The sequence below is a fragment of the Halorubrum sp. SD690R genome, from assembly GCF_005435035.1.
In the GTDB taxonomy this organism is placed as follows: Archaea; Halobacteriota; Halobacteria; order Halobacteriales; family Haloferacaceae; genus Halorubrum; species Halorubrum ezzemoulense.
Genome location: NZ_SGTV01000006.1, coordinates 112,063 through 157,301 on the forward strand (window position 1 = coordinate 112,063; position 45,239 = coordinate 157,301).

Genomic DNA, 45,239 nt, shown 5'->3' on the forward strand with positions numbered 1-45,239 from the left:
GCCGAGGCCAACGACCGGAAGACGGTCCAGCCGCGCGACCTCTAAGACGGAACTCGTTTCCGTTCCATTTTATTTGCGTGCCGCCCGCCGAGCGGCCGCGCTGCGGGGCGTCGCCCGGGGATATCAGACCGACTCGATCCGGACGCCGGACTCGGTGCCGACATGTATCTCGTCGGTCATCCCGACGAACAGCCCGTGCTCGACGACGCCCGGAACCTCGGCCAGCGTCGCCGACAGGGCGACCGGGTCGGCGATCTCGCCGAACGCGCAGTCGAGCACGAGGTTCCCGTTGTCAGTCACCACCGGACCGTCCTTCCGCTCCGCGCGCCGCAGCGTCGGCTCGCCGTCGGCCTCCCGGACGGCCGCGGCGACGGCGGTCCGCCCCGATGGCAGCACCTCGACCGGGACCGGCCGGTCCAGCCGCGGCGACTCCTTCGAGGGGTCCGCGACGACGAGGAAGCGGTCGGCCGCGGCGTCGACCAACTTCTCGCGGGCGTGGGCCGCGCCGCCGCCCTTTATCAGAGCCCCGCCGGTGTCGGGGGCGCCGCCCCCGTCGACGCCGGTCGCCACCTGGTCCGCGCCGTCGATGGCGAGGTCGATACCCGGGCCGTCGAGACCGACCGCCTCGGGGAGGTCGAGGCAGGGAATCCCCGCCCCGACCGCGAGTTCGCGGCTCGCGAACGAGGTCGGGACGCCCCGGACATCGAGGCCGGCGTCGACCCGGTCCCCGAGCCGCCGGATCGCGTGCGCCGCCGTCGACCCCGTCCCCAGTCCGACCACGTCGCCGTCGGTGACGGCCTCGGCCGCCGACTCGCCGGCGCGCCGCTTCATCGCGTCGCTCCCGCCGCTCGTCTTCATGCGACGAGGTGCGGGCGGAGCTATTGAAAAGGCGTCGGCGGTTCGCTCCGACCGCGCGACTGCCGAAATGTATTACTCGCGACGCGATCAGTCGGAAGTATGTCCTCGGCAACCGCTGTCCTCCCGCTGTTCGGTCTGACGCTCCTCGGTGCGATGTTCGTGACCGCGGCGCTTCAGTCGCGCGGTCGACTCCCCTTCGCGGTCCCCGAAGGCGCGTACGTCGCCGTCTCGGTCGGGGCCGTCTCCGTCGTCGCGCAGTCCCTCGTCGGGTCGGACCGAGAGACCGTCGCGATCCTCGCCGTCGGGGCCCTCGCGTGGGCGACTGGGTACGAGACGGCGCGCGGTGACGACGAGAGGTAGGTCGCCGCCTACTCCAACCGGTCCAAGACGGCCTCCGCGTCGTAGGCCAAGGAGAGTTCGCGGGAGCGGCCGCGGCCGTCGACGTCGGCGTACTCCGCGTCGATCACGCCGAGCTGGTCGAGCTTGTTGATGATCTCCGAGTAGCGGGTGTAGCCGAGCCCCGTCTCGTCGTTGAACACGTCGTACACCGCGCCGGCGCGCTCGCCGTCGTGCTCGGCGAGGACGCGGACGAGGTCACGCTCGGAGTCGGAGAGCCCGCGCAGCGACCGCGAGAGGTGGACGTGCTTCGACTTGTCGTACGCGTCCTCGACGTCCTCCTTCGAGACGGTCTTCGAGGCGCGCATCTCCGCGTTGAGCCCGGCCCGGCGCAGGAGGTCGATCCCGACCCGGAGGTCGCCGCTCTCGGCGGTGAGGTCGGCGACCCGCTCCAGTTCGGCGTCACCGATGACGCCCTCGTGGAAGCCGCGCTTGGCGCGCTCGGCGAGGATGTCGTAGATCTCGGTCGCGTCGTAGACGGGGAAGTACACCTCCTCGGGCCGGAAGACCGACTGGACACGGGTGTCGAGGTCGTCGATCACGTCGAGCCCGAGGTCCGAGGAGACGACGATGACGCCGATCTTCGCGCCGGAGTGCGCCTCGTGGGCGCGGAGGAGCGAGTACAGCGTGTCGGAGGCCTCGTTCTCGTAGAAGAGGTAGTTCACGTCGTCCAAGGCGACGACGAGCACCTCGTCCTCCTCGACGAGGCGGTCGGTGATCTGGCCGAACAACTTCTTGAAGGAGATGCCCGACGACGGGGGTTCGTACTCGAAGATCCCCTCGAACAGCCGGGAGAACACCGCGTAGCGCGTGGAGTCGACCTGGCAGTTGACGCGGACCGTCCGCACCTCGGTCCGGGCGCCGAGCTCGCCGAAGAGCTTCTGGACCGCGGTGGTCTTGCCGGTTCCCGGCGGTCCGCGAACCATCGTGTTGAGCGGGCGGGAGCCGCGAACCGCGGGGCGGAGCGCGTACTTGAGGTTCTCCAGTTGGCTCTCGCGGTGGCGGAACGTCTCGGGGACGTGGTCGATCTCGAACACCGACTCGTCGCGGAACACCGACTCGTCCCACGAGAGCATGTCCCCGCCGTCCCCGGTCATGCGAGTACCACGAGAGGCCGCGCACTTAACCGTTGCCCGGCGTCGGGGCGGAACTGAAACTTGTCGCGCCAGCGTCGGATAAGAGCGATTCCGCCGATCGGTCGTTCACTCTCGGTCCGGCAAGCCTCCGGCCGCGTCGGGCGAGATATCCGCCGGGTCCGCCTCGCCTCCCGCGTCCGCCTCGCGGCGCAACACCAGCACGTGGCGCGTCAGCGACCGGTGAACCCGGCGCTCGAACGCCGCGTCGACGGTCCACCCGGCGTCGCGGGCGGGGCCGCGCCAGTCGCGGTCGGCGATCAGCACCGCGCGCGGCGCGACCCGGGCCGCCTCCGCAAGCGCGCCCGCGACGAGGTCGGCCAGCTCGTGGCGCGCGATCTTCGACTGTCGGCCGTAGGGGGCGTCGAACGCGACCCCGTCGACGGCGTCGTCGGGAAGCGGGAGCGCGGTCGCGTCGCCGCGGGCGACGTGCCAGTCGGGGGAGGGAGCGTCGGCGTCGTCGGCGAGGTATGCGCGGAAGTTCCGCCGCGCGCCGTCGGCCATCTTCGCCTGCGCGTCGCAGGCGACCGCGTCGGCGCCGACGAGGCCCGCTTCGAGGGGGAGACCACCGGTGCCGCACATGGGATCGAGCAGGGTCCGCCCGGGGGCGGCGCCCGCGAGGTTGGCGTAGGCGCGGGCGTCGGCCGGGGCCATGCTCCCCGGCTGGAAGAAGGGGCGGTCGGTGGGGTCCGGCGCGAAGTCGCGGGCGGCCTCGGCGGCGACCCACCCGAGCGCGCACAGGTCCGCGTCGCCGCCGTCCGCGCCGGCCACCGCGTCGTGTTCGGCGCGCGGGCCGGCGGCGAAGAGCGCGCGGAGGACGTGGTCGGGGTCGTCGAGGTCGACGTCGAACCCGCGGTCGACGAGGACGCTCCCGAGTTCGCGCTCGACCGCCTCGGTGGAGACTCCCGACGTTCCCCGGACGTCGCGGGCGCGGACCGCCACGCTTCCGGAGCGGTCGAGCGGCGCGGCGCGGAGCGCGGCGACCGCGGCGTCGACGTCGGCGTCCGTCCGCGCGACCGCATCGTGGGCGGCGCGCGTGTACGCGAGGCGCCGGACGTGCGCGCCGTCGATCCCGCCGGTCCGAGCGATCCCCGGCGCGAGGAGGTCGACGCCGGTCGCCGCGGTCGCCGCTTCGCGGGCGGCGAAGGCGTCAGTCTCGCCGGCGAGTTCGAGCCAGTACACGCCGACCGCTCCGCGCGGCGACGACAATAGCGTGGCGGTTCCGACCAGCCACCTTTTTAAGTCGTTCGGGCGAGGATGGAGGTAATGAGGGCCGACCCGAAGGAGACGATCACCGTCGAAAACGTCGTCGCTTCCACGGGGATCGGGCAGGAACTCGATCTCCAGAGCGTCGCGATGGACCTCGAGGGCGCCGACTACGACCCCGAGCAGTTCCCCGGGCTCGTCTACCGCACCACGGACCCGAAGTCGGCCGCCCTGATCTTCCGCTCGGGGAAGATCGTCTGTACGGGCGCGAACTCGGTCGAGGCGGTCCACGAGAGCCTCGACATCGTGTTCGCGGAGCTCCGCGCGCTCCAGATCCCGATCGAGGACCCGGAGGTCACCGTCCAGAACATCGTCACGTCGGCCGACCTCGGCGAGAGCCTGAACCTGAACGCGATCGCGATCGGGCTCGGCTTGGAACACATCGAGTACGAGCCGGAGCAGTTCCCCGGGCTCGTCTACCGGCTCGACGAGCCGGAGGTCGTCGCGCTGCTCTTCGGCAGCGGGAAAGTGGTCGTCACCGGCGGCACGAGCCCCGCCGACGCCGAGGCAGCCGTCGACGTGATCGTCGAGGAGCTGAACGGCCTCGGGCTGTTGGACTGACGCGGCGAGCCCGCGATCGAGACGGGGCCGCGATGCGGCGACACCGCGACCGCGTTCCGCGATCACTTTTACCCGTCGCCGCGTATGGCGACCATGCTCTTACAGACGGTGACGCCGGTCTCCGTGCTCGGGACGACCGTCCTGTTGGCGCTGTTCCTCTGTCTCACCGCGCACGTCGCGGCCCGGAACGTCCTCGGCGACGCCGACCCGCGGCGGGCTCTCTACATCGGCCCGCTGCCCGCGGTGATCAGCGTCGCCGGCAACGGGCTCGAACTCCCCGGGGGGCTCATCCTCCTCGCGGCGCTCCTCGTCGACGGGACGATGTTCTGGTGGAGCTACGAGCAGCCGCGGCGGGCGGTCGCCGCGATGACGCTGATCCACGCCGTGGTCACGACGCTGCTGGCCGGGCTCCTGATATTGGTCTCGATCCTGCTCGCGTCGATGCCCGGATAGGACGGCCGGGAGTGACGTCGAGGCGAGCGCCCGGGAGCGAGACCGCGCGCCCGCGTCACGGCGACGGCGGCGGGCCGTCGTACGCGTCGTGGTCCTGATAGAAGTTCAGCATCGCGAACTTCAGCTTCGCGGGGTCGACGTCGAGCAGCTCCTCGCGCTCCTCAGGCGGGAACGCGGACCGGACCGAGTACTTCCCCATGTCGGCAGTCGTGTAGCGCCGGTCCGCGAGGATCCGGACGCCGTAGTCGTCGGGGCCGCGGATCACTCGGCCGAGCGCCTGTCGCGTCTTGCGGATCGTCGGGACCTCGACCGCGTACGTCCACCCCGGGTCGCGGGCGCGGTCGCGGTCCGCGAACGCGCGGTCGTAGGCGTCCTGGACCGCCTCCGTGCGGTCCGAGAGGTGCGGGTACGGGACGCCCACGACGACGACCGTCCGGGCGTCGTCGCCGTCGAAGCTCACGCCCTCGCCGAGCGTCCCCCACAGCGAGGTGAACAGCGCGGCGCCGTCGCTCTCGACGAACTCGCTGCGGAGCCGCTCCTCGTCCTCGCCCGGCCCGTCGAGGTGGATCGGACCGAGGTCGACGGCGTCCGCCGCGGCGCCGCCGGCGGCGCTTCCGCCCCCGCTCGCCCCAGCGAGCCGCTCGTGGTAGCGCTCGGCCTCGGCGTACGACGGGAAGAAGGCGAGCGTGTTGCCCGGGGTAAAGCGGATTGCGTCGCGGAGCAGCGACGACACGGCCTCCTGCGTCTCCGGGTCGTTTCGGTCGGCGGCGAACAGCGGCGGCACGTCGGCGGCGAACGTCCGGCGGTTCGCCTCGGGGTACCCCATCTCGTAGGCCATCGAGGCGACGTCCTCCAGCCCCAGCACGTCCTCGGTCACGTCGAACGGGCGCAGCGTCGCGCTCATCAGGACCGAGGCGGCCACCTCGTCGAACAGCTCGCTCGTGACGCTCCGCGGGATACAGGTGTACAGCTCCGCCCGGCCGTACACCTCGTCGGTGCCGCCGTCGCGCCGGACGGAGAGCACGGGATACTGGCCGAACTCCGCGCCCTCGTCCATCCACGTCGAGACGAACCGGGCGGCCGCGAGCGTCTGCGACTCCGACCGGGTGGTCGCCTCCCCGTCCCGGTAGCGGCGCTCGTACTCCTCGTCTATCGCCTGGCCGAGCTGGACGGCGAGCTCGGTCTCCGCGTCGATCCCCGTCCCCTCGTAGTTGCGGAGGAACGCGAGCGTGAGGTCGTCGCGGCGGTCGTCGTTGGCGACCGCAATGTCCTCCCAGTTCTCCGTCACGGACTCGGAGCCGCCGAAGCCGAGCGCGTCCTCGTACGTCTCGGCGAGGGCGTCGCGGAAGGCGCGGAGGACGTTCTCGGCGGGCTCCGCGCGGGAGTCGTCGCTGTCGGCCACCTCGTCTAAGGCGGCGTCGAGCGTGTTCTCCGTCAGCGTTCGGGTGGCGTGGTCGCGGGCGGCGTCCTCGATGTTGTGCGCCTCGTCGAACACGGTGATTATCTCGCTCGGGTCGCGGTCGATCCACCGGAAGAACTGCTCGCGGATGTTCGGGTCGAGCAGGTGGTGGTAGTTACAAACGACCAGGTCGACCCCCTCCATCCCCTTCTTCAGCAGCTCGTAGCCGCACAGCGCGCGCTCGTCGGCGTACTCGTACACGTCGTCGGGGGTGCGGACGTCCTCGAAGAGCCACCCGAAAAAGTCGTCCGTGTCGCGGGTGAGATTGTTGCGGTAGTGTTCGCAGACGTTCGCGGCGTCGTACTCCTCCATCTCCGCCTCCAGCTCGTCGAGTTCGTCCATGACCGACTCGCGGGCCTCGGCGGCGCCCGTCTCGCCCTCGCGGCTCTCGGCCAGCAGCTCGCGCTGTCGCGACTCCAGCTCGCGGACCTCGCTCTCCGTCTCGACCATCTCGCGGGTGGTGTCGCGGAGGGTCTGACACTCCTGGTAGTCGACGTCGATGTGGCACATCGACGACTTCCCCTTGAACACGACCGCGCGGATGGGTTCTTCGCGCGTGATCGCGCGGGCGTCCTCGACGAACTGCCGCATCTGCTGGTGGACGTTGGTCGTGATGACGACCGTGCGGTCGTGCTCGCGCGCGTGTTCCAGCGCGGGCACGAGCGCCGAGAGGGTCTTCCCGGTCCCGGGCGCCCCCTCGAACAGCACGTCCTGTCCGCGGTCCAGCGCGTTGGCGACCCGGTCCATCGCCTCGCGCTGGTTCGGGTACGGCTCCTCGTACGGGAAGAACCGCAGGTGCGGCGACTCTGACACGGGGCAGAGTTCGGCGGCGTCGGCTAAAAGGGGTCGGGTGGCGGGGCGGAACTGGTCCGGGCCGGCGGGGTCGCCAGACGACCGCGACGCGACCGGCCGCGACGCACCCGCCTTTTTAACGCCCGGCCGCGACCACTCCCGACAACGAATGTTCGACGAGATCCTCGAGAAGTTCGAGGGGTCACCCAGCCAGCAGGCGGTGATCCGGCTGTTCTTGGAGCGCGGCTTCTCCGTCAACGAGGAGGGGCGGGTCGTCTCCGGCGGGATCGAGATCCCCTACACCGGCATCGCGCGCGAGCTCGACGTGGACCGGCGCGTCGTGGACTCGACGACCGACGCGATCCTGGCCGACCCCGAGCTGAAGCGCATCTTCACCAACATCTCGTCGGTCCCGAGCCTGATGGACCTCGCCCCGGTCCTCGACCTGACGGTGCTCACCATCGAGGTCGCGGCCGCCGACGAGGCCGGGATCGTCGCCGAGGTAACGGGGATCCTGGCCGACCGCGGCGTCTCGATCCGGCAGGTGCTGAGCGAGGACCCCGAGTTCACCGACGACCCGAAGCTGTACGTGATCACCGACGCCGAGCTGTCGGGCGACCTGCTCGTGGAGATCCGCGACCTCGGGTACGTCCGCCGCGTCGGCTTCTGAGGACCCGACCGCCGGGTCGCCCCTGACCCCTCGACCAGTTTCACCGCGCGACGGAGCGGGCCGCTCCGACGAACGCTTTCGAGAGATAGCGAACCGCGACCGAGCGGTGACGCTCGGCGAACTTCACTTTCACTCGGGTGTAAACCAGTCTTTATACGGGATGGCAAACAAGCACTGTGTACATGCCTGAAGACGAACTCGAGGACCTCCCCGGCGTCGGCCCGGCAACCGCGGACAAGCTCGTGGACAACGGATTCGAGAGTTACCAGTCGATCGCCGTCGCGAGCCCCGGCGAGATGTCGAACACGGCCGACATCGGCGAGTCGTCCGCCGCCGACATCATCAACGCCGCCCGCGACGCCGCCGACGTCGGCGGCTTCGAGACCGGCGCGAGCGTGCTGGAGCGCCGCCAGGAGATCGGCAAGCTCTCCTGGCAGATCGACGAGGTGGACGACCTGCTCGGCGGCGGCATCGAGACGCAGTCGATCACGGAGGTGTACGGCGAGTTCGGGTCCGGGAAGTCGCAGGTCACCCATCAGATGGCGGTCAACGTCCAGCTAGAGCCGGAGAACGGCGGCCTCGACGGCGGCTGTATCTTCGTCGACTCCGAGGACACGTTCCGACCGGAGCGGATCGACGACATGGTCCGCGGGCTCGACGACGAGATCCTCGCCGACGAGATGGAGCGCCGCGAGATCGAGGGGGCGCCCTCGGACGAGGAGGCGCTCGAAGAGCTCGTCGAGGCGTTCCTCGACCAGATCCACGTCGCGAAGGCGTTCAACTCCAACCACCAGATCCTGCTCGCCGAGAAGGCGAAGGAGCTGGCCGGCGAACACGAGGAGACGGAATGGCCGATCCGGATCGTCTGCGTCGACTCGCTCACCGCGCACTTCCGCGCGGAGTACGTCGGTCGGGGCGAGCTTGCGGATCGCCAGCAGAAGCTCAACAAACACCTCCACGACCTGATGCGGATCGGCGACCTGTTCAACACCGCCATCCTCGTCACGAACCAGGTCGCGTCGAATCCCGACTCGTACTTCGGCGACCCGACGCAGGCGATCGGCGGCAACATCCTCGGACACGCCTCCACGTTCCGGATGTACCTCCGCAAGTCGAAGGGCGACAAGCGGATCGTCCGCCTCGTCGACGCGCCGAACCTCGCCGACGGCGAGGCCGTGATGCGCGTCCAGAACGAGGGTCTGAAGCCGGAATAACGGTATTTCCGGGACATCGGTCGGCGGAGAGGGCAGTCTGACACCGCCGAGATATCGATTCCGTCGAGGAACCGCGAGACGGGTTGACAAACGTCTACTTCTGCCGACGAGGCCGGAACGACCCGAATTCGGGACGGAGAGCCCGTGCGGCGCCCAAGCGCGGGACGGCGGCGCGGCAATACTCGCCAGAGGGGACCGCGCCCGCCCCGAGAGCGCCGCTCGGCGACGGGTCACGCCGAAATAGATAGCTGAGCTACACAACGACCGTCGAGTTCGAGCGCAACAATTGCGGCGGAACCGCGAGAAAAACGTCCTTATATTCCATAGCCACGTCCTTATATCGGACGACCGCCGTATTATCAACCGTGTTTTTTGTGAAACTCAACTCTAACGTTTATGTATAGGCGTTCCCGGGAATCGAAACGTGATTCAGCACATGAACACGAGCGAAGCACGGTTTGAATCGGACGAGCGTTCAGTAGAGGTGGATGAGTTGTGACGGGCGGCGTCCTCGCCACGATCGATCCGAGCACGTTCGCGTCCGCGATGAACGGGACGTGGATCCTCGTCGTGACGTTCCTCATCTTCTTCATGCACGCCGGCTTCGCCATGCTGGAGGCCGGGCAGGTGCGGTCGAAGAACGTCGCCAACCAGCTGACGAAGAACCTCCTGACGTGGAGCGTCGGGGTGGCGGTGTTCTTCCTCATCGGCACGGCGTTCACGAGCCTCGTGAACGGGTCGTCGGGGATCGCCTCCGCCGCGGGATCGCTGTACTCCGGCGGCGAACTCGCCGTCGAGTCGGGCGTGGTCGGTCCCTACGTCAACTGGCTCTACGGCGCGGTGTTCGCGATGACCGCAGCGACGATCGTCTCCGGGGCGGTCGCGGGTCGCGCGAAGCTCCGCGCGTACGTCACCTACACGTTCCTCCTGGCCGCGGTCATCTACCCGATGGTCATCGCCTTCACGTGGTCGGCCTCCGGTGACGGGCTCGTCGCACAGCTGACGGGCACCGCGTTCCACGACTTCGCCGGCGGCATGATCGTCCACGGCATGGGCGGCATCGCGGGCCTCACGGCCGCGGCCATCCTCGGGCCGCGGATGGACCGCTACGGGAAGGACGGCTCGACGAACGTCATCCCCGGTCACTCGCTGACGTTCGCCGTGCTGGGGACGCTCGTCCTCGCGTTCGGCTGGTACGGCTTCAACGTCGGCACGGCGTCAGTGGTCAGCGGCGGCGTGTTCAACACGCTGACGCTCAACCTCGTCGCGATGGGGACGACGATCGCGATGGCGTCCGGCGGGATCGGCGCCGCGCTCGTCGTCTGGGCGAAGACCGGGAAGGTCGACACCCTCTACGTCGCCAACGGCCTGCTCGCCGGGCTCGTCGGCATCACCGCAATCCCCGACACCACGGCATGGTGGGGCGCCGTCGTCGTCGGCGGGCTCGCCGGCGCGCAGCTCCCGATCGTCTTCGAGTTCGTCTCGGACAACCTGAAGATCGACGACGTCTGCGCGGTGTTCCCGGTTCACGGGAGTGCCGGCGTTCTCGGGACGCTCCTCTTCCCGTTCGTCGCCGCACCGGGTCAGCTCAGCGCGGGCATCGGCGCCCACTTCGTCGCTCAGCTCGTCGGCGTGGTCATCATCGGCGGCTGGACGATCACCGCAACCGGTGCGGTCTGGTACGTGCTCAAGCTCGCCGGCGAGGCGCGCGTCACCGCCGAGCACGAACAGGAGGGCCTCGACATCTCCGAACACGGCGTCGAGACCTACCCCGAGTTCGGCGGCGACCGCGTCGCGACCGACGGCGGCCCGTCGGTGATCGACACGACCGAGTCCGATGGGGAGTCTCCCCGGGCCGACGGCGGCGCGGCGGCCGGCACGGACATCAAGATGGTCACGGCGGTCGTCCGCCCCGACAAGCTCGGAGACATCAAGCAGGCGCTCGCGGAGATCAACGCCCCCTCGCTGACGGTGACGAACGTCTCCGGTCGCGGCAGCCAGCCCGCGAAGAAGGGCCAGTGGCGCGGCGAGGAGTTCACCGTCGATCTCCACCAGAAGGTGAAAGTCGAGGTCGTCGTGGCCGACATCCCGGCCGACGAGGTCGCGGACGCCATCGCCGACGCCGCGAAGACCGGCGAGGCCGGCGACGGCAAGGTGTTCATCATGCCGGTGGAGGACGCGCTCCAAGTCCGCACCGGTGCGACCGGAACGGAGGCGGTGTAGCGACGCTCCCGGCGGGCAGACACCGCGCACGGATCGACGGACGGACTTTTTTCGGGCGGGCGTGACGGCGGTTCGGTAACTACTTTCAGCCCGCCGACCCAACCGGTCGATATGAACCACGAGCGCTCGCGCGAGTTGTACGACCGCGCGCTGTCGGTCATGCCGGGCGGCGTCAACTCCTCGGTCCGGGCGACGATGCCGCACCCCTTCTTCGTCGAGCGCGGCGACGGCGGCCACGTGATCGACGCCGACGGGAACCGCTACGTCGACTGGGTGATGGGGTACGGCCCCCTCCTCTACGGCCACGACCTGCCCGATCCGGTGGAGGCGGCGGTCCAGTCGCACGTCGCGGAGGGGCCGATGTACGGCGCGCCCACGGAGATCGAGGTCGAACACGCCGAGTTCGTGGCGCGGCACGTCCCGAGCGTCGAGTCGATCCGCTTCGTCAACTCCGGCACGGAGGCGACCGTCTCGGCAGTCCGACTGGCGCGCGGCCACACCGACCGCGACAAGATCGTCGTGATGCGGGGCGGCTACCACGGCGCGCAGGAGTCGACGCTCGTGGAAGGGTCGCCGGGCGACGCGCACCCGTCGACGGCGGGGATCCCGGAGGCGTTCGCCGAGCACACCCTCCCGATCCCGTTCAACGACCCGCAGGCGGCGAAGGAGGTGTTCGCGGAACACGGCGACGAGATCGCGGCCGTCCTCGTCGAGCCGATACTCGCCAACAAGGGGATCGTGATGCCCGTCGACGGCTACCACGAGACGCTGCGGGACCTCTGTGACGACCACGGCTCGCTACTGATCTTCGACGAGGTGATCACCGGGTTCCGGGTGGGCGGCCTCGGCTGCGCCCAGTCGAAGTTCGGCGTCACCCCCGACGTGACGACGTTCGGGAAGATTATCGGCGGCGGCTTCCCGGTCGGCGCGATCGGCGGGAAAGCGGAGATCATCGAGGGGTTCACGCCCGCTGGCGAGGTGTTCCAGTCCGGCACCTTCTCCGGGCACCCGGTGACGATGGCCGCCGGGAAGGCCGGGCTGGAGTACGCGGCCGAAAACGACGTGTACGAGCACGTCAACCGCCTCGGTCGGCAGCTCCGGGAGGGGATCGCCGAGATCTGCGCCGAGCGCGCGCCGGAGTACACCGTCGTCGGCACCGACTCGATGTTCAAGACGGTGTTCACCCGCGAGGCGCCGGACGACGTCGACGCCTGTTGCGCGGGCGGCTGTCGGCAGGACCCGGACTGCGCCCGGTACGACTCGTGCCCGAAGACGGGCGCCGACGTGGCCGACGCTGCGACCGACCGCTGGGAGCGGGTGTTCTGGCAGGAGATGAAAGACCGAGGCGTGTTCCTCACCGCGAACCAGTACGAGTGTCAGTTCACCTCCTACGCGCACACGGAGGAAGACGTCGAGACGACGCTCGAAGCGTACCGCGAGGCGCTGTAGACCGGGCGACCGGCGATCTCCGGGCCGTCCGGCAAACCTTGCGCGCGCCGGGCGGTGCGGAACAGTTTTATATCGGAGATCGGTACATACACGCGATGACCGCAGTGGCTCGTCTCGACGCCGCCCTTCTCCGAGGCCGACGAGCCCTGCGACCGCGACGAGACGTCCGACCGCCGCGACCGGCTTCCGGCGCGGCGCGACGACGAGGCCCTTCGGGCCAGTAATCTTCATCCCTCGTCGCGTTCGCGCCGTTCCGTTCCGGAGAGTCTCGACTATCGTCACCGCGAGCGGCCGCGCTGTCTTTTTTCTTACAATCTCGAAACCGCTGAATTTAAGACCGTAGGCCGGGTGTACTCTGGTAATGACGAGCGTTGCACTCGCGTTCAGCGGGGGACTCGACACCACGGTCTGCGTACCGCTGCTGAAAGAGGAGTACGGCTACGATGAGGTCATCGGCGTGAACGTCGACGTCGGCCAGCCCACCGAGGAGTTCGACGAGGCCGAGGAGACCGCCGAGGCGCTGGGGCTCGACATCCACGTCGTCGACGCGAAGGATGAGTTCGCGGACCTCTGTTTCGACGCGGTGAAGTCCAACGCCAGCTATCAGGGCTACCCGCTCGGGACCGCCCTCGCGCGCCCGGTCATCGCCGAGGCGATCCTCGGCGTCGCCGAGGAGCAGGGCTGTGACGCCATCGCCCACGGCTGTACGGGGAAGGGGAACGACCAGCTCCGGTTCGAGGCCGTCTGGCGCGGCTCCGATCTTGAAGTGATCGCCCCCGTGCGCGAACTCGGCCTCACCCGCGAGTGGGAGATCGACTACGCCGCGGAGAAGGACCTGCCCGTCGAGGCCGGCGACGGCGGCGTCTGGTCCATCGACGAGAACATCTGGTCGCGCGCGGTCGAGGGCGGGAAGCTGGAGAACCCGAACTACGAGCCGCCGGAGGACATCTACGAGTGGACCGCCGAGCCGGAGGGCGAGACCACCATCGAGGTGACGTTCGAGGAGGGGATCCCCGTCGCCGTCGACGGCGAGGCGATGGACCCCGTGCCGCTCATCCAGCACCTCAACGAGCACGCCGGAGGGTACGGCGTCGGCCGCACCGACGTGATGGAGGACCGCATGCTCGGGCTGAAGGTGCGCGAGAACTACGAGCACCCGGCCGCGACGGTCCTGCTGACGGCCCACCAGGCACTCGAAGATCTCGTCCTGACGAAGAACGAGCGCTCGTTCAAGAAGGGGATCGAGCAGGAGTGGTCGGAGAAGGCGTACGAGGGGCTCGTGTTCGCGCCCGTCGTCGACGCGCTGAACGCCTTCGTCGACGAGACGCAGGACGTGGTGACCGGCACGGCGACGGTGAAGGTGTCCGGCGGCGACTGCCGCGTCGTCGCCCGCGACTCCGAGTACGCCGTCTACTCCGAGGAGATGGCCTCGTTCAACACCGAGGACGTCGCCGGCATCGCCCAGTCGGACGCGACGGGCGTCGCGAAGTACCACGGACTCCAGGAGCGCCTCGCCAACGACGTGAAGGCGAGCGTCTCGAAGCCCGAACTCGCGACGGACGGGTCCGGCGAGACGGACGGGTCCGACGCGGACGATAACTAGATGACCGACGACGATCCCGACGCGAGCGACGCGGACGAGGCGGCCGGCGGTGACGACACCGCCGTCCGGCGCGAGCGCTTCAGCGGCGGACCCGCCCGCGAGTTCCTGTCGAGCCTCGCGGCCGACGCCGCAATCTTCGAGGCGGACCTCGCCGTCGACCGGGCGCACACGGTGATGCTCGCCGAACAGGGGGTCGTCGACGGCGGGGTCGCGGGCGAGATACTCGCCGCGCTCGACGAGGTGGAGGCCGCCGGCCACGGCGCGCTCCCGGACGGCGAGGACGTCCACGAGGCGATCGAGACCGCCGTCATCGACCGGGTCGGCCCGGACGGCGGCCGGATGCACACCGCCCGCTCGCGCAACGACGAGGTGGCGACGTGTATCCGGTACCGGCTGCGCGAGGACCTGCTCGACGCCGCCGAGGCGACCGTCGCCGCCCGGGAGGCGCTCGTCGAGGTCGCCGAGGAACACGCGGAGACGGTGATGCCGGGGTACACCCACCTCCAGCCGGCACAGCCGACGACGGTCGCGCACTACCTGCTGTCGTACGAGGGCGGGCTCGCGCGCGACACGGAGCGGCTCCTGGACGCGTACGACCGCGTCAACCGGTCGCCGCTCGGCGCGGCCGCGTTCGCCGGGACGCCGTTCGACGTCGACCGCGACCGGACCGCGGAGCTGCTCGGCTTCGACGAGACGGTCCGCAACTCGATGGACGCCGCCTCGGCGCGCGACTTCCTCGCGGAGACGGCGACGGCGCTCGCGACGCTCGCGATGACGCTATCGGGGCTCGCCGAAGACCTGATCGTTTTCTCGAACAAGGGGGTCCTCAGGCTGGCGGACGCGTACGCCTCGACCTCGTCGATCATGCCCCAGAAGAAGAACCCCGACACGCTGGAGCTGACCCGCGGCGTCGCGGGCGACGCGATCGGGGAGGCGACTGGCACGTTGAGCCTCCTGAAGGGGCTGCCGCGGGCGTACAACCGCGACCTCCAGCGCGCCCACGCGAGCGTTTTCGATATCGCCGGCGACGTGCGCGAAGCGACCGAGATCGCTGCGGGCGCGGTCGCGACCGCCGAGTGGGACGCGGACGCGCTCGCGGCCGCCGCGGGCGAGGGGTTCTCGACGGCCACGGGGGTCGCCGACCTGCTCGCGATGGCGGGCCTCCCGTTCCGGACCGCCCACGAGATCGTCGCGAGCGCCGCCCCCGCGGTCGGAGACGGCGACGACCCAGCGACCGCCGCCGCAAAAGTTGACGAGGCCGCACAGGCGGTACTGGGCGAGTCCCTCTTCGAGCGCGTGTCCCGCGACGAGGTGGAACGCGTCCTCGATCCGGCCGCGAGCGTCGCGAGCCGCGACTCCGCGGGCGGCCCCGCGCCGGAGGCGGTCGCGGCGGACCTGACGGCCGCAACCGCAGGGATCGACGCGGACGCGACCGCGCTCGACGACCGCCGCGAGGCGCTGGCGGCGGCGGCCGAGGCGCTCGACGCGGAGGTGGCGACGTATGAGTGATCGTGGGACCGACCGCGGTGGTCGCCGCGGGCGGACACCGAACCGGCCGCCGCCGAACCGACCGCCGCAGCCGGACCGACTGCGACGACCGCCGCGACCGGGGGTCGACCGACGACCCCCGGTCGCGAACTCGTCTCCGCGAGGGGACGAACAAGTAACTAGGATCTGATAGTCCGGTTCGTCCGGGCGCTTTCGGCCGCTCTCGAACCGATAGCCGGTGCTTTGGCTAGTGTATATTTTTTGGTAAGTTCGGAAGATTTATGGTATCGAGTCACCCAGAGTGGAGTACGATGACAAGCGACACCGACACGCTGACCGCGGAGGACCCGATCGCGGGCGAAGAAATCGAGATCCCGGCCGACGTGGAGGTCGGCGAGATCATCGACAGTCCGGTCACGGGGACCGAGCTGGAGGTCATCTCGCTCGACCCGGTCGTCTTGGAGGAGGCGCCAGAGCTCGAGGAGGACTGGGGCGAGTAGATGGCGACGACCGCCGCGGCCGCGACACCCGAGTGGTCGACATGCGCGTGAACACCGACCCGAACGGAGGGGAATCGGCGTGCGCGTAGGCGTCCTCTACTCGCGGATCCGGAAAGACGAGAAGCTCCTGCTCGGCGAGCTCCGCGAGCGGGGCCACGACGTGGCGAAGATCGACGTGCGCAAGGAGCGGTTCGGCCTGGACTCGACGACGGCCGCCGTCGACGACCTCGACCTCGTGGTCGACCGCTGCCTGTCGACGAGCCGGTCGCTGTACGCGACGCGGTTCCTCGACAGCTACGGCGTCCCCGTGGTGAACGGCCCGGAGACGGGCGACGTCTGCGCCGACAAGGCGAAGAACTCGCTCGCGCTCGCCGAGGCGGACGTGCCGACCCCGGCGACGGAGGTCGCGTTCACGACGGAGGCCGCCCTAGAGGCGATCGAGTCGTTCGGCTACCCGTGCGTCCTCAAGCCCGTGACCGGCTCGTGGGGGCGGCTGATGGCGAAGATCGACTCGCGGAACGCCGCCGAAGCGATCTTGGAACACAAGGAGACGCTCGGCCACTACGAGCACAAGGTGTTCTACGTCCAGGAGTTCGTCGACAAGCCCGGCCGCGATATCCGCGTGCTGGCGGTCGACGGCGAGCCGGTCGCGGCGATGACGCGCTCCTCGGACCACTGGCTCACGAACGCCGCGAAGGGCGGCGAGACGGAGCCGTTCAAACTCGACGAACGCGCGACCGAACTCGTCGAGAAGGCCTCGGAGGCCGTCGGCGGCGGTATGCTCGGCGTCGACCTGATGGAGGTGGGAGTCGAGGCGGAATCGGACACCGCCGAGACCGGCGTCGGCGCAGACGGCGACGGCGCGGCCGACGACTATACCGTCCACGAGGTGAACCACACCGTCGAATTCAAGGCGCTCGACGCGGCCACCGACGTCGACGTCCCGGCGCGGGTCGTCGACTGGCTGGAGGCGAAGGCGACCGAGCTGGCCGACGGAGCCGTCGCGGGGGCCGACGCGTGACCGTAGACGCCGAGGACAGCGGCGCGGCCGCCGACGCCTACACCGCCAGCGTCGTCGGCGGCACCGGGTTCACCGGCGGCGAGCTGCTGCGGCTCCTCGCCGGCCATCCGAACTTCGAGGTCGTCCAGGCGACCTCGCGGTCGGCCGACAACATGACCGTCGGGCGCTCGCACCCGAACCTGCGCGGGCTCGACCTTCGCTTCTCGGACCCCGAAGACCTCGAATCGGTCGACGTGCTGTTCGCGGCGACGCCGCACGGCGTCTCGATGGAACGCATCGACGAGTTCACCGAGGCCGCCGACACCGTGGTCGACCTCTCGGCGGACTTCCGGCTCCCCGAGGCCGACGCCTACGACGAGTGGTACGACGGGCACGAGTCGCCGGAGTACTTGGAGCGCGCGGAGTACGCGCTCCCGGAGATCAACCGCGGGAACCTCCCCGGCGCCGACCTGATCGCCGGCGGGGGCTGTAACGCGACCGCGACGATCCTCGGGCTGAAGCCCCTCGTCGACGTCGGCGCGCTCGGTCCCGAGAGCGGCGAGGTCGTCGTCGACGTGAAGGTCGGCTCTTCGGAGGGCGGCGCGGGCGGCGGCGCGGCCTCCTCGCACCCGGAGCGCTCGGGCGTCGTGCGCCCGTACGCCCCGACCGGCCACCGCCACGAGGCGGAGATAGAGGCGTACATCGGACTCTCCGTCTCCTTCACGGTCCACGCGGTCGACATGGTCCGCGGCGCGAGCGCGACGTGTCACGTCTTCCCCGACGAGCCGGTCTCGAAGGGGGACCTCTGGGGCGCGTACCGCGACGCCTACGCGGACGAACCGTTCGAGCGGATCGTCTCGGGCGGGGGCGGCGTCTACCGCTACCCCGAGCCGAAGGCGGTCGCCGGGACGAACCACGGCGAGGTCGGCTTCGAGCTCGACCCCGGCAACCGCCGTGTGGTCGTCTTCTCGGCGATCGACAACATGATGAAAGGCTCCGCCGGGCAGGCGGTCCACGCGGCGAACGTCGCCCTCGGACTGCCCGAGACGGCGGGCCTCGAGTTCGACGGGCTCCACCCGGTGGGTGCGCCGTGACGGGGAGTGGTTCCGAACCGGCGGCCGAGCCGCCCGTCGTCGTCAAGGTCGGCGGCGCGAAGGCGGTCGACCCGGCCGGCGCGGTCGGCGACGTCGCGCACCTCGCGGCCAACGGGCGCCCCGTCGCCGTCGTCCACGGCGGCTCGACGGTCGTCGACGAGACGCTCGAACGGCTCGGCATCGAGCCCGACTACGTCGAGTCCGCCTCGGGCGTCACCGGGCGGTTCACCGACGCGGAGACGATGGAGGCGTTCGCGATGGCGATGGCCGGCAAGCTCAACACCGAACTGACGGCACAGTTCCGCTCGGCCGGAGTCGACGCGGTCGGCCTCTCCGGGGTCGACGGCGGCCTCCTCGCCGGGCCGCGTAAGTCCGCGGTCCGCGTCGTCGAGGACGGGAAGCGGAAGATCCGGCGCGGCGACCACTCCGGGCGGATCGAGTCGGTGAACGCCGACCTCCTCGCCGACCTCCTCGACGGCGGCTACACGCCGGTCGTCTCGCCGCCGATTGCGGGCGACGAGGGCGACGGCGAGGTGACGGCGGTCAACGCCGACGCCGACCGCGCGGCCGCGGCGGTCGCGGGCGCGCTCGACGCCGACCTCGTCCTCCTGACCGACGTGGCGGGCGTGTACGCCGACCCGGACGACCCCGAGACGCGAATCGACGCGGCCGCGACGCCCGACGAGTTGGCGGCCGTCGAGGACGCGGCCGAGGGGTTCATGTACAAGAAGGTGATGGCCGCGAGGGAGGCGCTCGAAGGCGGAGCCGGCCGCGTCGTGATCGCGGACGCCAACGTCCGCGACCCGGTCGTCGCCGCGCTCGGCGGCGAGGGGACGACAATCGAGCGGGCGGCGCTCGGCGGCGACGGAACAGCGGGGGGAGACGACGAGGCAGCGGACGGCCAAACCGGAGAGGCGGACGGCGACAGCGGACCCGCCGAGCCCGACGGAGGTGAGACCGCGTGAGCGGCTTCGTCTTCTCGGAGAAGCCGATCGGGATCGCCTCGGGAGATGGGGTACACCTCACCGACACGAACGGCACGGAGTACCTCGACTTCGGGGCCAGCTACGCCTGTACGCCGGTCGGCCACTGCCACCCGGAGGTCGTCGACGCCGCGACGAGCCAACTGGAGGAGCTGCTGTACGTCCAGGCGTCGTACCCGCACGCGGCGCGGACGGCGCTGTACGAGCGGTTGGCCGAGGTCGCGCCCGTCGACGTCGACAACGTCTGGCTCTGTAACTCCGGGACGGAGGCGAACGAGGCCGCGCTGAAGTTCGCCCGGCACGCGACGGGCCGCGAAAAGATAATCGCGACCACGCAGGGGTTCCACGGCCGGACGATGGGGACCCTCGCGACGACGTGGAAGGACAAGTACAAGGACGGGTTCGGCCCGCTCGCGGGCGGCGTCGAGTTCGTCGAGTACGGCGACGCCGAGGCGATGCGCGAGGCGGTCGACGAGGACACCGCCGCGGTCATCTTGGAGCCGCTCCAGGGCGAGGGCGGGATCAACCCCGTCCCGACCGAGTACCTTCAGGCTGTCCGCGTCGCGACCGCCACCTCCGGCGCGGCGATGATCCTCGACGAGATCCAGACCGGGCTCGGGCGCACCGGAGACATGTGGGCCGCCGACCGCCACGACGTGGTACCGGACATCCTCACGACCGCGAAGGGGCTCGGCAGCGGGCTCCCGATCGGCGCGACGCTGTGTCGCGACTGGATCGCCGAGGACTCGGGCGACCACGGCTCGACGTTCTCCGGCGGGCCCGTGGTGTCGGCCGCGGCGGGCGCCACCCTCGACGTGATCGAGCGCGAGGACCTTCCGGCCCACGCCGAGGCGGTCGGGAACTACCTCCGCAGCGAGCTCCGCGACCGCCTCGGCGACGACGTGCGCGACGTGCGCGGCGACGGGCTGATGGTCGGGATCGAGGTGCGCCGCGGGTCGAACCGCCTGCTGCGCGACCTCGCCATCGACCACCAGATCCTCGCGCTGCCGGCGGGGCGGACCGTGCTGCGCCTGCTGCCGCCACTGACGATCGAGCGCGAGCACGCCGACGCCGTCGTCGACGCGATAGCCGAGGTGGTCGGCTGATGGCGGCCGGCAAGGAACAGGATCGGGAGGGCGGCGAGGCGGCCGACGACGCCGCGGCCGGCGGCACCGACGTCGTCGCCGGCGGCGGCTACCCCGCGGCCTGCGACACGCCGGCCCGGAAGCTGCTGTACGACATGGTCTCGATCCCCTCGCCGTCGCGCAACGAGGAGCGGGCGGCCGAGCGCCTCGTCGACTTCTTCGAGGCGAACGGCCGGGAGGCGTGGATCGACGAGGTCGGCAACGTCCGCGCCCCGGCAAACGACGCCGTGCTCCTCACCTCGCACGTCGACACCGTCCCCGGCGACATCCCTGTCGAGGTGCGGCCCGCGCCGTCCGAGGGCGAGCTGCCGGAGCCCTCCGACGTCCGCGTCGGCGACCCCGGCGACCCCGTGTTGTGGGGTCGCGGGTCAGTCGACGCGACCGGACCGCTCGTCTCGATGGCGGTCGCCGCGGTGAAGACCGGCGTCTCCTTCGCGGGCGTCGTCCGCGAGGAGGTCGACTCCGGCGGCGCGCGCCACCTCATCGGCGACCGCGACGCGCCGGAGGCGGTGGTCAACGGCGAGCCGTCGGGCTGGCAGGGGATCACGCTCGGCTACCGCGGCCTGCTCGAGGGGACGTACGTGAACACCAGCGAGTCGGGCCACTCCTCGCGGCCGGAGCCGAACGCGATCCAGCACGCGATCGACTGGTGGCACGGCGTCGAGAAGGCGTTCACGCCGGACGACGCGGAGACCGCCGTGTTCGACCAGGTGACGACCAAGCCCATCTCGGTCGACGGCGGCCTGAGCGACGACGGCCTCGCCGTGGAGGCGACGGTGGACGTCCAGCTGCGGATCCCGCCGTCGCGGCCGGTCGACGAGATCCACGAGCTCGCGGAGGCGGAGCTGTCGACCGGCACCGTCCGCTGGGGCGAGCCGATGCCGCCCGTGATGGAGAGTCCGCGGACCGACCTCGCGCGGGCATTCCGCGTCGCGATCCGGTCCGCGGGCGGCGACGTGCGCCTGCTCCGGAAGACCGGCACGAGCGACATGAACCTCTTCGCGGCCGCGTGGGACTGCCCGATGGTCACCTACGGGCCCGGGAACTCCGACCTCGACCACGCGCCCGACGAGCGGCTCCCGCTACCCGACCTCGACCGCGCCGTGCGCGTGCTGACCGAGGTCTGCCGCGAGCGACTGTAACCCGACGCACCCCCCCAAAACCGACTGTTTTCGAACGACACCACCACCCGACACCACACCAACGATGCCCCTCGCAACCGACGACTTCCTCGACATCGACGACGTGACGCCCGCCGAACTGGACGCCCTGCTCGACCGCGCCGCCGCGATGAAGGCGGGCGAGACCGACCCTCGACTCGGGGACGCGACGCTGGGGATGATCTTCGAGAAACCCTCGACGCGCACCCGGGTCTCCTTCGAGACGGGCATGACTCGACTCGGCGGCCACGCGATGTTCCTCGGCCCCGACGACATCCAGCTCGGCCACGGCGAGCCGCTGAAGGACACGGCGCGGGTCCTCGGCCGGTACGTCGACGGCGTGATGGCCCGGCTGTTCGACCACGAGGACGTGGAGACCCTCGCCGAGTACGCCGACTGTCCCGTGATCAACGGGCTCACCGACGAGGCGCACCCCTGTCAGACGCTCGCCGACCTCCTCACGATCCGGGAGACGGTCGGCGAGGACGCCACGGTCGCGTGGGTCGGCGACGGCAACAACGTCGGGCAGTCGTTCGTCGTCGGCGCGGCGATGGCCGGCGTCGACGTGGAGGTCGCCACGCCCGCCGACTACGGGATGGACCCCGACGTGTTCGACCGCGCCGCCGAGTTCGGCGCGGACGTGGCGCCGACGGCTGATCCGGCGACCGCTATCGAGGGCGCCGACGTCGTTTACACCGACGTCTGGATCTCGATGGGGCAGGAGGACGAGCGCGAGGAGAAGCTCGCCGCCTTCGACGGGTTCCAGGTGAACGCCGACCTGCTCGCGGACACCGGCGCGAAGGTGATGCACTGCCTGCCCGCGCACCGCGGCGAGGAGATCACGGACGGCGTGCTCGAATCCGACCGGGCTTTGGTCTGGGACCAAGCGGAGAACCGGATGCACGCGCAGAACGCGCTGCTCGTCGAGCTGCTCGGCGAGGCGTGAGGGCGCCGCTGGCGGGGCCGAACCGGAACTGCCGCGGCCTCACCGGCGGTACGGCGGCTCGCGGTCGTCCATGAGGAAGACGCTGTCTTGGTTCGGGTCGAAGTACACCTCCAGCGCGCGGAGGGCGCCCACGTACGCCGCGACCGCGGCGAACACGAACGAGATAGCTGCCGGAACGACGAGGCCGAGGACCATACCGAGTCGATCCTGCCGCGGCGGACTAATGCGTGTCGGCGGAGCGGAGCCGCGTGTCGGCGGAGCGGCGGCGCGTGCCGACGAGCGCCCGCGGGGCGCGAGTCGCACGCGCGAGGGACGCGGTGAGCGACGGGCGACCGAAGGGAGCCCGGAGTGAACCGCGAGGCTGGGGCGGTGTGAGGTGCGGCGCCGTGTGGTCGGGGCGGGACTCGAAGGGGCAGTCGCCGGCGGCGAAGCCGCCGGCTGCCCGTGGCGCGTAGCGCCACATTGCCGCGAGGCCGAAGCACGCCGCAGTAAGCACCGCAACGAGGGAGCGTCAGCGACCGAGTGAGGCGCGCAACAGGGCGCGCGAGTCTCGCGGCTAGGGCTTCGGAGGTGTTGTCGGCGATCAGCAGGTGTCTGCGTAGAGCCGGGCGGCTGGGGATTGGGAGGCGGTCGCCGTAGAACCGCAGTTCACGAACGACCGAGCGTCTGAGGCGCTGACAGTGCCTGCCGTCGATCCGCAATCAGTGGTAGAAACAGCACCGACCGGATCTAGTTCCCGGTCCAGCGCAGTATCGCGAGCGTCCCCTCGAAGAGGGCGATCATCGTGAGCGTCACGATGATCGGCGCCATCCCGGTCGGATCGGGGCTGAACAGGAACGCGATCCCGAGGAACGACCCCCAGAAGATCAGCCGCTTCGCCTCCAGCCACTGCCGGGTGACGAGGTTCATCATGATCGCGAGCATGATGAAAAGCGGGATCTGGAAGACGATCGCCATGAACGCGAGCATGATGACGATCAGGTTGAACGTCTCCGCGAGCCCGAAGGCGATCGTCGCGGCGTCGGAGGTGTAGGTGGTGAAATACGAGAAGATCGCGGGCAACACGAGGAAGTGCGCGAACGCGATCCCGACACCGCCTAAGATTAGGCTCGTCGGGACCGCCGCGAGGTAGTAGCGGCGCTCCGTCTCGTAGAGTCCCGGGCGCATGAACCGGTACGTCTCGTAGACGAACGCCGGGAGCCCGACCACGACGCCCGCGAGACCGGCCACCTTCAGGCGGGTGAGCGGGAGTTCGAGCGGGCCGTACAGCCGCGGGCGGTTCTCCAGCGGCGCCGGGATGTGGTAGCTCCAGAAGTAGTTGATCAGCTCCGTCGACTCGGTGACGACGACGAGCGTCGCCAGCCCGCCGATGAGGAAGACGACCGCGAGCCGGCGCATCATCTCCTCGATGTGCGCGGCCAGCGGCATCTCCTCGTCCGTCTCAGGCCCTTCGATACCCTCGAACGGCTCGTCCTCGACGGCCGTGGCGGCGTCGGCGGTCGGTGCGTCCGCGGTCGTCGCCGGCGTGCCGCCGTCGCCGAGGCTCTGGGCGTCGTCCGTCGCCGGGAGGCCGTCAGTCGACGGGTCGGCGGCGTCCGCGGAGCCGGTGGCCGCGGAGGCGGCCGAGTCGGCGTCAGCGGAGGCGGTCGAGTCGGCGTCAGCGGAGGCGGTCGAGTCGGCGTCGACCGCGGCGGGGTCCACCTCGGGTCCGACCTCTGCTTCGACCTCGGACTCGACGCTCTCGGACGCGGCGTCGACGGACTCGACGCTCTCGCCGCCCTCTCCGGCGGCGTCGCTCTCGGGTTCGCCCTCGTCGGTCGACCCGTCAGCGGCGGCCGAGTCGTCGTCGCGCGGCCGGTCCGAGTCGTCCATTCAGTTGCCCTACGCGACCGGGCGGTTATCAACCTTTTCGGATGGCTGCGTCGCGCGGGGGCGAAACCGGGTCTCGCGGCGGCGACGGAGCGACCGAAGCGGCGGCCTGGCCGGGCCCGGCGGGCTCGTAACTGCTCAACGGCCCCGCAACGGCTCGGCGGCCGGAGCGCCCGCGGTCGAAAAGGTTGATAACGGCGACGACCGTCGCCTTCCGTATGGCGAGCGCCCTCGACGAAGACACCCAGCAGTCGATCGCGGAGGGCCGCGAGACGGCGAAGGCGTTCCTTCGATCGATCCAGAAGGATCTCCAGAAGGTGTTCGTCGTCTTCCTCATCGGCTTCCTCGCGACGTTCTGGGCGCTCCGAACGTACATCTGGGACCGGCTGCGGGAGGTGACCGAGTCCAACATGAGCGCCACCGTCGCCGAGGAGGCGGACATCATCGCGACGACCCCGTTCGAAGTGATCCTCCTCCAAGCGAAGATCGGGTTGATCGTGGGCGCGATCGCCGCGATCCCGCCGCTGATCTACGTCACCCGCGACGAACTCCGCGCTCGCGGTATGTGGCCGCAGTCGCCGATCGCCCGCTGGAAGCTCGCGCTCCTCGGACTGCTCGCCGCGGGGCTGTTCTCCGCCGGCGTCGCCTACGGCGTCTTCGCCTTCTTCCCGCTGATGTTCGGCTTTCTCGCGGAGTTCGGGCTGGAGGCCGACATCCAGCCCACCTACGGGATCGTGATGTGGACTGAGTTCATCGTCTTCCTCTCCCTCTCGTTCGGCCTCGCCGGACAGATGCCGATGGTCATCACCGGGCTGTCGTACGCCGAGATCGTCCCGTACGAGACGTTCCGAGACAAGTGGCGCTACGCGGTCGTCGCCATCTTCGTGTTCGGCGCCGTCTTCTCGCCGCCGGACCCGTTCACCCAGCTACTGTGGGCGTTCCCGCTGGTCGCGCTGTACGGCTTCAGCCTCTACCTCGCGAAGCTCGTCGTCACGGCGAAACGGAGCTCCGACCGGATCGACGTGCTCGGCGCCGTGCGGAACCACTGGAACGTCGTCGGGGGCGCGACCGTCCTCGGTGGCGCGCTCGTGTACGGCTTCTACGAGTACGGCGGTCGAACCGCGGTCAACGACCTGCTCCGGCTCGCGGGGAGCACGCGGCGGTTCCTCGAACCGGGCGCCGGGCTCGGCGTCGACCCGACGACCGCGCTCGGCGTCTACGCGGCCGCGTGGGCGATCGCGTTCGCGGCCGTCGCGACGCTGTGGGCGGTGTACACCGACCTCGACACCGCGAGCGCGGGCTACCGGTACGGCGACCCGACCGCCATCGACGTGGGCGAACTCGACGCCGCGGGCGTGCGGGCGGCCCCCGCGGACGCGTTCGCCGAGATGGGCGAAGAGGAGTCGCTCGCGCTCGCGCAATCCGCGATCGACGACGACGACCCGGAGAAGGCGCAGGCGATCCTCGACCGCTTTGACGAGGCGAACGAGGGGAGCGACGGCGACAATGGCGCGGACGGCGACGGCGGCGCGGACGACGCCGGCGAGGACGGGCTCGTCGGGAACGTCCAGAACCGGACCTCGCGGGCGAGTTCGACGTTCCTCGCGGAGCTCACCGACGGCAACGAGGGGGAGGCCGAAGACGACATCGGCGGCTACTACACGGACCTCAAGTTCATCTTCGACTCGCTGCGCACGCGGTCGTTCCGGATCGTCGCGGTGTTCGGCGCCGTGATGGCGGCCGCGTTCACGTGGCTGTACCTCGGCGGGCTCGGAACGGTCCGGGGCGACCTCGAACGGCGCGTGCCCGCGGAGGTCGAGGGCGGGATCAACATCATCACGCTCCACCCGGTCGAGGCGCTCATCTTCATGGTGAAGTTCTCGGTGATGCTCGGGATCTTCGCCGCGTTCCCCGTGGCCCTCTACTACGCGTGGCCCGCGCTCCGCGAGCGCGGCTTCGTCGCCGGGCGGCTCTATAAGGTGTACCTGTGGGCGGGCGCGCTCGGCGCCGGGATGATCGGCGGCTTCGCGCTCGGGTACGCGTACATCGCCCCCGGGGTCATCGGCTGGCTCGTCACCGACGCGCGCCTCGCGGACATGGTCATCACCTACCAGGTGAGCGACTTCCTCTGGCTCGTCATCTACACGACCATCGGGATCGGCTTCCTCGCGGACATCCCCATCGCGATGGTCCTGCTGAACAACGCCGGCGTCCCGTACCGCGTGTTCCGCGCCCGCTGGCGCGAGGTGACGATCGGGATCCTGCTCGTCGCGGCCGTGTTCACCCCCGCCGACGTGATCACGATGTTCCTCGCGACGATCCCGTTGATGTTGGCGTACGGCGTCGGCGTCGCCGTCCTCTTCCTCGTCACCTTCGGGGGGCGGCGGGACCTCTCTCCGCCCGCGGAGTTCGTCGGGGAGTGAGTCCCCGCGCTCGGCGCGGCCGACGGCGAGAACGGGCGCTGCCGGTCCCCGCGACCGACGACTATTCCCGCGCGCGCCCGCAACGGACGAAGTGAAATGAGCAAGGACTACATCGAGGTCCGCGGCGCCGAGGAACACAACCTCAAGGACCTCGACGTCCGGATCCCGCGGGAGGAGTTCACCGTCGTCACCGGGCTCTCTGGCTCGGGGAAGTCGTCGCTCGCGTTCGACACCGTCTACGCAGAGGGACAGCGCCGCTACATCGAGTCGCTGTCGGCGTACGCGCGCAACTTCCTCGGACAGATGGACAAACCGCAGGTGGAGTCTGTCGAGGGGCTCTCGCCGGCGATCTCGATCGACCAGAAGAACGCGGCGAACAACCCACGGTCGACGGTGGGGACCGTCACCGAACTCCACGACTACCTCCGGCTGCTGTACGCCCGGATCGGCACCCAGTACGACCCCGTCACGGGCGAGGAGGTCGGCGAGCAGTCCGCCCAAGACATGGTGAAGCAGATCCTCGACCTGCCCGAGGGCACGCGGGCGAAGATCGCCGCCCCGGTCGTCCGCGACCAGAAGGGCGCCTTCGAGGACTTATTCGAGGAGCTGGTGAGCGACGGGTACAGCCGCGTCGAGATCGACGGCGAGCCCGTCGATCTCACCCTCGACGACCCCGACCTCGACGAGAACTACGACCACACGATCGACGTGATCGTCGACCGCGTTCGGGTGGCCTCGGACGCGCGCTCGCGGATCACCGACTCGGTCGAGACCGCCCTCGAGGAGGCGGGCGGCGTCCTCAAGCTGATCGTCCCCGACCCGCCCGAGGACGTTCCCTTCGCGTCAAACGCGCGCTCGACGGGATCGCTCGCGGCCGACGCCGACGGCGACGACCGCCTCGTCGTCGAGTTCTCCGAGGAGCTGGGCAACCCCAACTCCGACGTACAGTTCTCCGCGATCGAGACGCGCTCGTTCTCCTTCAACAGTCCGTACGGCGCCTGCCCGGAGTGCGAGGGGATCGGCTCGACGAAGGAGGTCGACGAGGACCTCGTCGTCGAGGACCCCTCGAAGCCGCTGAAGCACGTGTTCGAGCCGTGGAGCTACGACCGCACCTACTACTCGCGCCAACTCGACAACGTCGCGGAGCACTTCGGCGTCGACCTCGACACGCCCTTCGAGGAGCTCGACGAGTCGATCCGGCGGCAGTTCCTCTACGGCACCGACGGGATGGTCCACTTCGAGTGGACGACGAAGAACGGCACGCGCGAGAAGACGGAGCGCTTCGAGGGCGTCATCCCCAACTTGGAGCGCCGCCACGTCGAGACCGACTCCGAGCGCGCCCGCGACCACATCGAGGAGTACATGGCCGTGACCACCTGTCCCGAGTGCGAGGGCACCCGACTGAAGGAGCAGTCGCGGCACGTTCTCGTCGCCGGCACGTCGATCACCGAGGTGAACGAGCTGTCGATCGCCGACGCCCGCGAGCACTTCGAGGGAATGGAGGCGGAGCTGAACGAGCGCGAGACGACGATCGCCGAGGAGATTTTAAAAGAGATCCGCGCGCGGCTCGGCTTCATGGAGGAGGTCGGGCTGGAGTACCTCACGCTCGACCGCGAGGCGTCGACGCTGTCCGGCGGCGAGAGCCAGCGCATCCGGCTCGCGACGCAGGTCGGCTCCGGACTGGTGGGCGTCCTCTACGTCCTCGACGAGCCCTCCATCGGCCTCCACCAGCGCGACAACGACCGGCTGCTCGACACGCTCGAAGGGCTCCGCGACCTGGGCAACACGCTGCTCGTCGTCGAACACGACGAGGAGACGATGCGGCGCGCCGACGAGATCATCGACATGGGCCCCGGCCCCGGCAAGCGCGGCGGCGAGGTCGTCGCGCAGGGCGACTTCGACGAGGTGGTCGGGACCGACGAGTCGGTGACCGCCGACTACCTCGCGGGCCGGAAGTCGATCCCGGTGCCCGACGAGCGGCGCGAGCCAGACGGCGAACTCGTGGTGACGGGCGCGCGCCAGCACAACCTGAAGGACCTCGACGTGCCGATCCCGCTCGGCACGTTGACGACCGTCACCGGCGTCTCCGGCTCGGGGAAGTCGACGCTCGTCAACGACATCCTCTACAAGGGGCTGGCGCGAGAGATGAACGACAACACCTCGGTCGATCCCGGCGCACACGACGCGATCGAGGGGCTCGACGGGGTCGAGACGGTGCGGCTCATCGACCAGTCGCCGATCGGGCGGACGCCGCGGTCGAACCCCGCGACGTACACGGACGTGTTCGACCACGTCCGAGAGCTGTTCGCGGAGACGAAGCTCTCGAAGCGCCGCGGCTACGAGAAGGGCCGCTTCTCGTTCAACGTGAAAGGCGGCCGCTGTGAGGAGTGCGGCGGGCAGGGGACCGTCAAGATCGAGATGAACTTCCTCTCGGACGTGTACGTCCCCTGCGAGGAGTGCGGCGGCGCCCGCTACAACGACGAGACGCTCGACGTGGAGTACAAGGGGAAGACCATCGCCGACGTGCTCGACATGAGCGTCGCGGAGGCGTACGACTTCTTCGAGAGCCACCGCGGGCTCGAACGCCGCCTGAAACTGCTGAAGGACGTGGGGCTCGGCTACATGGAGCTGGGCCAGCCCTCCACCACCCTCTCGGGCGGCGAGGCGCAGCGCGTCAAGCTCGCCGAGGAGCTCGGCAAGCGCGCGACCGGCGACACGCTCTACCTGCTCGATGAGCCGACGACGGGGCTCCACAAGGAGGACGAGCGCAAGCTGATCGACGTGCTCCACCGCCTCGTCGACGCCGGCAACACCGTGGTCGTCATCGAACACGAGCTCGACCTCGTGAAGAACGCCGACCACGTGATCGACCTCGGCCCCGAGGGCGGCGACGGCGGCGGCGAACTCGTCGCGAGCGGTACCCCCGAGGAGATCGCTCGGGAAGACGCCTCGCACACCGGGCGCTACCTCCGCGACATGCTGCCCGACGTGGACCTCGACGGCCCCCGCGACGACCGTCGGAAGCCCGCGGTCGCGGACGACGACTGAGCGGCGTCTGTGGCGGCTTTCGGGGTGAAATTGGGAAAAGAACTTTTGCTCGACATCGCTTGACACACGGTCATGGAACGACGGTCGTTCCTCTCCGTTGGCGGCGCAGCGGTCCTCGCGCTCGCGGCCGGGCGCTCCTCCACCGCCGAAGGCGCCGGCGGTCCCGCGGCGGCGGTCGAGGCGTACTACCGGCGGGCGAGCGCGAGCGAAGACGCAGAGGCGTTCGCGGCGGACGTTCCGGCGCTCGCGCACCCCGTCTCCCCGCTCTCGACGCTCGCCGAGGACGTGCCGATGGCGTTCGACACCACGGTGAGACAGGAGCTCGCCGACGCCGCGGTCGTCGAGGAGAACGTCTCGGCCGACCGGATCCGCTCGATATCCGGATTTCTGTCGGCCTCGCTCACCGACGAGGAGCTGGAGTCGATCGCCGCGGAGAACGCGGTCGTCTCGGCGACCGTCGTCGGTGGCGACGGGGGCGAGTTCGAGCGTCGGTGGCTCGTCGCGACCGACGACGGCGAGTGGGGCGTCGTGTGGCCCGGCGAACCGGAGGGACCGGTGACAGTCGTCAGGGAGTACTACCAGCGGGCGGGCGAGGCCGAGAGCGCGGCGGCGTTCGCCGACGACGTCCGGGAGCTCTCGCACCCCGCGTCGCCGCTGGGCGAGGTGGCGGCGGACGTGCCGGGCCTCTTCGACGGCGCGCGGCGTCAGGGGCTCGTCGAGGCCGCCGTCGTCGCCGAGGACGTGGACGCCGAGCGCGTCCGGAGCGTCTCGGACTTCTTCGCCGGGGCCGCGGACGACGAGACGATCGAGACCGTCGCCGCGGAAAACGCGGTCGTCTCGGTGACAGTCACCGACGGCGACAGCGACGAGTTCGAACTGGAGTGGCTCGTCGCGACCGCGGACGGCGAGTGGCGGCTCGTCTGGCTCTGAGGGTGCGATCGTAACCGGGACGACGCGGCGCCGAGACCGTCGCGTTACCCCGCCGTCGGCCGACGGCCGGGCGATCCGACGGCTCTCGCAACGACGAGGAGCGCGATCAGGTCGACGGTGAGCGCCGCGATGGAACCGAAGCGGAACAGGATCAAGAGACCCAGTACCGCCACGGCGAGCCCGACGGCCGCGCGACGGGCGCGGTCACGGTCGGGGAGCAAGCGGGACACCTGAGCGCCGACGCCGACCTGCGCCGCGAAGAGGAGGACGCCGAACGGGGACACGGCTGGCATACGGCTCGATTCCGACCGAGCCTGTATGAATATGTCGTCGGGGCGACGAACGCCCGGACGGGGCGTGGGTCGGGGCGACCGCCTCGCGGCGGTGTCGGAGCGGCCGAGGCGACCCCCGCGACCCGCATCTTGATGCCGCGGCGCGCCGTCGCCCCGGTCATGCGAGAGATCACGACGGACGACGTCCCGGAAGCGCTCGGCCCGTACTCGCAGGGGATCGTCTCGGGCGACACGGTCCACGTCTCCGGGAAGACGGGCGTGGACCCCGACACGGGGGAGGCGCCCGACTCGGTCGGCGAACAGACGACGCAGACGCTCGAAAACGTCGCCGCAATTCTGGAGGCGGCCGAGACGACCCCGGACGCGATCGTGTCGGCGACCGTCTACCTCACCGACATGGACGACTACGACGCGGTGAACGAGGCGTACCGGTCGTTCCTCTCGGAGCCGTACCCCGCGCGGACCTGCGTCGAGGTGTCTCGGCTCCCCGCGCCGCTCGACGTCGAGATCACGGTCACGGCGGATCTCGACGGCGGCGACTGAGTTCTCGGGGCGGGAGGAGACCCGCTCCCGGCTCAGAACTTCTCCAACAGGTCGCCGTAGAACTCGCCGCCGCGGTCGTCCGCGAGCTTCTCGACGATGAGCTCCGGCGTCGACCGCGCGAGGTGCCCCTTCTTCGGCGAGCGGTTCACGCGGAGTTCGCCGTCGACGAGCCCCGCGGCCTCGATGCCGTCGACCGCGACTTCGAAGTCGGCGGCGGCGCGGATCTCGCGGGCGAGGTGCGAGACGAAGACGGCGGTCGCGTCCTGATCGTCGAGCGCCTCCAAGATGCCCGCGATGATCTTCGCGGAGGCGCCCGGCTCGGTGATGGATTCGAGTTCGTCCACCAAGACCAGCCGACCGTCGGCGCCGTCGACGAGATCGCCGAAGTCCCGCAACGTCGCCTCGAACGCGCCGGCGTCGAGGGTGCCCTGCGACTTCGCGTAGTAGTGGATCTCCTCGAACCGCTCGACGGTCGCCGACTCGGCCGGCACGGGCATCCCCATCTGCGCGAGCACGACGACCAGCGCGACCAGATCGAGCGTCGAGGTCTTCCCGCCGGAGTTCACCCCGGAGAGCAGCGTCGCGCCCGACACGCCGTAGTCGACGGGCTCGACATCGGGGAAGTCGACGTCGAGGAGCGGGGAGCGACCGCCCTCGATGCGGAAGCCGGCGGGCGGGGCCTCGCCACCGTCGTCGCCCGCCGGCTCGACCACCTCGGGCAGCGTACAGTCGAAGTCGCGCGCGAACCGCGCGACGGCGAGCTCGACGTCGAGCTCCAGGGCGTCGCGGACCAGCTCCTCGACCGGCTGGCGGAGGTCCCCGAGGTCGCTCGCGAGGTCGGCCTTCAGCTTCGCCGCCCGGCGGTCCCGGGCCGCGGAGAGCTCGGTCCGGAGCCGCGAGACGGCGCTCTCGTCGTGGTCGACCGGGAAAGATGGGTCGCCGCCGAAGACGCGCTCCGCGAGCTCCGCCTCCTCGGGCTCCAGTCGGAGCGCGTCGGCGAGGTGTTCGCGGGCGGCGTCGACGGCCGCGTCGTACTCGTCGGCGAGCTCGCGGTCCAGCAGGGAGTCCACGCGGGCGCCCTGCTCGACGAGCGAGAGGAAGTCGGTCCCCTCGATGGTGACGTCGCGCTCGCGGATCGCCTCGCGCAGCCGGTCGTCGGCGACGGAGGCGGCCGTCGACACCGCGGCGTCGAGGTCGTCGACGGCGGCGGTGAGCCGGTCCAGCTCCGCGTCGCCGGCGATCGTGCCGTCGTCGTCGAGCCGCGAGAGCGCGTCGCGCAGGCGGTCGAGGGCGACCGGAGGGCCGCCGCCCGAGACGGGGTCGCCGGCCGCCGCGGCCGCCTCGTGGACCGCCGCGGCCGCCTCCAGCCGGTCGCGGTTCTCGGCGAAGAAGGCGAGCAGCCGCTCGGGCACCGTCTCCGCCGGCGCCTCCAGCGCGTCCGGCCGCACGCTCACGTCGCCCTCCACGTCGAGCCCGGCGAACGACTCGTCCAAGACGATCACGGACGCGTACGAGCGGCCCAGCTCGGAGACATCACGCGCGTCCTCGACGGTCTCGACGGAGAGCTCGGGGACCTCCGCCTCGGCGCGCGCGAGCGTCTCGGCGTCGGCCGTCGCGAGGCAGCGGTCGCGGACGCGGACGGTCGGGGGGTCCGACAGGGGCGCGCAGTCCGCGAGCGCCTCGCGGACCGCCGGGTCGGGGTCGCGGTCGGCCGCGTCGGCGGCGAACGACTGCGCCTCCGCGATCCGCGAGGCGGACGCGCTCGGGTAGAACGTCTCCAGCCGCTTCGCCGCGTAGTCGGTGACGGTGCGCTCGCGCAGCAGGTCGATCGCCTCCCGGTACAGCTCGCGGGCGCGGTCGGTGGCCAGCACGCGACCGTCGTCGCCGTGGCGGCGCCGGATCGCTCCGCGAGCGATGCGGGCCGCGCGGGCCTCGTTGACGCCCGGCGCGCGGGCGATGGCGGCCACGTCGCCGGACTCGACGGTCGCGACCGGGTCGTCGAGTTCGCGCAGCGAAGCGGCCGTCTTGGCGCCGACGCCGGGGATCGCCTCCAGCTCCATCTACCCGCCGGTATCACGGCAACGGTGTAAAGCGTGCGGGTCGCTCCCGCGGATCCCCGCGGCGTCCGGCGGGTCGGGGGGCGGCGCGCGTCTCAGAGCGAGGACCAGCGCGCCGGGTGCGACGCCCTTTTTCGCGCTCGTCGCCAACGCCTGCCATGAGTCAGGACGCGCGTGCCGTCGGCGACGGGTCGCTCGACCCCGAGGCGGCGGCGAAGGCGGCGACCGCCCGCGAGGCGCTCGGCGAGCGCGACGGGGTGCTCGTCGCGTTCTCGGGCGGCGTCGACTCCGCGGTGGTGGCCGCGCTGGCAACGGAGGCGCTCGGCGACGACGCCGTGGCGTGTACCGCCCGCAGCGAGACGCTCCCCGCGGCGGAGCTCGACGACGCGAAGCGAGTCGCCGACGAGATCGGGGTCCGCCACGAGACGGTGACGTTCTCCGAGCTCGACGACCCGAACTTCGTCGCCAACGACGGCGACCGGTGTTACCACTGCCGGACCATGCGGCTCGGCCGGATGTACGAGACCGCGAAGGAGCTGGGGATCGACACCGTCTGCGACGGGACGAACGCGGACGACCCCGGCGAGGGGCACCGACCGGGGCTCCGCGCGGTCGAGGAGCTCGACGTGTTCTCGCCGCTGCTCGACGCCGGGATCACGAAGGCGGAGGTCCGCGCGATCGCCGAGTCTCGCGACCTCTCCGTGGCCGACAAGCCCTCGATGGCGTGTCTCTCCTCGCGGATCCCGACCGGGCTGGAGGTCACCGAGGAGCGGCTGACCCGCGTCGAGAAGGCGGAGCGGGTGCTCCGCGAGTGGGGCTTCGAGGGGTTCCGGGTTCGCGACCACGACGGCCTCGCACGCGTCGAGATCGCCCCCGACGAACTGGAGCGGGCGCTCGACCCGGCCTTCGCCGACGCCGTCCACGAACACCTCACCGACCTCGGCTTCGAGTACGTCACCCTCGACATGGCCGGCTACCGAACCGGGAGCGTGAGTCCGGGCGGCGAGGAGGTGGGCGACGGGGATGCGGGCGACGAGAACTCCGACAACGCGAACGGAGAGCCCGCCGGGAGCGACGCGGCGGACGACGGCGCCGACCTCGGGCGGCGGTACCCGCGCTGAGGCGCCGGCGACCGCCGAGAGCGGCACCGGCGCCGGAATGAGGGCGGCGTTATCACCGGAGAGAACCCGGCGGGAACGCTTATAACCCGTGTTACTAAAGCGACACCTATGCGGGAGGCACAGACGCTGGCGGTGATCGCCGGCGGCGTCGGGGGGGCCGTCGGGGCGTTCGTGGGCGTCGCGATCGGCGGCTCGGCGCTCTCGGTGACGATGACCACCCTCGGGGTCGCCACCGTGGTCGGCGTCGGCGTCATCGCGAGCGCGGTCATCGCCGGCGACGTGGAGTTCCTCGCCGACGCTGACGGCGAGTGAGGAGGGCGGCGCGAGCCGCTGCGACGCGGCCGAAAGGGGCCGGGCGGGGGCGAGTTCGGAGTACCGTTCAAATACGAGTTTCACGTAAACGGACGCGATGGCCGCTGCGGCGTCGTTCTGGGAGGAGTGCGACCGATACCACGAGCTCGCGGAGCGGTTCCAGCGCGGCATCGAGATCACCCACCCCGATCGGCTCACCGGGCGGAGCGGCTACTGCAGCGAGTGCGGCTGCGCCTGGTGCGCCGAGGAGGTCAGGTACTTCGAGTACCGCGGCGAGCGGCTGTGAGCGGGCCGTGTCCGAGAGGCGCTCCCCCGGTGAAAATCGGGGGCGACCGCGCGCTTCAAGGCCCCGCCGCGACGAACGGACGCCATGAGTCTCATCGCGTTCGACTTCGACGGGACGCTCTCCGACTCCGAGATGACGGTCCTGCTCGCGGAGCGGGCGGGCGTCGCCGACGAGGTCGCCGAGATCACCGAGCGGGCGATGAACGACGAACTCAGCTACGCCGAGAGCCTCTACCGGCGCGCGGAGCTGCTGGAAGCCCTTCCCGAGGCGGAGGTCGAGGACGCGTTCGACGCGGTGCGGATCCGGCCCGGCGCCGCGCGTCTCATCGAGCGCCTCCGCGACGAGGGGCACCACGTCGCCGTCCTCACCGGGGGGTTCGAGCGCGGCGTCGAGGCGGCGCTCGCTCGCGAGGGGGTCGCCGTCGACACGATCGTCGCCAACCGACTGCCGACCGGACCGGACGGCGCCCTCACCGGCGAGGCGGAGGGACCGCTGATCGAGGGGACGAAGGACGACGCGCTCGCCGACCTCGCGGCCGAGGTCGGCGTCCCGATGCGCGAGACGGTGGCGGTCGGCGACGGCGCGAACGACCTCCCGATGCTGGAGGTCGCGGGCCTAGCGGTCGGCTTCGTCCCGAAGTCCGCGGTGCGGCCGGTCTGTGATTCGGTCGTCGCCTCCATGTACCGGCTGGGGAAGGTGCTGGAGGCGCACGGCGTCCTCGCGGCCGGGGACTGATCACCGAACCGGTTCGGGCCGGCGATACCTGACCACGTTGGGCTGAAGGGTTAAACAGAAACGGGGGCGATATGTTGGCATGAGCGTCTTCGCCGGGGTGGTCCGATGCTACCGACGCTGACGTATCTCCAGTTTCACCTCGTCTTCAGTCTCCCCGTGCTGGCGCTGCTGTGGTACCTCGCCCCGCGGTACGAGGCGACGCGGCAGCGCCGGGCGGTCGGTGGGATCGCGATCCTCGTCGCCATCGCGTACGCCTACACCACCCCGTGGATCAGCTACATGATCCGCCGGGGCGCCTGGGGGTACGCGGACGGCGCCGTCGTCGCGCGGGCGCTCTCGATCCCGCTCGGCGAGTACCTGTTCTTCGCGATCCAGACGATCGTGGTCGCGTTCGCGCTCCACCGGATCGGTTTCGATCCGACGTTCCGCGAGGGCGACTTCGACCGCGTGCCCCGGGCCGCCGGCGTCCTCGTCGGCCTCGCGATGGTCCCGGTCGGGCTGGGGCTCGCGTGGCTCGACCCGTCGTTCCTGTACCTCGGCGGGCTGATCGCGTGGGTCGGGCCCGTCCTCGCGCTCCAGTGGGGCGTCGGCGGCGGCTACCTCGCGCGCACGCCGCGGCTGTGGATCACGGCGACGCTCGCTCCGGCGGCGTACTTCTGGGTCGCCGACCGGATCGCGATCGGCATGGGGACGTGGTACCTCTCGCCGGAGTTGACGACCGGGATCGCGGTCCTCGGCCTCCCGATCGAAGAGATGCTGTTCTTCGTCGCCGCGGGAGTGATGACGATCAACGGCCTCGTCTTGTTCGAGTGGGTGCTCGACTGGAACGACCGCCGCGGGGCGGCGGCGGACGCTGTCGCCGGCGCCGGGTCGGAGCCCGAGCGGGACGTTCGCGGCCCTGAGTCCCCGGCCGACCCGGACCCGGACGTAGTCGATGACTGAGGCGTCGGAGGCGTCGCGGAGCGCGGCGGACGCCCGGTCCGTCGCGACCGCGGGACGCGGGGCCGACGAGAGCGTCGGCGACGGGCGCGACGCCGACCCGGCGGCCGAGCGGGTCGACCGGTGGTTCGCGCGACGTCCGGCGCTGGCGCTGGCGGCGCTGTTGCCGGTCGGCGCCGCGACCCCCCTGTTTCCGGTCGAACTCGGCGTCGCGACGTTCGCGCTCGGCACCCTCGCCGTCGGGATGGCGCACGGCGCAGTGGACCACCTCGTCCCCCTACGGGCCGCGCCGGGCGTGTCGCTCCGGCGGTCGATCGCGGTCGTCTCCGTCGGCTACGCGGTCCTCGGCGGGGCGGTCGTCGCGGCCTTCTTCGCCGCGCCCGTCGCCGCGTTCGTCGGGTTCATCGCGCTCACGTGGCTCCACTGGGGGCAGGGCGACGTGGCGACGCTCGCGATTGCGGGCGTCGACCACCTCCCCACCTCGGCCGAGCGCTGGCTGGCGCTTATCGTCCGCGGCGGCCTCCCGATGGGCGTCCCGCTCCTCGCGCACCCCGAGGAGTACCGGCTGGTGGCCGAGTGGATCGTCGGCCTGTTCCTCGTCGACGCGGGCGCGGCCGCGACGGCCGTCGACCCCCTGTTCGCGCCCGCGGTCCGCGCCGGGGTCGGCGTCGGGATGGCGGCCGCGACGCTGGCGTCGGTCGGGCTCGGCTACCGGCGGGTTCGGAGCGGGCGCGACGCCGGCGGCTGGCGCCGCGACGCCGGCGAGCTGGCCGTGCTGTGGGCGTGGTTCCTGCTCGCCGCGCCGGTGTTCGCGATCGGGGTGTACTTCGCGCTGTGGCACGCGCTCCGGCACGTCGGCCGGCTCGTCCTCGTCGACCCAGCGGCGGCGAGCGCGGCGTCGGCCGGCGACGCGGTCGGCGCGCTCGCCCGCTTCGGGCGCGACGCGGCGCCGCTCACGCTCGGCGGGTTCCTCGTGGTCGGCGCGGTCGGCGTCTCGGTCCCCGCGGGCGTGGCGGCGCCCGGCGACCTGCTCGCCGTGTCGCTCGTCGCCATCGCCGCCATGACGCTCCCGCACGTCGTCGTCGTGGCGTGGCTCGACCGGCGGGAGGGAGTCTGGCGGCCGGGCGCCGGGGCCTGATCGGCGCCGACCGGAGGCGGCCGGTGCCGGCACCGCACCGCTCTTGGTCGGCGACGGCGTCCGTCCGGTAGATGGACGAGATCGCGATCCGCGAGCCGCGACCGGGCGACGCCGAGCCGCTGGAGGCGCTCATCACCTCTCATTTCACCGAGGGGAGCTCCTACGGCGTGGACCTCGGGATCGACGACCCGACGTACCACGTGCTGGTCGCGGTCGAGGGGGACGCCGTCGAGTCGGCGGGAGACGCGGTTGACGGCGAGAGTGACCGAACCGACGCGGTCGACGGCGAGGGCGACCGGGACGGCGCGATCCTCGGCGTCATGGCGCTCCGCGAGTTCACCGATCCGACCGCCGTCGCCGACGAGATGTACTTCTTCGACGACCCCGACCTGCTGCCCGCCGCGGAGCGGTACGGCCACCTCGAAATGGGGTACGTCAGGGAGGGCGCGACGGGTCGGGGGATCGGCAGCCGGCTGCTCGGTCGCCTCCACGAGGCCGGCGCGGAGCGGGGCGTCGACCTGTTCCTCGCGGACTCGTGGTACCACGGCGGCGACGACTCCCCGGAGAAGCTGTTCGACGCGCACGGCTACGAGACGATCCACCGCGACCCGATCGAGCGCCCCGCGGCGGAGTGCCCGAAGTGCGAGGAGACGTGTACCTGCGAGGGCGCGCTCGCCGTGCGGCGCGTCGCGGGCGACGCGACCGACGCGGAGGCGAGCCGGTCGTGAACCACGACCGCGTCCACGCCAGGGAACCGTCGCACCACGTCGACCAGTGGTCGGTCGGCGTCGTCGAATCGATCGGCGAGCGCGACGGCCACTGCGTCGTGACGGTGCGGCCGACCGTGTCGGAGCGAGAGGAGGGAGGAGATGAAGCGGTGGCAGACGGGGACCGCGGCGAGCCCGTCGAGTTGACGCTCACGCTCGCCGTGCGGGACCTGTTCGTGAGCCGGCTCCCGATCGACGACGGCGAGTCGCCGGTCGGCGAGCGCGTCTGGTACCGGGAGCGGGGCGGGTGAAGGAGGGACGAGCGGAGCGGGCCGTCGCTACTCTAGCTGGTGGTAGTCCAGCTCGTGGCCCTCGTCGAGGGCGGCCTGGACGGCGTCGCTCGGCTGATTGACCGGTTCGGTGCGGAGCGTCATGCCGCCGACGTCGGCCGCATCGAAGTAGACGTTGCGACGCCAGTCGGGGTCGGTGTCGGGGTGGTCGGTGCGGTAGTGCGCGCCGCGCGACTCCTCGCGTTCGAGCGCGCCGCGGAGGACCGCCTCGGCGGCGACAAGCATGAAGCCGGCGTCGACGGCGAGCTCGAACGACTCGCTGGTGACCGGCCCGACGCGCATGTCCGCGGCGCGGTCGCGGACGGCGGCGAGGCGGTCGAGTCCTTCGCGGAGCGACGACTCGTCGCGGAGGATGCCCGCGTGCTCCCACATCAGCTCGCGGAGGTCGGCGAGCACCGCGTCGACATCGTTGGCGCCGTCGTTGTCCGCCATCGCGCGCAGGTCGCGGAGGTGCGGCTCGACGGTCTCCTCGCGGAGGGCGTCGGGCACCTCGCCCGGGCCGTCGACGCGGTCGGCGATCCGCTCGCCCGCAACGACGCCGTACGCGACCGTCTCGGCCAGCGAGTTGCCGCCGAGGCGGTTCGCGCCGTGAACGCCCGCCATCGTCTCCCCGATGGCGAAGAGGCCGTCAACGTCGGTCTCGCCGTGGTCGTCGACGGCGACGCCGCCCATCCCGTAGTGGGAGGTCGGCGCGACCTCGACGGGCTCCTCGGCCATGTCCACGCCGAGGTCTTGGAACCGCTCGTACATTCTGGGGAGCCGCTCCTCGATGAAGTCGGCGTCGCGGTGAGAGATGTCGAGGTAGACGCCGCCGTGCTCCGTGCCGCGCCCCTCGCCGATCTCGCGGGCGATGGCGCGGGCGACCACGTCGCGGGCGTCGAGCTCCATCTGGTCCGGAGAGTAGCGCTCCATGAACCGCTCGCCCTCGGCGTTGAACAGGCGGCCCCCCTCGCCGCGGACGGCCTCGGTCACGAGGCGGCCGCTCCACGGCGCCCACTCGGGGTCGGCCTCGTCGACGGCCATCCCCGTCGGGTGGAACTGCATGAACTCCATGTCCATCAGCGACGCGCCGGCGTCGAAGGCCAGCGCCGCGCCGTCGCCGTTGTTCTCGTCGTCGCGGGAGGTGTGCCGGTTGTAGATCGCCGCGTGGCCGCCGGCGGCGAGAACGACGGTGCCCGCGTTGAACAGCACGAACTCGCCGTCGTCCATGTCGAAGCCGACCGCACCGTGGACGGCCTCGCCGTCGGAGACCAGCTTCGTGATCATCACGTTCTCGCGGTAGGGGACCGACAGCGCCTGCGCGCGGTCGACGAGCGTGTTCAGCAGCGACTCGCCGGTGTGGTCGCCGGCGAAGGCGGTCCGGCGGAACGACTGCGCGCCGAAGAACCGCTGGTCGATCGCGCCGTCGTCGGTGCGGGAGTACGCCATCCCCCAGTCGTCGAGCTCGCGGAGCCGCTCGGGCATCTGCGCGGTCACTGTCTCGACCTTCCCGGGATCGTTGATCAGGTGGCCCTCGTTGAGGGTGTCCGCCGCGTGGATCGCGGGCGAGTCCTCGGGGTCGTGGGTCCCGAGCGCGCCGTTGATCCCGCCCCGAGCCCACGTGGTGTGGGCGTCGCCGTGTCCGCGCTTCCCGAGGACGAGCACGTCGTCGACGCCGCGCTCGGCGAGTTCGATCGCCGCGCGCGCGCCGGCGGCGCCGGCGCCCACGACGAGGACGGACACGTCCTCTCGCGCGTACTCGACCGGCTCGTCAGTCGGGGCTCGTTCGTCCATGTTCGAACGGAGGGTCCGGAGACGGGTAAGCTTCACGCGCGTGTGCGTGCGCGCGCGAAGGCGGCGCGAACACACGACCGAGGACGGTCGGCGCGTCCCCTATCGCTCCGCGTCCCAGCCGGGCGTGCCGGGCGCGCCGGCGTCGTCCTCGACGGCGCGGGCGAGGCGGTCGCGCGCGTCGCGGTCGAGGCCGACCCGCTCGCCGTCGGCGCCGGCGCGCTCCGTCCACTCGCGGATCGCGGACCCGACCCACGAGTCGGCCTCGCGGGCGTCGTCCCGAGCCTCGGCCATGCGGTCGCGCGTCACCGACAGCGATCCGGGGCGAGAGCCGACGGCGGCGCCGGCGAAGCGGGCGCGGTCGTCGGCGGTCGCCCCGCCGTCGCGGAGCCGGGCGACGACGCCGTCGAGGTCCTCCGGGTCGGGGTACGCGAACACCGTCGCGCCGAGCGCCTGCGGGCCGAACGCGGGCGCCGGGAGGTCGTCGGCCGGCTCGTCGTCGAGGAGCCGGTCCCCGCCCCCGGCGGCCTCGACGCGCTCGCACTCGGTCTCGGCGTCGAGTTCGAGGTTGTGACCCGGGTAGCTCGAACAGGTGCGCGGGTAGCGGTCGTCGCCGTGGATCCGGCACTGGAGCGTCGTCGGGTCGAGGAAGGCGCAGGCGCCGAGCCAGCGCGGCTCGTCGGTCCCGATCGGTGCGACCGGTTTGGGGGGCTTCCGGAGGCCGACGACGAAGACGGGGCGGCCGTCGATCGCGGCGAGGTCGGTCCCGTCGATCCGAACGCGCTCGTCGCGCTCGGCCGGCTCGAACAGCCGGGGGACCAGGGCGTCGCCCAGGCCGTCGTCGACGATGCCTACGACCTCGTCGCGGGTGAGCGGGACGAGGTCGTAGGCATCGTCGAGCGGGGGACGAGGCCCGGTGCGGTCTGAGCCCGCCGCGGCCAGATCGAGCGGACGCCAGTCGACGCAGCAGCCGGCGCAGCCCTCACAGCGGAGTTCCATACGGCCCTGCCAACGGTTCGCAGTGTGATAAGTTGTCGGCGGAACGCGAACCGGACGCGAACCGAGTCCGGACGGGACGCGAACCGGGCGCGTCCCGGACCCGGACAGTTTTGCCGACCCCGGCCGAACGTCGTCACGAGATGGACTCGGAACGGGCGGAACTCGGGCGGCTCGCGGTCCGGATCGTCCGAGAACACGAGGCCGCGGCGGTGACGCCGGGGGTGGTCGTCCAGCGGCTGGCGGTCGAGTACGACCGCGAACACGAGTACAGCGAGGTGTTCGACCTGCTCCACGAGCTGGAAGAGACGGGCGAGCTCGTATACCACAACGGGGAGTACAACGAGTTCGCCGCGCCCGAGTGACCCCGAGGGACGCCGCCTCAGAGCTCGCCCTTCGTGCTTGGCGTGTCGCTGCGGCGCTCGTCGAGCCGGGTGGCGTCGTCGAGCGCGCGCGCCAGCGCCTTGAACAGCGCCTCGACCTCGTGGTGGGCGTTGTCGCCGCGCTCGACCGCGGCGTGGAGCGTCAGCCCGGCGTTGTGGGCTACGGAGAGCGCGAAGTGGTCGGCCATGACGCTGGTGAACTCCCCGACAGACTCCTGTGAGAACTCTCCGGAGAACTCGTAGTACGGCCGCCCCGCCACGTCGACGACGACGCTCGCGACCGCCTCGTCGAGGGGGACGCGGCGGTCGGCGTACCGCCGGATGCCGCGCTTGTCGCCGAGCGCCTCGTCGAACGCCTCGCCGAGGCAGATCGCCACGTCCTCAACGGTGTGGTGGTCGTCGATGTCGAGGTCGCCGTCGCAGCGGACCGTGAGGTCGAACAGGCCGTGCTTCGCGAACGATTCGAGCATGTGGTCGTAGAAGCCGACCCCCGTCGAGACCTCGCTGTCGCCGTCGCCGTCGACCGCGAGCGTGAGTTCGATGGTCGTCTCGCTCGTCTCGCGGGTGACGGCCGCGGTCCGGTCGTGGTCGCTCATACCGGCCCGTCGCGGGGGATTCGTAAGTCGGTTGCGGGTGTGGCGGGGTTCCGGATCCGCGAGAGAGGAGCGGACGTGGTGCGGGAGTCGAGGGAATGGTTATAAACGGGCGGTGCGGTGGCGCGTGCCTGCGAGCGGTCGCCACCGGCGGCCGCGAGGCAGCGCGCGCGAGGGACGCGGCGACCGGAGCGAAGCGGAGGGAGCCGCGAGGCTGGGGAGGTGTGAGGCGCGGTTGCGGTGCGGTCGGGTGGGAGTCAAAGGGGCAGCCGCGAGGACGAAGCACGACGACGTAAGCACTGGAGCGAGGGAGCGAACGGAGTGAGCGACCGAGTGAAGCGCGCAACGAGGCGCGCGAGTCCTCGCGGCTGGGGCTTTGGCGGTGTTCGCCGGCGATCCGCAGTCAGTTATTATAAGCAATCAACGGTAAATGCGAAGTCGATTTAAATCTCGTCCGCCGCGTCCTGCGCCTCGCGCAGCGTGAACTCGCCCTCGTATAACGCCGTCCCGACGACGACCGCGGCCGCGCCCGCCTCCTTCAGCGCGACCACGTCGTCGACCGCCGCCACGCCGCCGGAGGCGATCACCGGGATCTCGACCGCGTCGACCACGCTCGCGACCGCCTCGCGGTCGATCCCATCCAGCTGCCCCTCCACGTCGACGTTCGTGAAGAGGATCGCGCCGGCCCCCAGTTCCTCGTAGCGGGCGGCGGCCTCGGCGGGGTCGAGCCCGGTCCCCTCGGTCCAGCCAGAGACGACGACCTCGCCGTCCTTCGCGTCGAGGCTGACGACGACGCTCCCCGGGTGGGTCTCGTCGATCTCCGCGACGATATCCGGGGTCTCGACCGCCGCGGTCCCGAGGATGACGCGGTCGAGCCCCAAGTCAAGCAGCGCGCGCGCGCCCTCGGCGGCCCGGATGCCGCCGCCGAGCTGGAGGCCGACCGCGTCCGCGCCGTCGCCGCCGACCGCGTCCACGACCGACTCGAGCGCGCCGGCGTTGACGCGCTCGCCCTCGAACGCGCCGTCGAGATCGACGAGGTGGAGGGTTTCGGCCCCCGCCTCGACCCAGCGCTCGGCGGCCGCGACGGGGTCGCCGTAGCGCTTGCCCGTCCCGCGCTCGCCGCCGACCAACTGGACGACCTCGCCGTCCTGTACGTCGACGGCGGGGATCACTTCGAACTCCGAGAAGTGGCTCATACGGGACTGAAGCCCGCGACGGCGATTAAACGGGTCGGTTCGAGGCGGAAGGAGGGCCGAGCGGGGGGCTCCGGGGGGCCGTCGGCTCACACCACCGAGATGAGCAACTGCGAGACGTCCTCGTCGTAGGCGGCGGGGTCGGTCGCGAGCGCCTCGGCGCTCTCGGCGCCGGCGAGCCGTCGCACAGCGCTCTCGGCGTCGATCGAGTCCGGCAGCGCCGCGTCGAAGGCGTCGAGAAGGGGATCGGTCGGATACGCGCCGCCGGCGACTATCACGTCGGTTCCGTCGTGCCAGACGCCGAGGCGGGCCCCGATGTCGAGGGGTCGATCGAGTCCCGCGGCGGTCCCGTCCGGGAGCGGGACCTCGCCGTCGAGCGCGTACTCGCCGGTCAGCCGCCACACGGTCGCCGTGTTGCCGGACCGGACGGTGGAGATCCCCTCGTCGGCGATTTCGACGTTCTCGATGCCGGCGCTCCGGAGCTGCCCGCGGAAGGCGTCGGTCGCGGCCGCCTCCACCTCGCGCATGATCCGCTCGCGGCCGATCTCGGCCGGGAGTCGGTCGACGGCGGGCCGGAGGTCGATCCGCGTCGCGAAGAAGACGACCGGCGACCCGGACCCGCCGAGCGTCTCGGCGAGCGCGTCCGCGACGGGCGCGTACTCGTAGACTCCCGTGTGTTCGAGCGCCCGGACGGTGACGGGACCGTACGACCGCTCGAACACCGTCCGCTCGAACTCGTCGGTCCGTCGCCAGTCGTCGATCCGGTCGCTCGTCACCTCGGGGGCCGGGACTGGCCCGTCGCGGGCGCCGAGACAGCCGGCGAGCCCGGCGACGCCGACCGCCGCGCCGCCGGCGATCAGGCGGCGTCGGGTGGTCGTCTCGCGTGGGGGCGGCGTCGCCGCAGATCCGTTCGTCGGACGCTGCTTCATACGAATTCGACGGCCGCGACGGGGAAATCGGTGTCGCCCCGACCCGGATCCCTTATGTAACCACCGAGTACAACAACCGAGTGATGACCGACGACGAAAGCAGGACACGGCGGCGACGCGCTCGGCCACACACCCGACGGCGGTTCCTGACTGCGGCCGGGGCGGCGGGGGCCGTCGCGCTCGCCGGCTGTAGCGCGGAGCAGGTCGACGACGGGGGCGACGGCGGGGACG

45 protein-coding genes (1 of these 45 running past the window's edge) are annotated in these 45,239 nt (G+C 71.2%); 32 read left to right on the forward strand and 13 right to left on the reverse strand.

From position 1 onward, the window contains the following. Positions 1-45 carry the 3' portion of a DUF1931 family protein gene (locus EXE41_RS05675; RefSeq protein ID WP_004047560.1) on the forward strand. 123 nt of this gene lie to the left of the window's left edge, so only the last 45 of its 168 coding nucleotides appear in the window; the start codon falls outside the window, past its left edge; its stop codon occupies positions 43-45. 78 nt (positions 46-123) lie between these two features. Here the strand turns inward: EXE41_RS05675 and rpiA are convergent, their stop codons facing one another. Further along, positions 124-858: a ribose-5-phosphate isomerase RpiA gene (rpiA, locus tag EXE41_RS05680; RefSeq protein ID WP_094494218.1), complete on the reverse strand. Its 735-nt coding sequence runs from the start codon at positions 856-858 to the stop codon at positions 124-126. 99 nt (positions 859-957) lie between these two features. On the opposite strand from rpiA, the gene EXE41_RS05685 reads away from it, so the two are divergent. After that, positions 958-1,218, forward strand: coding sequence for a hypothetical protein (locus EXE41_RS05685; RefSeq protein WP_049932131.1), 261 nt, complete (start codon positions 958-960; stop codon positions 1,216-1,218). Between the two features lie 8 nt (positions 1,219-1,226). Here the strand turns inward: EXE41_RS05685 and EXE41_RS05690 are convergent, their stop codons facing one another. After that, the gene (locus EXE41_RS05690; RefSeq protein WP_137690491.1) at positions 1,227-2,351 is read right to left on the reverse strand and encodes an ORC1-type DNA replication protein; all 1,125 of its coding nucleotides are present in this window, start codon (positions 2,349-2,351) and stop codon (positions 1,227-1,229) included. A gap of 105 nt (positions 2,352-2,456) precedes the next feature. Further along, positions 2,457-3,569, reverse strand: a complete 1,113-nt coding sequence (locus EXE41_RS05695; protein ID WP_137690492.1) for a TIGR01177 family methyltransferase — start codon at positions 3,567-3,569, stop codon at positions 2,457-2,459. Between the two features lie 84 nt (positions 3,570-3,653). On the opposite strand from EXE41_RS05695, the gene EXE41_RS05700 reads away from it, so the two are divergent. After that, on the forward strand, positions 3,654-4,214 hold the full coding sequence (locus tag EXE41_RS05700; RefSeq protein ID WP_049932128.1) for a TATA-box-binding protein: 561 nt from the start codon (positions 3,654-3,656) through the stop codon (positions 4,212-4,214). A 93-nt stretch (positions 4,215-4,307) separates the two neighbouring features. Beyond that, positions 4,308-4,667, forward strand: a complete 360-nt coding sequence (locus tag EXE41_RS05705) for a hypothetical protein (RefSeq protein WP_049932127.1) — start codon at positions 4,308-4,310, stop codon at positions 4,665-4,667. A gap of 55 nt (positions 4,668-4,722) precedes the next feature. Here EXE41_RS05705 and EXE41_RS05710 read toward each other — a convergent pair whose 3' ends face one another. Continuing rightward, a complete protein-coding gene (locus EXE41_RS05710) occupies positions 4,723-6,939 on the reverse strand; it encodes an ATP-dependent DNA helicase (RefSeq protein ID WP_137690493.1) in 2,217 nt (738 codons plus the stop codon). Positions 6,940-7,087: 148 nt separating this feature from the next. Between EXE41_RS05710 and EXE41_RS05715 the strand changes: the two genes are divergently transcribed. From EXE41_RS05715 to argF, 14 genes are all read left to right on the forward strand, one after another. Beyond that, positions 7,088-7,588 carry an ACT domain-containing protein gene (locus EXE41_RS05715; protein WP_089308480.1) on the forward strand — a complete coding sequence of 167 codons (501 nt, stop codon included), beginning with the start codon at positions 7,088-7,090 and terminating at the stop codon, positions 7,586-7,588. A gap of 182 nt (positions 7,589-7,770) precedes the next feature. Beyond that, the gene (radA, locus tag EXE41_RS05720) at positions 7,771-8,802 is read left to right on the forward strand and encodes a DNA repair and recombination protein RadA (protein ID WP_086216036.1); all 1,032 of its coding nucleotides are present in this window, start codon (positions 7,771-7,773) and stop codon (positions 8,800-8,802) included. Positions 8,803-9,297: 495 nt separating this feature from the next. Beyond that, positions 9,298-11,025, forward strand: coding sequence for an ammonium transporter (locus EXE41_RS05725; RefSeq protein ID WP_176454938.1), 1,728 nt, complete (start codon positions 9,298-9,300; stop codon positions 11,023-11,025). Between the two features lie 111 nt (positions 11,026-11,136). Beyond that, positions 11,137-12,474: a glutamate-1-semialdehyde 2,1-aminomutase gene (locus EXE41_RS05730; protein WP_094519693.1), complete on the forward strand. Its 1,338-nt coding sequence runs from the start codon at positions 11,137-11,139 to the stop codon at positions 12,472-12,474. Between the two features lie 361 nt (positions 12,475-12,835). Beyond that, positions 12,836-14,077: an argininosuccinate synthase gene (locus tag EXE41_RS05735; RefSeq protein ID WP_049932119.1), complete on the forward strand. Its 1,242-nt coding sequence runs from the start codon at positions 12,836-12,838 to the stop codon at positions 14,075-14,077. Further along, positions 14,078-15,586 carry an argininosuccinate lyase gene (gene argH, locus EXE41_RS05740; protein WP_137690494.1) on the forward strand — a complete coding sequence of 503 codons (1,509 nt, stop codon included), beginning with the start codon at positions 14,078-14,080 and terminating at the stop codon, positions 15,584-15,586. Next, positions 15,583-15,744, forward strand: coding sequence for a hypothetical protein (locus tag EXE41_RS19030; protein WP_158294390.1), 162 nt, complete (start codon positions 15,583-15,585; stop codon positions 15,742-15,744). Before argH ends, EXE41_RS19030 begins: the two co-directional genes overlap by 4 nt. 132 nt (positions 15,745-15,876) lie before the next feature. Then, positions 15,877-16,065, forward strand: coding sequence for a lysine biosynthesis protein LysW (gene lysW, locus EXE41_RS05745; RefSeq protein WP_049932116.1), 189 nt, complete (start codon positions 15,877-15,879; stop codon positions 16,063-16,065). 79 nt (positions 16,066-16,144) lie between these two features. Then, complete coding sequence (gene lysX / locus EXE41_RS05750; RefSeq protein ID WP_137690495.1) at positions 16,145-17,086, forward strand: lysine biosynthesis protein LysX; 942 nt, start codon at positions 16,145-16,147, stop codon at positions 17,084-17,086. Continuing rightward, positions 17,083-18,159, forward strand: coding sequence for an N-acetyl-gamma-glutamyl-phosphate reductase (gene argC, locus EXE41_RS05755; RefSeq protein ID WP_137690496.1), 1,077 nt, complete (start codon positions 17,083-17,085; stop codon positions 18,157-18,159). Before lysX ends, argC begins: the two co-directional genes overlap by 4 nt. After that, entirely contained in the window at positions 18,156-19,124 is a 969-nt protein-coding gene (locus EXE41_RS05760; RefSeq protein WP_137690497.1) for an acetylglutamate/acetylaminoadipate kinase, read from the forward strand. The genes argC and EXE41_RS05760 overlap by 4 nt, the downstream gene beginning before the upstream one ends. Continuing rightward, positions 19,121-20,248, forward strand: a complete 1,128-nt coding sequence (locus EXE41_RS05765) for an aspartate aminotransferase family protein (protein WP_049932109.1) — start codon at positions 19,121-19,123, stop codon at positions 20,246-20,248. The genes EXE41_RS05760 and EXE41_RS05765 overlap by 4 nt, the downstream gene beginning before the upstream one ends. Then, entirely contained in the window at positions 20,248-21,429 is a 1,182-nt protein-coding gene (locus EXE41_RS05770) for a [LysW]-lysine hydrolase (RefSeq protein WP_137690498.1), read from the forward strand. The genes EXE41_RS05765 and EXE41_RS05770 overlap by 1 nt, the downstream gene beginning before the upstream one ends. Positions 21,430-21,493: 64 nt before the next feature. Beyond that, complete coding sequence (argF, locus tag EXE41_RS05775; protein ID WP_086220589.1) at positions 21,494-22,393, forward strand: ornithine carbamoyltransferase; 900 nt, start codon at positions 21,494-21,496, stop codon at positions 22,391-22,393. 39 nt (positions 22,394-22,432) lie between these two features. Here the strand turns inward: argF and EXE41_RS19220 are convergent, their stop codons facing one another. Together EXE41_RS19220 and EXE41_RS05780 are read right to left on the reverse strand one after the other, a co-directional pair. Further along, positions 22,433-22,588: a hypothetical protein gene (locus tag EXE41_RS19220; protein WP_167373085.1), complete on the reverse strand. Its 156-nt coding sequence runs from the start codon at positions 22,586-22,588 to the stop codon at positions 22,433-22,435. A gap of 534 nt (positions 22,589-23,122) precedes the next feature. Next, entirely contained in the window at positions 23,123-24,265 is a 1,143-nt protein-coding gene (locus EXE41_RS05780) for a twin-arginine translocase subunit TatC (protein WP_137690499.1), read from the reverse strand. Between the two features lie 215 nt (positions 24,266-24,480). On the opposite strand from EXE41_RS05780, the gene EXE41_RS05785 reads away from it, so the two are divergent. The 3 genes from EXE41_RS05785 to EXE41_RS05795 all read left to right on the forward strand — a co-directional run bounded on the left by EXE41_RS05785 (position 24,481) and on the right by EXE41_RS05795 (position 30,663). Further along, entirely contained in the window at positions 24,481-26,685 is a 2,205-nt protein-coding gene (locus EXE41_RS05785; protein WP_137690500.1) for a twin-arginine translocase subunit TatC, read from the forward strand. Between the two features lie 96 nt (positions 26,686-26,781). Next, positions 26,782-29,733 (forward strand): excinuclease ABC subunit UvrA, encoded by a 2,952-nt coding sequence (gene uvrA, locus EXE41_RS05790; protein ID WP_137690501.1) that lies wholly within the window; start codon positions 26,782-26,784, stop codon positions 29,731-29,733. 72 nt (positions 29,734-29,805) lie between these two features. Further along, positions 29,806-30,663 carry a hypothetical protein gene (locus EXE41_RS05795; RefSeq protein WP_137690502.1) on the forward strand — a complete coding sequence of 286 codons (858 nt, stop codon included), beginning with the start codon at positions 29,806-29,808 and terminating at the stop codon, positions 30,661-30,663. A gap of 44 nt (positions 30,664-30,707) precedes the next feature. On the opposite strand, the gene EXE41_RS05800 is transcribed toward EXE41_RS05795, so the two are convergent. Then, positions 30,708-30,956, reverse strand: coding sequence for a hypothetical protein (locus EXE41_RS05800; RefSeq protein WP_049932095.1), 249 nt, complete (start codon positions 30,954-30,956; stop codon positions 30,708-30,710). Positions 30,957-31,115: 159 nt separating this feature from the next. On the opposite strand from EXE41_RS05800, the gene EXE41_RS05805 reads away from it, so the two are divergent. Continuing rightward, a complete protein-coding gene (locus EXE41_RS05805; protein WP_137690503.1) occupies positions 31,116-31,499 on the forward strand; it encodes a RidA family protein in 384 nt (127 codons plus the stop codon). Positions 31,500-31,531: 32 nt separating this feature from the next. Here the strand turns inward: EXE41_RS05805 and EXE41_RS05810 are convergent, their stop codons facing one another. Then, positions 31,532-33,559: a helix-hairpin-helix domain-containing protein gene (locus EXE41_RS05810; RefSeq protein WP_137690504.1), complete on the reverse strand. Its 2,028-nt coding sequence runs from the start codon at positions 33,557-33,559 to the stop codon at positions 31,532-31,534. 155 nt (positions 33,560-33,714) lie between these two features. Here EXE41_RS05810 and larE point away from each other — a divergent pair, with 155 nt between their 5' ends. The 8 genes from larE to EXE41_RS05850 all read left to right on the forward strand — a co-directional run bounded on the left by larE (position 33,715) and on the right by EXE41_RS05850 (position 39,105). Next, the gene (larE, locus tag EXE41_RS05815; protein WP_089308494.1) at positions 33,715-34,677 is read left to right on the forward strand and encodes an ATP-dependent sacrificial sulfur transferase LarE; all 963 of its coding nucleotides are present in this window, start codon (positions 33,715-33,717) and stop codon (positions 34,675-34,677) included. A 108-nt stretch (positions 34,678-34,785) separates the two neighbouring features. Then, entirely contained in the window at positions 34,786-34,989 is a 204-nt protein-coding gene (locus EXE41_RS05820; protein WP_049932090.1) for a hypothetical protein, read from the forward strand. A 97-nt stretch (positions 34,990-35,086) separates the two neighbouring features. After that, complete coding sequence (locus tag EXE41_RS05825) at positions 35,087-35,275, forward strand: hypothetical protein (RefSeq protein ID WP_086220441.1); 189 nt, start codon at positions 35,087-35,089, stop codon at positions 35,273-35,275. A gap of 84 nt (positions 35,276-35,359) precedes the next feature. Next, entirely contained in the window at positions 35,360-36,010 is a 651-nt protein-coding gene (gene serB, locus EXE41_RS05830; RefSeq protein WP_049932087.1) for a phosphoserine phosphatase SerB, read from the forward strand. 105 nt (positions 36,011-36,115) lie between these two features. Beyond that, the gene (locus tag EXE41_RS05835; RefSeq protein ID WP_086216052.1) at positions 36,116-36,952 is read left to right on the forward strand and encodes a lycopene cyclase domain-containing protein; all 837 of its coding nucleotides are present in this window, start codon (positions 36,116-36,118) and stop codon (positions 36,950-36,952) included. After that, positions 36,945-38,087, forward strand: coding sequence for a Brp/Blh family beta-carotene 15,15'-dioxygenase (locus tag EXE41_RS05840; RefSeq protein ID WP_086216053.1), 1,143 nt, complete (start codon positions 36,945-36,947; stop codon positions 38,085-38,087). The genes EXE41_RS05835 and EXE41_RS05840 overlap by 8 nt, the downstream gene beginning before the upstream one ends. 71 nt (positions 38,088-38,158) lie before the next feature. Continuing rightward, the gene (locus EXE41_RS05845; RefSeq protein WP_086216054.1) at positions 38,159-38,815 is read left to right on the forward strand and encodes a GNAT family N-acetyltransferase; all 657 of its coding nucleotides are present in this window, start codon (positions 38,159-38,161) and stop codon (positions 38,813-38,815) included. After that, the gene (locus EXE41_RS05850; RefSeq protein ID WP_086216055.1) at positions 38,812-39,105 is read left to right on the forward strand and encodes a hypothetical protein; all 294 of its coding nucleotides are present in this window, start codon (positions 38,812-38,814) and stop codon (positions 39,103-39,105) included. Before EXE41_RS05845 ends, EXE41_RS05850 begins: the two co-directional genes overlap by 4 nt. A 27-nt stretch (positions 39,106-39,132) precedes the next feature. Here the strand turns inward: EXE41_RS05850 and EXE41_RS05855 are convergent, their stop codons facing one another. Together EXE41_RS05855 and EXE41_RS05860 are read right to left on the reverse strand one after the other, a co-directional pair. Then, positions 39,133-40,917, reverse strand: coding sequence for an L-aspartate oxidase (locus EXE41_RS05855; protein WP_137690505.1), 1,785 nt, complete (start codon positions 40,915-40,917; stop codon positions 39,133-39,135). A 99-nt stretch (positions 40,918-41,016) separates the two neighbouring features. Beyond that, the gene (locus tag EXE41_RS05860; protein WP_137690506.1) at positions 41,017-41,913 is read right to left on the reverse strand and encodes a YkgJ family cysteine cluster protein; all 897 of its coding nucleotides are present in this window, start codon (positions 41,911-41,913) and stop codon (positions 41,017-41,019) included. Between the two features lie 140 nt (positions 41,914-42,053). On the opposite strand from EXE41_RS05860, the gene EXE41_RS05865 reads away from it, so the two are divergent. Continuing rightward, positions 42,054-42,275 carry a hypothetical protein gene (locus tag EXE41_RS05865; RefSeq protein WP_049932077.1) on the forward strand — a complete coding sequence of 74 codons (222 nt, stop codon included), beginning with the start codon at positions 42,054-42,056 and terminating at the stop codon, positions 42,273-42,275. 17 nt (positions 42,276-42,292) lie between these two features. Here the strand turns inward: EXE41_RS05865 and hisB are convergent, their stop codons facing one another. The 3 genes from hisB to EXE41_RS05885 form a co-directional block, all read right to left on the reverse strand. Further along, a complete protein-coding gene (hisB, locus tag EXE41_RS05870; protein ID WP_094552662.1) occupies positions 42,293-42,889 on the reverse strand; it encodes an imidazoleglycerol-phosphate dehydratase HisB in 597 nt (198 codons plus the stop codon). A gap of 440 nt (positions 42,890-43,329) precedes the next feature. Continuing rightward, positions 43,330-44,082 (reverse strand): 1-(5-phosphoribosyl)-5-[(5-phosphoribosylamino)methylideneamino]imidazole-4-carboxamide isomerase, encoded by a 753-nt coding sequence (hisA, locus tag EXE41_RS05880; RefSeq protein WP_137690507.1) that lies wholly within the window; start codon positions 44,080-44,082, stop codon positions 43,330-43,332. Positions 44,083-44,168: 86 nt separating this feature from the next. Beyond that, positions 44,169-45,008, reverse strand: coding sequence for a hypothetical protein (locus EXE41_RS05885; protein WP_137690508.1), 840 nt, complete (start codon positions 45,006-45,008; stop codon positions 44,169-44,171). An 83-nt stretch (positions 45,009-45,091) separates the two neighbouring features. Here EXE41_RS05885 and EXE41_RS19590 point away from each other — a divergent pair. Further along, positions 45,092-45,239 (forward strand): twin-arginine translocation signal domain-containing protein (locus EXE41_RS19590; RefSeq protein WP_137690509.1); only part of this gene is annotated, 148 nt, incomplete at its 3' end.

Bases quoted from the DNA above. Each gene is read 5' to 3' on its own strand.
- rpiA (WP_094494218.1), bottom strand. From the start codon at position 858: ATGAAGACGAGCGGCGGGAGCGACGCGATGAAGCGGCGCGCCGGCGAG.
- EXE41_RS05685 (WP_049932131.1), top strand. From the start codon at position 958: ATGTCCTCGGCAACCGCTGTCCTCCCGCTGTTCGGTCTGACGCTCCTC.
- EXE41_RS05690 (WP_137690491.1), bottom strand. From the start codon at position 2,351: ATGACCGGGGACGGCGGGGACATGCTCTCGTGGGACGAGTCGGTGTTC.
- EXE41_RS05700 (WP_049932128.1), top strand. From the start codon at position 3,654: ATGAGGGCCGACCCGAAGGAGACGATCACCGTCGAAAACGTCGTCGCT.
- EXE41_RS05705 (WP_049932127.1), top strand. From the start codon at position 4,308: ATGCTCTTACAGACGGTGACGCCGGTCTCCGTGCTCGGGACGACCGTC.
- EXE41_RS05715 (WP_089308480.1), top strand. From the start codon at position 7,088: ATGTTCGACGAGATCCTCGAGAAGTTCGAGGGGTCACCCAGCCAGCAG.
- radA (WP_086216036.1), top strand. From the start codon at position 7,771: ATGCCTGAAGACGAACTCGAGGACCTCCCCGGCGTCGGCCCGGCAACC.
- EXE41_RS05730 (WP_094519693.1), top strand. From the start codon at position 11,137: ATGAACCACGAGCGCTCGCGCGAGTTGTACGACCGCGCGCTGTCGGTC.
- EXE41_RS05735 (WP_049932119.1), top strand. From the start codon at position 12,836: ATGACGAGCGTTGCACTCGCGTTCAGCGGGGGACTCGACACCACGGTC.
- argH (WP_137690494.1), top strand. From the start codon at position 14,078: ATGACCGACGACGATCCCGACGCGAGCGACGCGGACGAGGCGGCCGGC.
- lysW (WP_049932116.1), top strand. From the start codon at position 15,877: ATGACAAGCGACACCGACACGCTGACCGCGGAGGACCCGATCGCGGGC.
- EXE41_RS05770 (WP_137690498.1), top strand. From the start codon at position 20,248: ATGGCGGCCGGCAAGGAACAGGATCGGGAGGGCGGCGAGGCGGCCGAC.
- argF (WP_086220589.1), top strand. From the start codon at position 21,494: ATGCCCCTCGCAACCGACGACTTCCTCGACATCGACGACGTGACGCCC.
- EXE41_RS19220 (WP_167373085.1), bottom strand. From the start codon at position 22,588: ATGGTCCTCGGCCTCGTCGTTCCGGCAGCTATCTCGTTCGTGTTCGCC.
- EXE41_RS05780 (WP_137690499.1), bottom strand. From the start codon at position 24,265: ATGGACGACTCGGACCGGCCGCGCGACGACGACTCGGCCGCCGCTGAC.
- EXE41_RS05785 (WP_137690500.1), top strand. From the start codon at position 24,481: ATGGCGAGCGCCCTCGACGAAGACACCCAGCAGTCGATCGCGGAGGGC.
- uvrA (WP_137690501.1), top strand. From the start codon at position 26,782: ATGAGCAAGGACTACATCGAGGTCCGCGGCGCCGAGGAACACAACCTC.
- EXE41_RS05795 (WP_137690502.1), top strand. From the start codon at position 29,806: ATGGAACGACGGTCGTTCCTCTCCGTTGGCGGCGCAGCGGTCCTCGCG.
- EXE41_RS05800 (WP_049932095.1), bottom strand. From the start codon at position 30,956: ATGCCAGCCGTGTCCCCGTTCGGCGTCCTCCTCTTCGCGGCGCAGGTC.
- EXE41_RS05805 (WP_137690503.1), top strand. From the start codon at position 31,116: ATGCGAGAGATCACGACGGACGACGTCCCGGAAGCGCTCGGCCCGTAC.
- EXE41_RS05810 (WP_137690504.1), bottom strand. From the start codon at position 33,559: ATGGAGCTGGAGGCGATCCCCGGCGTCGGCGCCAAGACGGCCGCTTCG.
- larE (WP_089308494.1), top strand. From the start codon at position 33,715: ATGAGTCAGGACGCGCGTGCCGTCGGCGACGGGTCGCTCGACCCCGAG.
- EXE41_RS05820 (WP_049932090.1), top strand. From the start codon at position 34,786: ATGCGGGAGGCACAGACGCTGGCGGTGATCGCCGGCGGCGTCGGGGGG.
- EXE41_RS05825 (WP_086220441.1), top strand. From the start codon at position 35,087: ATGGCCGCTGCGGCGTCGTTCTGGGAGGAGTGCGACCGATACCACGAG.
- serB (WP_049932087.1), top strand. From the start codon at position 35,360: ATGAGTCTCATCGCGTTCGACTTCGACGGGACGCTCTCCGACTCCGAG.
- EXE41_RS05835 (WP_086216052.1), top strand. From the start codon at position 36,116: ATGCTACCGACGCTGACGTATCTCCAGTTTCACCTCGTCTTCAGTCTC.
- EXE41_RS05840 (WP_086216053.1), top strand. From the start codon at position 36,945: ATGACTGAGGCGTCGGAGGCGTCGCGGAGCGCGGCGGACGCCCGGTCC.
- EXE41_RS05845 (WP_086216054.1), top strand. From the start codon at position 38,159: ATGGACGAGATCGCGATCCGCGAGCCGCGACCGGGCGACGCCGAGCCG.
- EXE41_RS05855 (WP_137690505.1), bottom strand. From the start codon at position 40,917: ATGGACGAACGAGCCCCGACTGACGAGCCGGTCGAGTACGCGCGAGAG.
- EXE41_RS05860 (WP_137690506.1), bottom strand. From the start codon at position 41,913: ATGGAACTCCGCTGTGAGGGCTGCGCCGGCTGCTGCGTCGACTGGCGT.
- EXE41_RS05865 (WP_049932077.1), top strand. From the start codon at position 42,054: ATGGACTCGGAACGGGCGGAACTCGGGCGGCTCGCGGTCCGGATCGTC.
- hisB (WP_094552662.1), bottom strand. From the start codon at position 42,889: ATGAGCGACCACGACCGGACCGCGGCCGTCACCCGCGAGACGAGCGAG.
- hisA (WP_137690507.1), bottom strand. From the start codon at position 44,082: ATGAGCCACTTCTCGGAGTTCGAAGTGATCCCCGCCGTCGACGTACAG.
- EXE41_RS05885 (WP_137690508.1), bottom strand. From the start codon at position 45,008: ATGAAGCAGCGTCCGACGAACGGATCTGCGGCGACGCCGCCCCCACGC.